The following is a 49,353-nucleotide window of genomic DNA, read 5'->3' as shown; positions in this document are numbered from 1 at the left end:
GGGACGATCTTTGAGCGCTCAGAAGTCACTTTGATCACTTGATGCGATCTTTGAGCGCTCGGAAGTCACTTTGATCACTTGATGCGATCTTTGAGCGCTCGGAAGTCACTTTGATCACTTGATGCGATCTTTGAGCGCTCGGAAGTCACTTTGATCACTTGGGACGATCTTTGAGCGCTCAGAAGTCACTTTGATCACTTGATGCGATCTTTGAGCGCTCGGAAGTCACTTTGATCACTTGATGCGATCTTTGAGCGCTCGGAAGTCACTTTGATCACTTGGGACGATCTTTGAGCGCTTGGAAGTCACTTTGATCACTTGATGCGATCTTTGAGCGCTCGGAAGTCACTTTGATCACTTGGCGCAATCTTTGAGCACTTGAAAGTCGTGTTGATCGCTTGGCGCAAGGTTTGAGCGCTCGGAAGTCACTTTGATCACTTGGCGCAATCTTTGAGCACTTGAAAGTCGTGTTGATCGCTTGGCGCAGGGTTTGAGCGCCCAGAAGTCACTTTGATCACTTGGCGCGAGGTTTGAGCGCTCAGGATTCACTTTGATCACTTAGCGCGATCTTTGAGCGCTAGAATACCGACTTTAACAACAAAAAAAGACCCTTAAAAAAAAGGGCCTTTCCGCTACTGATTTATTCCGTTGCGCCTTCCCAAGCCAGCATGCCGCCGACCATGTTTGTAACATCGTATCCTTCTTCCGTCAGAAAATCCGTTGCACGTCCACTGCGTCCGCCAGATCGACAGATGAAGATATAAGGCTTCGATTTGTCCAACTCCTCCATTCGTGTTGGAACTTCCCCTAATGGGATATGGATGGCACCTGGAATAATGCCTTCCGCCACTTCATCCGCTTCACGCACATCGACAAGATGGAGTGTCTCGCCTTTTTCCAATCGTTCTTGTACTTCAGTCGTTGTAATTTCTTTCATCGAAAACCCTCCTTAACTTTACTCTTTTCTACTTTACCACAGAAGTACTGGCCATCACGACAACGACGGTCATCCATCCCGCAACTTTGATTAGGTGATGCCTAGAAGCTTTGCTATACTGAAGGAAAAGAGGTACCCATCCCATCGAGCATTGGAAAAGAGGTGTTTGGGACATGACAGAAACCGTTTCTTATACAACGGAAGAGATTGCCCATATTTTGAAAGTCTCCAAGTTGACCGTCTATGATCTCATCAAGAAAGGAGACTTGCCTTCCTATCGTGTCGGCCGACAAATCCGTGTAGATGCCCATGACTTGGAGGCGTATAAAGAACAAGCCAAAAGCGGGTATCCGCTGAACAAAAGGGATCTGCCTCATATCACCGTCGAGCATCCACAACCTACAACAGCCACGCGCCAAATCATCATTAGCGGGCAGGATATTAGTTTGGACATTCTGGCGAATTATATTGAAAAGAGTGCAACCGGCTATCGCCCGCTTCGCGCATATACAGGCAGCCTTAATAGTTTGATTTCCATGTATCAAGGCGACGCGGATGTCGTCAGTACCCATTTATTCGATGGAGAGACAGCCACCTATAATTTGCCCTATATCCGCAGAATTCTGGTCAACCATCCTTACATCGTCCTCCACTTTCTGGCGCGTCAGGAAGGGTTCTATGTCCCCAAAGGGAACCCGAAACGCATTCAAGGGTGGTCCGATTTGGCACATCCTAACATTCAAATGGTAAATCGGGAAAAAGGCTCAGGCGTAAGGGTGTTGATCGACGAAAACTTACGGCTGACAGGCATCACACCTTCCACGATCAAAGGGTATGACATGGAAGAATCCAATCATATCGGTGTGGCAACGAAAGTACTGAGCGGCCAAGCCGATGTCGGCGTCGGCATTGAAAAAACCGCGCGCCTCGTCGGAGTGGATTTCATCCCCATCATTCAGGAGAGCTATGATTTAGTCATCCGAAATACTCCGGAAAACAGCGCCCTCATCGCAACGATACAAACTATTTTGCAATCGGACGCCTTGCGCAATGAACTGGAAGCCATTGGCGGCTATGATTTATCCCGTATCGGACAGGTGATTGACGAGACTTCATAATCAATTACGCCTTGGTGTAATTCCGTCCAGATTTTGAATTGAGCAAAGCTCAATTCACTTCTTTCAAAATCTGTGACATCCGTCGGAGGCTTTATCTTCTGAATGAAGATAAAATCCCTGCATGAGCTAAATGCCATGCAGGGATTTCTAATTACAAGTGAACCGGTACTTTGTTTTGCATCACTTTGTCTACGATCCCTTTTTTCAAAAAGAGCAAAGTATCTCCGAGTTTCTCCGCCTCATCCATATCATGCGTTACAATAATGAAGGGGATTTTCCACATCTGGTGGATTCGTAACAATTCATCCTGACATTCCAGACGCGTTTCACGATCCAATGCGGACAAAGGCTCGTCCAACAACAACACAGCAGGCTCCGTCGCCAATGCACGTGCCAATGCGACCCTTTGCTTTTCACCACCCGAAATTTGGTGCGGATACTTTGCTGTTAAATGGCCGATACCGAGCACGTCGACCAGTTGCTCAATTCGCACAATCGCCGCCTTATCCTTTTTATCCTTGATGCCATAGTAGATATTTTTCTGGACCGTCATATGTGGAAAAAGTGCATAGTCTTGGAACAGATACCCGACGTCCCTTTTCTGAGGTGGAAGGGATTTTCCTTTTCCTTGAAAGTAGTGCTGATCGTTTAATCTAACCGAGCCTTCATCCGGATTGTCAAGACCGGCAATGACATTCAAAATCGTCGTTTTCCCTGATCCTGAAGGTCCGACAAGTACTAGAATTTCATCCGTAGCTTGTAAGTGCACGTCCATTGCAAAATGCGCCAGTTCTTTTTTAATGTGAACTTCCAGCATTCGATCACCCTCTTATAACTGTTCGTTTCTATACCGCTGCACGCTTCGCCTGCTCCACCAATTAAGCCACAGAATCGTACTAAAGCCGAGTGCGACAATCATCACGACCCAAAACGTCGCTTTTTCCATGTTACCTGACTCCACCGCAAAATAGATGGCCATCGGAATCGTATCCGTTTTCCCTGGAATATAGCCCGCCAGCATCAATGTAGCACCAAACTCACCAAGTCCCCGTGCAAAAGAAAGCACCAATCCCGCAAGCAAGCCCGGCCATGCCAAAGGAAACGTGATCGTCCGAAATACTTTCCATTCTGAAGCCCCCATCGTCCGGGCCGCATTTTCTAACCGCGCATCCAAATTCTGAAACGCCGCACTCGCACTTTGGTACATCAAAGGGAAAGAAACGACGATGGACGCAATGACCGCCCCGATCCAAGTAAACACGACTTGAACATCGAACCACTCCAACAACCAACTGCCGATCCATCCCTTTTTACCAAAGAGTATAAGCAAACCGAAACCGACAACCGTCGGGGGTAGCACAAGTGGCAATAAAAACAAAGACTCCAGAATACTTTTACCGAAAAACTGCTTCCGGGCAAATAAATGTGCAAAAAAAGCACCTGCAATGAACACGATAACTGTCGAGATACCCGCTACTTTCAACGATAGGATTAACGGCGTATAATCAGTTGTTTGCACGAGTATCCCCCCTACTTATTGAAAGCCAAATTGGTTTAAAATCTCTTTTCCTTTTTCACTCGTTAAAAATGTCAAAAATGCTTTTGCCTCTTCAGAATGCTTACTATCCGCCACAACCGCCCCCGGATAAACAATCGGTCCATGCCATTCTGGATTCGCTGACGCCAACACCTTCACCTGATCCGAAATTTTTGCGTCGCTCGAATAGACAACACCCAAATCAGCATTACCCATTTCAACATGCGTCAACACTTGTCGAACATCCGACCCTAACACAATCTTACTTTGCAAAGGCTCCCATAGGTTCAGATGCTCTAATACTTCTTTTGTATAGCGGCCCACCGGCACACTTTCCGGCTCTCCTATCGCAAAATGATCAATAGCTGCCGGATCGATATCCTCAAATAAATCCACCATCAGAGATGAATCTTTCTCCGCAATGAGCACTAACTCATTCGCCGTAAAATCGACACGCGTCGCTTCATCGATCAGCTTTTCTTCTTGCAACTTGTCCATATCTTTCGGACTTGCGGACAAAAATACATCCGACGGTGCACCTTGTTCAATCTGCTGTACCAATTTTCCCGAACTTGCAAAGTTAAACGTTAACGTAATTTCCGGATGTTCATCTTCAAATGATGCCTTCATCTCCTCTAAAGCATCCGTCAAACTCGCTGCAGCCGATACCATTAACTCAACCGGCTCCCCTGATGTACCCGAAGTAGACTGTTCACCATTCGAGCACCCCGCCGCCATTAATAAAACCCACAAACTGACAACATACAACCATCCCCTCTTCACCTATAACCCCTCCCACTTATAACTAGTTATAATTACTTATAACCAATTATAATTAACCATAACAATGCGGTCAATATATTACGAGAAGGACTGACCACTCCTAAAGCCCTTGCTTGCAAGGAGTTCACGACTTTATAACGTTCTACATAAAGCTCGCAACGTTATCAGGGAACTTCTCAACACTCACACAATACTTAACAACGCTTCAGATAAACAAAGCAACGTCCTACTCTCCATTCTCCCCCCACCCAAAAAACCCCTTCCCAATTGCTTAGGAAAGAGTTTCAGTTACAAATGAATTCTGATCAGCCATGTACCGGTTTTTTTGTTTTTACTGACGTAGCAGATTTTGCTTCGCCCGCATTTGATTTTTTCACAAAAAGTGAACAGATGAATCCAACCGCCGAAATCGCTGTGATGAAGTAGAATGTATAACCCACTCCCGCCGCGACAATATCTTGTCCGGAAGCATCCGAGAAAGCCGTTGCATATCCCTTTTGCCCAGCCGTAAATACAGTGATCGCGATGGCAGTACCTGCCGCCCCGGCTACTTGATTCAATGTATTCATGGCAGCCGAGCCATCCGCATACAACTCTCGCGGCAATTGATTGAGCGCATTCGTTTGGGAAGGCATCATGACCATCGTCAGGCCAAAGAATAGGATCATAAATGCTACAATGATCTGCCAAGTTGGCGACGTTGCCGAAATGACGGTGAGGAACATGATATTTCCAATCAAAACAATAACAGATCCTGTAATGATGAACACACGCGGTCCCCATTTATCAAATAACGCACCGACAATCGGCGACATGACAAAGTTAACAGCATTGCCGGGCAGTAATATTAAACCAGCCATGACAGCAGTAAATAGCAATGCACTCTTTAAATACAGCGGCAAAAGAATCGCTGTGGATAAAATCACTAAAATGCCAAGAAACATCATTAGCGTGCCCAATGTGAACATCGGGTACTTAAAGACACGTAAATTCACCATCGGCTGTTCCATCGTCGCTTGACGAACGCCGAATAAAAGCAGTGCGATAATGCCTGCAAGCAAAGGTCCCCAGACAATAGGTGACGAGATCGCTTTTTCAGCCAACGTACTCAAGGCGAAAATCAATCCACCAAACCCGATCGTTGAGAGTAGAATCGATGGAAAATCGATTTTAGGTTTTGTGATTTCAGAGACATTCTCAATTTTCGCCATCGCATAAATCGTCAAAAGCACGTAGAAAATCGCGCTAAACCAGAATATATACGGCCAATTCAATGTACTAATAATAACACCGGAAAGCGTCGGCCCTAAAGCCGGTGCTAATGTAATCACGAGCCCCATAAGACCCATTACAGCACCGCGTCTATGAATCGGAAAAATAATTAACAGCACCGTCGTCATAACAGGCAGTATCAGACCTGTACCGACCGCTTGAACTAAACGGCCCAGTAGCAACACAACAAAGGAAGGTGACAACGCCGCTAAAATTGCTCCCGCCAGCGAAATCACCAAACCACCAATCACTAATTGCCTTGTTGTATACCATCTCATCAACAGCGCTGTAATGGGCACTAAAATTGCCAATACCAATAAATACCCAGTCGTTAGCCACTGCGCCACTCCTGCTTTAATCGCATATTGATCCATTATATTTGTTAACGCCATATTTAAGGCGGTTTCACCAAATAAGCCAATAAACGCTCCTAACATAAGGATGAATGCCATTGTCTTAGGATTTTTCACTTGAATTTGTGTACTCATTCCAATCTCCCTTTTACTAAATTAGACCAGTCCTTGGTAATCTACTTACCACTCGAAAATTGATGACAGAACGCGCATGTTTTATAGGTCTAACACAATGGCGATTTTGTATCGATATTCGTGGCACACCTCCTCTTTCCCAAACGGTCTTTTTTCAATATAGCAAAATAAAAATCCTATTGTCAACTTAGTTGACAATTTCTTATTATTAAGATATTATAAACTTAGTTGACAATGTTAATCGAAAGATATTGGCGGATGAATCGGCTACGAGCAAAACCCCCACTTCGTCAAACGACAAATGTGAGGGTCCTATTCTTTATCCTGTTACAATAATTCTCTTGCCAATAGTCGATAAACATCCAAACGTTTCGCTTGCGAATGCGGGATACTGACAATCATCGCTTCATCGAACCCATATTGCTCCTGTTCTTGTTGCAAAACGGCTGCGATTTCTTTCGCATCTCCCACCAGATGGATTTTACGATTTTCTTCAATCATCATCCGATCCATTTCCGTCAACGGATAATCACGCGCCTCCTCAGGCGTCAAAAACGAGGTAAGCTGCCCCCTCATAAACAACAAACGCCAAATATCTTGAGGCTTTGCTTCAAATTCCGCTTCTTCTTTCGTTTCAGCCACCGTCACCATATAGGACACATTGATTTCCGGTTTCTCCATGAAGACGGAAGGTTGAAAGTTATTTTTATAAGCGTCTAAAATTTGCTTTGATATTTCACCATTGAAAAACTGCGCAAACGAATAGCCGACACCTCGAATACCGGCTTGTACAGCGCTATTTCCAGTCGAACCTAATAACCAAGCTTCCGGCAACACGACTTCGGATGGCGTGGCAATCGTTTGATTGTATAGACGATCTTCGGGCACTTCATCATTGATGTACTGCAAGGCTATATCAAATTTCTCATACATATTGTTGAACATCGGCTGACGCCCCTCCGATAACGCATAGATGGAACGCTGATCCCCGCCTGGAGCGCGCCCCACGCCAAAATCGATCCGCCCCGGCGAAAAGGCGCTCAACGTTTTGAATACCTCAGCCAATTTCAATGGAGAATAATGCATCATCATCACGCCACCGGTACCGATCCGGATATTTTTCGTTTTCACTGCCAAATGCGCCGCCACCACTTCCGGTGCCGAACTGGCAAAGTCGTTTGTGCCATGATGCTCTGCCATCCACATGCGATGATAGCCTAATTCATCTCCTAAAACCGCTAACTCTGCCGCCTTTTTCAAAGCATCCGGCGCCTTATTCCCTTTTGTAATCGGCGCTTGATCTAAAATACTTAATCTCATATGTGATTTCCTTCCCATCCAATTGAGTTTTTTATTTAAAAAATGATTAGCATGCTAACATTCTATTTAAAAAGGCCGAGCTTACGATAGATTCTCAGCCATTTTCGTTAACAGTTTCTTCAATACAAGCAGCTCCTCGGATGACATGCCATCCAATAACTTATCTTGCTGCGTCCTCCACACTTTTTCAATCGGCGCTATGATGTCGTGTCCCTCCGGCGTTAAATACACACGATTGCTCCTCGCATCGAGCGCGTCACGCTTCCGGTGGATCAGACCATAGCTTTCCAACGTCTTCACCATATTCGCCACAGTCGGCGGTTCACAATTCAATCGTTCGCTTAACTGACTTTGTGTAATACCGTCCTCTTTTCCTAACCGGCATAATAACTGGTCTTGGCCGATATGAAGATCTAACTGGCGCAACATATCCGAGTAACTTCTTCGCTGTTTCGTCGATAGTTCATCAAGAAGTCTCCGGATTTCTTCCTCGATCAAACGTTCACCTTCTTTCCACAATAACTAGTTAGTATGCTAACTATATCGAGAAATTATCTTCCATTCAAGCAATTTGTTCCGGTCACCCCATTTTCCATACTCATAAGATACCCATTTCTCCTCACTTTCGGTAAACTTCATCACACTTCCGCAAAACTTTTCAACACTCCAAACAAACTTCAAAACGAAAAGAGCATAAAAGGTTTCCCCCTTATGCCCCATAATCTTTTCATAAAACCAGTCATTTAGCTACTTGCTCAGCCTTCTATGCCCCTGATACCTTCTAAAACGGCTCACAAATAGGATAGAACCAAATAACAAGACAAGTGAAATCGCAACGGTAAACAGTTCCTTCCGTTGATCTTGATAGTTGGCGTCTTGGTTCCCTTCTCTCCCCCAAGGCATTCCACCTCCACCCATATCTGGCATCCCCTCTGGCATACCGCCTCTGCCTCCCATGGCTGGCATCCCTTCCGGCATCTCACCATTGCCCATAGCCGGCATACCTTCTGGCCTTTCTTCATTCTCCGTTGCTGCCATATTGACCGGCATTCTTCCACTGCTGATTCCCTCACCATTTACATAGCTAGGAATTTCACCGTCCAATTGTTGCTGGACATGTTCCAAACGACCCTTCATAAATCCGACAATCCCAGGATAGCCGTCTACCGATTGATCTCCGATATTACTCAAAAATTCTTCGTACGAATAAAAGGCTGTCGGGTCTTTCTTCACGTCATCCCCTATAAGCAACTTCAATGCATCTACTTGGGATTCCAGATCTTTCAGCAGATCGACGGTTTGTTGAACGTAGCTATGGTATTGCTCCTTATATTCATTGTTGGATAATACATAATCGACAAGCGGATAGTTCTTTACCGCTCCCATAGTGGGCTCATCAATGAGCATTTCTTTTTGTGCATTTTCATCCTGCCCCATCATGCCGCCAATGGACATGTTATGGTCCCAAGCTAGAAAGGTGAATTTTCCGTCCTGTTCATATAGATAATAGTTATGGTTCATCGTGCCCTGATAGCTATCCATATTCGCCATGACGGTGCTCACTGCCAAATACCGTAAATATTGATCGATGTCAAAATAGGATTCAATGTCTTTTCCTTCCTGTAAAGCCTCGATAAACTCAAGCAGTTTTGTATGATTCTTACGCCCTGATTTCAGAATTAAGCTTGTTTCATCTATGCTCATTCCATCTTCCCAGGTTAACGAGGCTCCCGTATCCGCCTTATACAAATTTCCTGTTACATTACCAAAGTTTCTTTCCAGATAGGGGTCTTCAATATTTTCTACAGCTAGATAAAGGCCGTAATGCTCTCCATTAATCGAGACATTTACATAACTATAGTTCGGCGTTTCAAGCCCCATCTTTTCCAACACATCATACGTCAAATATTCTCGCATATACGAAGGATCTGCAAAATTATTGTTGAGATTGATTTTTGTATACCCCTCTAAATTCTGTTCGATATATTTGTTAAACTCCAATTTGAAACTATATCGATTGGAATCAGACCTAGCCACAGATGATAAAGACGAATTGCCTTTCACACGTACACCGGTATAACCAATAGTGATGCCATTATACGTAACCGTACCTTCTTTAAACTCTTCTTCCAACGGATTGTCCAGCATCTCTTGAAAGTCTGCTTCATCGATTTCAATATTAACGTTGCTAATCTCGCCTTTTTTAAAAATAGGATCTACTGCTTGTTGTTCTGCTGCAAATGTACGGTGCGTTCCCAAGAAAACTAGCATAGACACGATGACGAGACTTGTAAACCTTGCCATTCTATCACCTTCTTTCTAAAGAAACTCATCATTGGACATAGTCACCGTTATAACTGATTAAGACTGCATGCTCCACGCCATTTATGTTGGAAATACCACTGACGAAACTTGGTTCATTTCCTTTTATACGGACTTCAAATGTAACTTCCGTCTGGTCGGCAGTGACGGATTTTTGCTTAACATCAAAGCGATTCACTTCTGATTTTAATTTTTGATAGATCTCTTCTTCCGTTTCATAACCTTTAAAGTGGACTACAAACAAATAAGGTGTTTCGAAACTCGATTTTTTCATAAAAATGAATAACACGATCCCGATCACAATAGAACCTAAAATTGCGAGCGAGTAGAAACCGGCTCCCGTAATAATTCCTGTAGCCAGCGCCCAGAATAAAAAGATCAAATCTACAGGATCCTTGATCGGTGTTCTAAAACGAACGATTGACAGGGCCCCAACCATACCAAGCGATAAAATTAAGTTGGAGCCAATTGCCATAATGACCAGAGACGTTATCATGGATAAGGCAACGAGCGTGATGTTAAAGTTCTTTGAATATAAGACTCCGCTAAAAACTCGCTTATAAAGCGTATAAATGAAAAGCCCTAATAAGAAAGAAATCGCCATCGTAATCCCCATTTGAATGAGGGAAATATCTGTATTAAAATTTGAAAGGACATCTTTATTAAGAATATCCATAAAGTTGACGGAATCATTGTTGTTCTGTTGCATTTTATTGATCCTCCCATGCATTTGCTTTCATAAATTTTCTGCAAATCGTATACTTTGATGCTGCTTGTCGCTGTAGACCATTTAGCTGTAACACATCCCGGATATAGTTCGGGATATACGCATCGTACTTTACCTCCAAAATGTAAACTGGTTCGTCTAGCGCTTTAACAGGAACTAAATCTGGATCAAAGGGGTCAACCTTGTTTAGCCCTGTACGCAGGTCTTTGTCAAAGGTGATCCGAACATTTCCCGTTCGAGCCACATAAGCTTCCCTCACATAATCCACAATCACTTTCGGTCTGAGCATTCTATTTTTCATTTCATCATAAACTTCCTGCAAAAGGAGTGATTCCTCATTGGCAAGAACTGTATAGTCATTGACTAATAACCTGTCCAATACTTCCCTTGAAATAGCGACCTTTTCTTTGGCAATCAATGTATTGCGTTTAATTTTCTTTTCAAGATGAATAACCGTGTCGCTTTTGTTATACAGGCGTATTCGATATTTATGTCGATTTTCAATCCCAGCTTGTTTTTCCTGTAAGGCTTTATTTTCAATATCATCAAAATAAACGCTGCGGATATGGTATTCGCCGTTTTTATCAGCATGCGGATCTTGTTTCATCACATGCCTTAATCGCTGACGGATGAGATGATATTGATGGTGGTTGGCGTAAAATTTTAGCTCATGGCGAAATGTTAATTGCTTTTGCAAACTAGCTCCTCCTTCCTTGCAACACTTAATTTACTCCCCCATTGTGTCAAGCAGATGTCAAAACGGAAATTCTTTACACAAAAAACACAGCTACGACTTTTCGTGGCTGTGTTTTTTGTGTAAAAATCTATTCTCTTGGTAAACGAATACGGAAGATTGTTCCTGTTGGATTACTTTGCCGCAAAAATAGATCCCCCTTCATCGCTTGGGCGATCATTTTGCTTAAAGATAATCCAAGGCCTAATCCTCTATGTTTATATTTCTTTTCTTCTCCGCGATAAAAACGTTCAAAGATGAACGCTTGCTCTTGTATTGGAATTCCCGGTCCATTATCCGCTATATCCATATAAACAGCCTGCGGATCCGTGTTTACGCTTATATGGATGTCTCCTTCTTGGACCGCCTGCTTTGCATTATTCAGCAGATTAACGAGTATTTGTTCAAATCGAATGGTATCGACTTCAATTTGCACATCGGTTTCTGCAAGGGAGACAGTTGTTTTGATTCCTTCGTCCTCTTGGGAAACTTTCCACTGACAGACGATGCTTTCAACCAAATCATTTAGGTTCACCTTTACCATCGTCAAGGGGACAGCATTCGCTGTAAATGAATTAAAGGCAAGTAAATCCTCTACCATCGTTTGCATTTTTGTTGCTTCTTTCAAGGATATTTTTAAAAACTCCTTTGCTTCATCTCCAGAAACAACGCCATCATTCACCGCTTGTAACAAGCCACTTATAGACGTCACCGGGGTTTTCAGCTCATGCGTTACACCTGCCAGCAATTCCGTACGTAACGATTCAAGCTGTTCTAATCGATTCGTCATCTCCTTAAAAGAGGCGACAAGTTCATACACCTCTTCTTCCTTGCTGTTTAGGGGAAGATGAATACGATAATCCCCTTCTTGCACTTGTTTTGCCGCCTGGGCAACTTCTTGAATCGGTCTCGCTAACCGCTTCGTTAACAAATAGATGGCTCCCCAGCCAAGCAACGCGAGACTGATAATCATAATGATAAGCAGCGTATATTCCCGGTTTACTTTCGCCAATTTTTCTTCGGATTCAATCATGACGACCCAGCCAATTGTATTGTCATTCACTGCTATCGGCGCTTTAACGATATAGAAATTGTTTGAATCCAAACCTAGTTGCAGTTTCTGCACGGTTTTCTCAGATTGCACGACATCCACATTTAATTGTTTGTCGAAAGGCCCCATTGGTCGATTACTGGAAACGACTTGTCCATCTGTATCTGCAATATAGACAAATGGATCGCTTTCCAAGTCCATCCAACGCTGATCTGGAAATCCTCCCGGAACTCCCCTGCCAAGAGGCGGTCTCAGCTCACCCGTACTGACGATTCTGTTTGCCATATCCTCTGTGAGCAGCTTCATGATGTGAATACGATTGTCAATCGTCGTATTGCGGATCCATACCGCGGATATACAGGCAATGACTATTAACCCAATACATAATGTTACTAAATAACGGCTTGTCCAATAACGACTTAAAGGAATCCGCTTGTTATTTTTTATAAACACCCAATTGATACCCCATTCCGCGAAGTGTTTTAATTTCCCCTTCTTCCTTCGGCCAATCTTGTAGTGCGTTTCTTAATCGCTTAATAGCAAGATCCACCGCCCGATCACTTCCTTCATAATCCCATCCCCAAACCTCTTCGATCAATTGATCCCTTGTAAACGTTTGGTTCGGATGATCCGCCAAAAATAAAAGTACCGATAAATCGCGCGGAGTTAAACGGATTATCTTGCCAGAAAGCTGAACTTGATGGGCTTTCGAATCAATCTCAAGTTGTCCAAATCGTTTAACCTGGGGATTCTCCACTTGTGAACGACGCAACACTGCTTTAACGCGAGCCACCACTTCCTCCGCATTGAACGGCTTCGCTATATAATCATCCGCTCCTTCATTCAACCCATTCAAACGATAATGAACATCCCCCAAAGCTGTGAGCATAATAACAGGACACGTATCCATCCGCCTTATCTCTTCAAGCAGCTTCCATCCGTCCCTCCCAGGAAGCATGACATCCAATAGCACAAGATCCGGCTGACTCGCATAAAATCTCTCCATTGCCTCATCGCCATTGAATACTTGTTCAACCTGAAATCCAGCTTTTTGCAAATAGGCACGTAGCACCTCGCTAATTGCAAATTCATCTTCTATAATTAAAATTTTTTGCATCCTACTCATCCCTCATCTATGTCATGTTGAGAGTTCCCAACGTTCTCCACAAAGTTTTCAACGTTTCCGAATAACTATACAACGCTTCCCCAAAACTTATCAACGTTTCAACCAAATTCATCAACATACACACATCTTCCCGACGTTACTCACAAACTTCTCAACAATCCTGAACAACTTCGCAATGTTTCCTCGAAACTTATCAACGTTTCGTCGAAACTAATCAACATATACACATTTTCACAACGCTTACCACAGAGTTCTCAACATTTCCGAAAAACTTCTCAACACTTCAACCGAACTTATCAACGTTTCACCTTAACTAAACAACACCCGCCATTTTCCCCAAACAAAAACCCTCCTCCACGAATGGAAAAGGGCTTGGTTTTGAAATTTATGATGCACGCCGAGCGTCTTTAAAACCGTATTTTTACGTTCTATTATCACGGTACTTTCAAGCAACAGCATTCTAATTATTAAAGCTTGGTAGCATCGCATTTATCAAACATTCAATTTCCATGCGTAGCGCCGTTATACACGGGGCGCTCTTCCGCAATCTCGATTTCGTCGGCCACCTTCAGCTCGGCTCCGTCGATACCATCGATGACATTTTCAGCCACGCTGAGATTCTGCCCAGCATCAATTCTGATTCCGTTAGCAGCTTGTCGAATGACGTTGGACTCAATTTTCATTCCGGAAGGGATTCCTTTTCCCCGCCCTTCAGTTCCGCGATCCTCACTGAGCCGGATTGCCCAGAATCCGTCAGTCCCTCCAGTGATATGATTACCGTGCAACTTTGTGCCCGGTGCATTGCGGATTTCGATGCCGGTCTTCGAATCCTCCCCGGCGTTGATCCAGTTGTTCTCGATGAGGGTGTCAGGCGTTCCTAGGATGACGAGAATTCCTTGACGGTTTCCAATCAGGTGATTGCCGTGTATCCAGTTTCCAGGCCCCGAGGCATCATGCTTGTTCTTGGAACCCCCGGAATTGCCCAGTGCGATGCCTGCCCGCTGACCGCCGATGACCGTGTTATCCCGGATTTCGTTCAGGTATTCACCCTCGCCATGCAGGTCGATGGCATCGAGGTGACTGCCGACGATAGTGTTTTCCGCCACGAGATTGTTGTGCGTGGGGAACTGCAACAGAATGGCGTGCCGCAGATGCCTGCCATCGAAGGTATTGCCGATGACGACATTGTGCCGAGCATCGTTGGAGGCATCCGGGTCATGCTGATCCCTTGAGCCCTCGATAGCAATGCCGTAGCCCTGTCCGCCGGGACCGATGGCAGTTGCCTCACTGATGTAGTTTCCTGAGAGGGTCACTTCACGGCTCGCCTTGACGGAGATGCCGTGGCGCTCGAACTTACGGATGCCCACATTCTCTACCAAGACCCGGGAGCTGGCCTGTCCTTTGTGGGCTCCGAGGTAGATGCCGTACATCGGGCCGCCGCCCGCGTCTCCATCTTTAGGATCGGTGCCAAGTGGACCCTCATAACGGGAGGTGATGGTGAAGTCGGCGACAATGACATCGCTCACGCCTGAACCGCGGATCACCCGGCTATCATCCTCGCCGTCGAGGGAGGTGAGCAATACGGTATTCTCCTGACCCTCGCCGCGCAGAGCTACACCGCTTCGCAATACAATGTTCGCCGATTCATCGTCCGGGTCAGTGGAGCGCAGGTCATACATGCCGGCCGGTAACACGACTTCGTCACCCGGTTCGGCCGCGTCCAGTGCCGCCCGGATGGCTGCCGCGTCGTCTTGTGAGTCCGGCTCCGGATCTGCCCCGAAGTCCGTGACATCCAGTGTCCTGCCCGTAGACGGGCCTGGCGTCGGCACCTCAATCGGCTCACCCGACCGGTCCACCAAACCCGGGGTCTGCCAGTCGCCGTGCTCGGCCGGAGCAGGTCCCACAGCTTCATCGATCTCGACCGGCTTATCGGACCCTTTATCGGTGCATGCACTCAAGAGAATCATCAAGCCAAGAAGCACCCACCACAAGTGCACCGGTCCTCGCAGGCTTTTCCGAACTAATCCTTTCATCAAAATTCTCACGTCCTTTCTTGATTTTTTTCACAACTCGTCGTATATGAAGACGACAAGAAAAGCGGTGAGCCCACTCGCTCACCGCCTTTGGAATGCCACGGCGCTCCCTTAACAGGTCACCGATATCATCCCGTAGCAAGGGTCCCTATCGATTAGAGTTCCCATTGCCATTATCATTTGCTATTGCCTTTATTGCCATGGCCTTTTCCATTTTTGCCATTGTTTTTCTTGTCCTTGCTGATCTTAAAGTTCAATGGGACATCTTTTTCCAACGGAGTATCTGCCGAAGAACCACCGACATGTACACGGTATTTCCCGTCAGCAGTTGCCCACTCGCCGTCAGCCCAGTTCGCCAGGTTGTCCGGTTCTTCCGGAACGAAATAGGAGAACGGGTGGTTCGAGTCTGCATGGTTAATACGCACAGTCACACGCTTGCTCTTACCAGGCTCAAGATAAACCTTTTCGAAGTTGACGAGTCGCTTAGTTGGCTGCCCTGCCTTGTCTGGTAGGGTCAGATAGACTTGTGCCGCTTCTTTACCAGCAACGGCTCCTGTGTTTTTGATTGTGAAGGATACGTCAATACCGGACAACGAGCCATTGTTACCTTTGCCTTTACCACGTACTTTTTTGACTTTAAGATCGTCATACTTGAAAGTCGTGTATGACAAGCCATATCCGAACGGGAAGACCGGCTTCACGTTATTGGCCTCGTACCAGCGGTAGCCCATCTCAAGGCCTTCTGTATACTGAGCAATTAATTGGTCGGAACCGTCACCATACGCACCCGGTCCACCTATCTTGCCGGTGTTTTGACGAGTTCCAGGGAATTGCTCCTCAGTTGCGTAGGCTGCCTCACGCTCAGTAGCACCGAATGTCATCGGCAGCTTGCCGGAAGGATTGACCTTACCGTAAAGCAGGTTAGCGACGGCATTTCCATCCTCCATGCCTGGGAACCACGCTTGTAGGACAGCAGGTACCTCATCAATCCACGGCATAAGCACACTACCGGAGGTCTTCAGGACCACAGCTGTGTTCTCCGCGTTGGCCTCAAGGACTGCGTCGATCAACGGCTCCTGTTTTACCCAATCTTCTCGGTTTTGGTTCGTGTCAAGGTCAATGGCCGGAAAGCCTAGTGTCTTGCGGTCCACGGTTTCATGTGGGTTATCGCCGATCATGAGAAGCACGACGTCGGACTCAGCGGCAAGCTTGGCTGCAGCCTTCGGGTCGCGGCCATCGTTATATGTCACTTTAGTGTCGTAGCCAAACTCCTTAATAACGTTCTCAAGTCCTTCTTGCGGAGTCACTGTATAAGGCGTCACGACGTTCTCGTTGTTGTCCCGAATAGAACGTGGGGACATCTTGGCCTCACCAGCAAACCATTCAACACCGATTAACGCGATTGATTTCGGCTCGCCATTCAGTGGCAAGAAGCCTTTATCATTCTTTAATAGAACAGAACCTTCCTCAGCCATCTTCCGTGCACTTTCGCCATTGGCTATCGGATCGACGATTTCTGGTAGGAATTTGTCATAAGGCTTATCCATATGGCCGAACTCGATCATCTTGATATAACGTGGACGAAGCAAATTGTCGATATCGTCCTCTGTCACTTGACCGGAGTCAAGGGCATCTTGGATTTTTTCCTGCGTGTAGTATTGCGGTGCCCAGTCTAGCTCGACATTCGTACCCGCCTTGATGGCAGACACCGTGTCGTGAATCGCTCGACGGTCACTCATGACATAACCGTCAAAGCCCCAGTTATCCCGCAAAGCATCTTGTAACAGTTCAGAACTGTCACATGCATAAGTACCGTTAACATCCGGGAACGAGCACATCACGGAGGCCGGATCAGCATCCTTGACAGTCATCTCGAAAGGTAGCATGTACAACTCATTCATGGCCTGTGAGGGAACTTGAACGCCCATCGTCCAACGCTCGGTCTCCTGCTCGTTACCGGCTAGGTGCTTGAGCTGAGCCTGGACTCCTTGATCTTGGATACCTTTGACCTGTTCAGTCGCTAGGGTACCCGTCAGGTACGGGTCCTCACTGAAGTACTCATAGTTCCGACCATTATATGGGTGGCGTACGAGGTTCATGCCCGGTCCAAGCAACACGTGATGCGCAAAGGCCCGTGTCTCTTCACCAAGAATTCGACCAGCCTCATAGTTCAATTCACGATTGAAAGTCGCAGCCATAGCCAAAGTAGACGGTAGGCCTGTCGCTTCCGGATCATTTCCACATGAACCGCCCTTCACGCCCGTACCACCGTTTGTCATGCGGATTGTGGGAATACCCAGTTCCTCAATCCCACGGATTTGTCGGCCGGTATCCTGCCACTCACATCCAGGTAGGGTACCTTGTGGCGCGAATTCGCCGTTCATATACTTACTCGAACCGCTCCTTTTGATGACGACCGTCTCACCGGTGTCATTCTCATTGAAGCGAGAGATAGCAATTTGCTGGATCTTCTGTTCCATCGTCATCTCATCGAGAAGCAGCTCGGTACGCTTCTCAGCAGAAAGCTTGGTGTTCATCCAAGGTTTTATTCCATCTGTTTTACTGCCCATTGCATTAACGGAATTACCTAATGCAGACATAAATATTAGTGCTGTTAAAAAAATTGAACCAATTCGTTTTTTCATCCTAAACGATCCCTTACCTCTCTCATGCATTTAGTTATCAATTAGTATTAAAACAATCTGTTTTTCCTCCTGATCTCTCCCTTGCTAACTAATTAGGTATCTTAGTATAAAGAAAAATTATTACATGCGGATAATCAGTTGATTACAAATCAATAACAAAAAACACGAGAATAGTAACGCTCCCAAAGTCCTGAAAGCATTAAAAACCTGTAGATATCAATGATTTATCAAACAAACAATTAGAACAAATAAATTTAAATGTTATATTCACCTAAATATTTTCAGAATCTACTTCTCAAATAAAGCAGATCATTACTTTCTCCACATAATTCTCAACATACTCGACAGACTAAACAATCCCCTCGAAAAACTTATCAACGTTTTGTTCAAACTTATAGACATACAAACAACTTCATAAACGTTCTCCACATAGTTCTCAACACTCCTGAACAACTACACAACGCCTTCATAAAACTTATCAACATTCCACTCAAACTAAACAACACCACTCCAATTTTTTCGCAGCAAAAAAACCCTCTTCCACGAATGGAAAAGGGTTTTGAAACGAAAAATTAACGTTTTGAGAAATATACAGATAAATTCTACGTGTGTTGAATACATCCTAATCCATTTATATCAACGTTTTGGGAATTGTTATATAGATAAAAATGTATGAAAAAAGATTGATATTGATATTACTTGAACCAATTTGAACCAAAACGATGGATGTTAGTTGAATACAATTTTTTTGAATATACTAAGGTTTTTATACTATATAATATTGTCCAACACGTTCCATATGTGAACAATAAGGACAAGTAAATGATAAAACCTCAAATAAATCCGTATACGTATTAGTATTAAATTCCTTTGAAAAAGTTAAATCATACTTCATATTTCTTATAAGACTATTGACTGTTTTGGTATTCTCATCTGCATTAAATATTTCTTCAAATAAAGTGATTGATACTTCTATCATAAAAGTCATTATATAGGTGATTTTATCATAATACGTTTCCCAATGTTCCTGCCATACTTTTTCATCAGCAAAAATAACAAAATTTCATCCATTAAAACCTTAAGATAGTGAACTTCATTGTAATCTAAATGTATGTATATTGTGCCATCAGTTGCTAACAACTCTTTTGCTATCTCTAATCTATTTTTCATGAATGTTAACCAAGTAGAATGATTAAAGCGATCATTATATATAAATGAATCTCCGCTAGTATTAAAAGGAGGATCAATATAGATTCGGTCTCTCCCTTGAAGAATCTTTTGTACAGCCGTTTTTAAGTTATCAAAAAGTCCTTCAGTTGGAACTCCGCCAAAAAATTCAAACGCATGAACAAAGCCATCTAAGAAAGAAGCTTCTTGCTTTTCATGTATGTACGCTCTTACAAATCGTAACCGACTTGCCGAAAGCTGAATACATAGATGAGGTAAACTCAGCTCTATCTCACAAACTTGAAAGACATGAAAAAAATTATGAGCTACAAAATTTATTAAACCTGATAGATATTGAAGTGACAAATAAAAAACTAAAGACAACTCTTTTCAACGAATTAGAATCCAAGCAAAATAAAATAGAACAGCTCGAAAAAGAGCTTAAAATAAAAGAAGAAAGTATATTATCGTTAAAAAAATCACATGAAGATTTTAAAAAAATGAATAAACAGCAACAAGAATTAATTTCACAGGCTTTTCATTACTTTCTAAAAAAATCTTCACAAGAAAATTTGATTTTTTTTGATTCTGCTTTAACCAATATATTCTCAAACCCATTAGATTACCTTTCGTTATTCAGGGAGGAAAAGACTCAAAATCAAAATAATATAGCTGATTTTTTTAAGAACAGACTAAAAAATAATTAAAAAGTAGATAGTAATACACTATCTGATTACGGCCAAGGAATGTACCACTTGTGTCTTTTTTTACCAGTGATTGCCACAAAAGTTACCACCTGTTGCCACCGTATTTATCAATTGGGAGATTTAAAATTAATGTAGGATTAAACAAGTCTAATTCCCGCCTGGTTTTTGGCAAGGAATTAGGCTTTTAGTGTTCAACAATCGCGCCCTTTAACGGTTGTTAATGGTCCGTGTTGCGTTTATGGAATTCAAAAGCAGTTATTTAGCTTTAAGGGTGTGCCTCTGCATCTTATTAATTTAGTTTCGTATATTTTAAACTTAAAAAGCCAACAATGGAATTAATATCGAATTTTACCGTTCTTTCAAAAATGCTTTTTAACATATAGAGGTGAGGAATGTACATGTTTGGGAAAAAACAATCAGATGAAAATAAGCCTGTTTCTCAATCAAACGCAGAATCAGAATTATCAATAGAGACTCTAAAAAAAGCCCTCGTTCAAATGGATGATGCGGAATTTGTGGAAATCAACATTTCTGAAAATCAAAATGTTGATCTTATTTACGTAAGAACTCTGATTGACCAAGAAAGATTAAATGAAAGCATTCTAAAACCTTTATCTAACTGTTCCAAACAATCCATTCAGGAATGCATTGTTCACTCAACAATAAACTCCATTTCCACTTTTAAAGAGGCAAAAAAGGAGCTGTTTAAAGGGTCAGTCTTGTTATTTGACTCTTCGTCAAACCTTTGGTTCGCTATCCCTTTAGAAAATCCACTTGGACGTGCAATTGAACCATCCGATACTGAAACCATCCTTTTAGGAGCAAAAGACAGCTTTAGTGAACAGCTAGAACAAAATATTACGCTCATTCGTAGACGTCTTCCAACACATGATCTGAAAACAGAGAAGTTCACCGTTGGCTCTTTAAGTGAGACAAATGTGGTCTTATTGTACATAGAAGGGCTGACCAATCCAGAATTTGTTTCAACCGCCAAAAAGAAGATTTCGGAAATTAATTATGATCTCTTCGTTGATTCTTCTCAAGTATCGGCATTCATCGAGGAACATCAAAACAGTATTTTTCCTCAGTTTCAGCAAACTGACCGACCTGATGATGTTGCTAATTCTCTGGGATTAGGAAAAATTACGATTCTGGTAGACAATACACCTTTTGCTCTCGTTGCCCCAATTACTATTTTTCATTTGTTCCAATCACCAGAGGATTATATTAATCGATGGGTAGTTGCCAGTTTTTTGCGCATCATCCGATATGTAAGTTTTATTCTGTCTATCACCTTGATCCCATTCTACGTGGCATTAACAACTCATCACTATCAAATGATTCCTTTACAAACACTTTTCGTCTTGGTGGAGTCAAGGAGCAAGCTTCCGTTCACTCCTTTTTGGGAAGCATTTATCATGTTGATTTTTATTGAAATTATAAAAGAAGCAAGTTTAAGGATGCCAACAAAGACTGGTCAAACGCTTGGGGTTATTGGGGGCATTGTAATTGGTCAAGCAGCAGTTGAGGCTGGTATGGCAAGTCAGGTGTTAATTGTCATGGTAGGGATTTCAACTATCGGATCCTTTCTTATTCCTAATTACCTTGTGACAAAGGCGAATTCATTGATTCAATTCATTCTTCTTGTATTTTCTTCGTTTCTTGGGATAGTAGGGATTGTTCTGGCAATGATTATCGTTTTAGCTCACCTTAATGGCTTGTCTTCACTCAAGCAGCCATATTTATCCCCTGTTGCCCCTTTCTACGGAAAAGATTGGCTTGACCTATTTATTCGAGGGCCTTTAGTCAAAATGAAGGAGCGTCCAGAACATATTAAACCGCTGAAGATGAAGAGATATCAAACTAGGAGATGAACTGATGGAAGCCCTTCAATTATTTAATAAGAATGAAACCTATAATGGGTTCTATCTCATGTTGATGGTAAATCGCCTCCAAATGCTTTACTTTTTTTTGATTATGCCAAGGTTTTTGATCCATCCATATATGATTTGGGTGATTATAGCGGTCGGCATATTGTCTCAACTAAACATTCTTCTTTTATCCAAATGGTTTTTAACCCGGTTTTCTAGCGAAGGATACAACGGATTTGTACGATTATTCGGAAAAAAACTTGTACGTCTCCTCTCATTCATCGGGTTGTTCTTTATCCTGCTTAAAATTTTCGTGATTATGTTAGGATTCTCGGAAATGGTTCAAGTATTTATGTTTCCAGCTACAGATTCAAATTGGCTTATCTTTTTTATTCTGTTGTCTTGTTTGTATGTAGCATGGAAGGGCGTTGAAAAAACTATACGTTTTGTCGTGATTTCATTTTTGTGTACATTTTGGATGATCTTATTCTTTGCTTTTTTCTTCTTTCCTCCAATAGCTCAACTCAGTGATTTGTATCCGATTATTCCAATGGAATTAAGTGCGGATTCCTGGAAAGGAATATTTTTAATTTTATCTTCATTTTCAGGGCCTGAATTTCTGGTATTTTTGGGACCGTGGTTTAAAACAAATAATAAGACATTTCGCTATTTGTCTTATGGCAATGCTCTAACCGTTATAGAGTATGTATTCTTATATACGGCGTCCTTATTCTATTTCGGTTCCAATTATTTAAGCAAAAGTCAATTTCCAATTGTTACTATGGCCCTTTATTTTCAAAATCCAGTAATTGAACGTATTGATATGGTCATGCTTTCTTTGGAGTTATTTAACATCGTCTTTGCGGTTTCAATCTTTATACTGTTGTTTTATGGAGCATCTAAAATAGCTAATGGGAAAATGGAGAGACCATCCAGTCGAGTAGGCTTTTTATTCAGTGTATTCATTATTTTAATTGGAATGATTCTTGTGAATGAATGGATTTGGAAGTCAGATGAAAAGCAGGTTATTTTACTTAATCTTCAAATTTTAGCAGGAAGCTTAAGTTACTTAGTGGTTCCAATTACTATTATCGTAGTGATGAAGATAAAGGGGGTTAATAAACATGAGACTACAAAAGAAGATGGCTAAAAAAATGTCAATCATACTTATGGCATTATGGTTAACTGGATGTGCCCCTTTTACTGAAAATAATATTATTGAAGAGCTTACTCCAGTCACATTTTTATCACTGAGTAAAGGGGATGAAGGTAAAATAAAAATCAGTACGATTTTGCCTTCTCTAAGCAAAGAAAAAAAGAGTGTAATGACGGAAGAAGTAAGCTTAATAAAGGAGGGATTAAGGAATTTTAATACAAACTTCTACCAGGAAACAAAAACTGGGCAAATGCGAATGCTGATAATTAATGAAGACCTCGCTAAAAACGAGGGGATTATGTCCATTATTAATGTGTTATTGACTGATCCGGATATTTCTTTGAGAATCTATTTAGTTATCGTAAAAGGAAATTTTGAAGAATATTTGGAAAATAAATTGGACGAACAAGACAATCTTGATTACTCTTTTTACCGAATGCTGAAGCACTATGAGGAAGAAAATCAGGGAGAATTTAGCGTCGTTAATCTATATGAATTTAAAAAAATGTTATATACTCCTTATTCAGATCCTTTCTTACCTGTATTCAAAATAGAAAATGACGCTATCAGCTATGAAGGTACAGCCCTGTTTCAAAATGATAAATTAGTTAAAATAATAACAACTTTTGATGATCGTATCTTCCAGCTGTTACACAACAATCACTACTTAGCAGTTTTACCGATCCCAGAATTAAAAGTTGTTCTAGGTCATGTTAGGTCTAAAACGAAAGTGGATATCAATAAAAGCTTGTCTACAATAACCTATACAGTGAAGATAGACTCAAGAATTGAAGAATACCGGGGAGAAAAGCGATTATTTGACCCAAAGGGTTTAGAAGATTTGAAAAAAGATATCCAATCCAATTTTGAAAAGCAAACACAAGAACTAGTAAAAAAGATGCAAGAATTGAATGTGGATCCATTACAGCTAGGCATTCATACATTAAAACCATTCTCAAAACCAATGGATGAAAAAAAATGGATTGAACTTTTCGAGAAGATGGACATTAAGATTGATTATCAGATTAATATTAAGCCTTTGACGGATTCAAACGCAAAAAGTTAATTACATTAAAAGCAAAAAACGCACTCACGTGTATGGTAAAGTCTTTTTAAAAAACTACAGATTGCTTATTAGAGAATAAAAAAAGCGATTTAAATCCCACCGTAAAACCCAATAGAAAATACTATAAATGAAAAATCATTTTCGGTAAAGATTTGAGAAGGACCTTCAACTATAAGATTCTCTTTTACTGCACGTATTTTAAATTCGGCAGAGTTGAAAGAAATGACGATCAAATAAGTCACGTCAAATACCTATGTATACATCATAGCTGCTAGTTGTCCTGTAGAGGATGATCAGAGTGAAACTCTGATTAATCCTCTACAGGAGAGCAAGCGAAGCGCGGTAGGAAAGATGAACAACATCTAATCTAGGAAAAGAGCAATATGCGACAACTATCTGGACAAACACCGAAAGTATCAACAGTAAGGAATTTTCTATATTGTAATAAAAAAGTAGATGCTTACCTTTAATTTTTATTACAATATTTCACTATGTCTTCTAAATTTTAACCTATAAATGCAATTTTCTTTAAAGGCATTGCTCCACAATATGGCCCGTTTGCGGAAGGCTGATTTTTTGGAAAACATTCAAATTTGTATAACAACTATAACATTCATACCTTTCACCTTCCAAAAGATATGAAGTGGTGAACGGTATGTCATTCGTTGGTACATTTTCTCGTCTCATGTGGACAAACTAAGAGAACTTAGGTTAAATTATTCAGTTCATTACTCGTGTAATACAGATCTTTTACAAGTATTATTTCAGTTTTATCTTTACTATTAGTTATTTTCGCCACAAAAAAACTGGCGAAAATAATATAACGTTGAAAGCATAACGATTTATTATTTCGCCTTGAAAATTCCATACCTATAAGCAGACCAATGACGTTTGCTGCATTATTAAGTATTGCTGATTTAAACACCTCGCGTGGATGAACAAGTGAGGCATTCAACGAACCAACATGACAACGATGAACTGCGATTACATTATTTTTCGTATTTAAACACATAACAAAAAACACTTCTCGATCATCACGACCAATAAAGCGAGATGCTATTTTTGCTCCATCTTCTGGACTGCGAATAATGTAATTTACTCCTTCTTCTGCCTCTCGAATTACTTGTTCAATGCGTACAATCTCTAAAATGGTTTCCATCTAGATCAACCTCTCTATTATTTTTTGACCTTTTTGGTCACCACAGAGAGAATCTTCGCATCGATTAATGTCAAGTGGCGTAAGTAGCAAAGCTATCAAGTGATTCGTATATGTTTTGGGGAAGCCCAATGAATTAGGGTGCGTTAAAAGCGTTAATTGCTTTCTTACGCACCTTTATCCTACTTGGCTGACTCATAACATCCGAAGAACGAAGACCCTTTACATAATCGATAATTCGTCTCTGCTTTACAGACGAATTAGGAGATTACAATTAGGTGAGCTGAAAAGGAAAAGAACAGATACAACATCCTCTTCTTTTGATTTTTAGAATGATTCAGCTCATTTTTTAAATAATTTCTTTTTAATATATTCATTCGCTTCAATTCCCTCTTTAAGATCAGGATATTCATCCCTTTCAAACAATTTGTTTTTTAGTTCATTTTCATCAAATTTAACATTTGGAAAAAGATGTTCAAAACACATTTCTACTTTTTCTATAAATATTATCTTTTTCGCTTCTTCTTCATACTTATATCCAACAGTGTCGCTATAAGTTATTTCATCATATCCATTTTCCATCAACTGATTTTGATATTCTACAAAAAGTTCAAATTGTTCTTCCGCTTTTTTCTCTACCCATTTTTCATTTAAATACTTGTCTCTACGACGTAATAAATTTTTCATTTTTACTTGTTCAATTTTTAAAACGTCATCTCTCTTATACTTAATATCTGCATTTCTTTTCGGAGGTGGTGAAGTAATGTGTCCAATTTGCAACTCATCTATCCATCTTTTGATTGTCTTCGGCGTCACAATATCAGGTGTCTGATATTTATCTTCAAAATACATTAAAATTTCCTTCGGGCTTACTTCTTCTCCTAACCCATTTGATTTTTTAAACAAAATAAACATCTCCTTTAACTTTCAGTAATAACAAAATTAAAAATGTCTTAATAATTACTATTAATGTACTTATAAAACATACTAACATAACAATATTTTATCGCAAGCAACCAGACTATATGTCTGTATTAATGTCCGTATAAACACTGTATAATTGAGGTAAGTTCAAAAGGAGGTGAAACGCCTTTGATTAGAAAAGGACATCATCTTTCTAGCTTGGAATGGTCATATCCTAACATAATGAGCATTGATTATTTCCTAGAAGATTTTAAAAGTGAATTGACTTGCAATAACGTTAACCATAATCTTGTGCTCCTTAAAGATTACAGAAACAAATTAAGACAAGACGTTGTTATTCTAACTTTTGGAAATTGCAAGTTAGAAATCCAAGGAATCGATGAAGCTGTAGGAACAATACGAGGGCTTGAAAATGTACTAAACAAAATTAAAACAAATTAAAGAAAGAGGTTTTGCACTATGCCGATTGCAAATGCGTGGGTATTTACAGAAACAAAATTTAAAGCAGATGAATTTTTAAATAACACAGGAAGTATTTACAGATTGGTTTCACAACGTCCATACGTAAGTAAGAAAGAGCCAGATGAAAAAGGAGTCACTCTAACTTTGCTAATTACTAAAGACGAGACTGACTACGGTGTCGATAAGAAAACTGGAATGAAACGTGATAATAACACATTAAATACCTTTGATGTGACTGTCTTAAATAATAAAGAATACATTGATGTGAAAAAAGGCGAACACGTTCGTCTAATAGACTTCATACCAGAGAAATCCTTTATTATCGGTTTTGACTTAATACTTCGATTTAAAGATGTAGAGAAAGTCAATGTTAAAACAAGGTAGATTTAGAACACCAAGGCAACAAAACGGGATATTCATATACAGTATGTGCTTTATGCTTTCTGCAATAACTTTATTAGTGAATTATATTGACTCCCAACTCGAGTTGGGAGTCACAAAATACATTAATAGTATATTTTTCGGCTTTATGATTGTAATATTTCTGAGTCAAATAATGATATGGCTAATCCGTAATAAAGCTAATAAAGGCATGAAGTACGCTATATATCATTATCTTACTGTATTAAAGTTAAGAAAATCGTTTCTAGATGCTAGCTATTATAATAAAAGATTTTATTTTAATAATGAAGTAGCAGATTTGCCGAAAATAAAAGTTGATTTTGCCGATGATTTTTCAAAAGCTAAATTACTTATTGAAAACATCAATATTAATAAAGATATTGGCAATGTAAATATTTCTTTTGCATTGAATGATTTTATAGTTGATAGAGCCTATTTATCAAACGATGAGAATTACCATGTTTTTGAAATATATGATAGCAACATTGACCAACAATATAAATTTGATAGTTTTGACGAATTAAAAAAACAATCAGCTCAGGTCGATGACTATACACTGCTTATTGATAAGTCTATTGCAATTTCTTTATATGGTACTTTACTTGTCGGGCAAACCGGGTCAGGAAAAACTTATGCACTTTATTCTCTTATTCTTCAAATGCTAATTAAAAATGTGCTTTATAATATTTACTTTGCTGATCCAAAAAACTCAAGTCTAGCTGTACTTGGAGAGAAAATATCAATAGAAAATACTGCCACTGACATAGAAGATATTATTGAATTACTAAAGAAATTTAACGAAGTTATGATAGAAAGAAAAGCGAAAGTAAAAGAAAAACTTAACATGAAATTAGAAGGTACTTATGCTGACTTCCAGTATGAACCCTATATCTTTATATTTGATGAGTTTGCAAGTTTTCAAACTGTATTACAGACAATGGAAAAGAAGAAACGTGATGAAGTTATGAAATTGTTATCTCAGGTAGTTTTACAAGGTAGACAATTAGGCTTTTTCTTATGGATTGTTATGCAAAAATCAGATGCTACCCTATTACCTACTAATTTACGTGAAAATCTGCCAGTAAAATTTGTGCTCGGCAATGCTGAAAAACAGACTTATACAACTGCATTCGGTACTGGGGTAGATATACCAGAGAAAAACTTTCAATTAGGTCAGGGTGTCTTTACTTGTCCAATTGTAGCGAACACACCTAAAATTTGTCATTTTGGTTATTTGAATTTTGACATATTGGAAGCTGTGAACCACTTAAAAACATGAGCGGGGGTTATGTAGTAACCCCCGCTCCGCAAAACAAGAAGATCACAACTGTTATTGAAATATCAATGTTTATTGACTTGAAAGGAGTGATTCTTTGTTAGATGTTCAAGTCGATGAATTTACACTAGTTCTACAATCCACAAAAAGACCTAATTATATTGAACAGTGGGAAGGTATGGCAATCAACATCATTAAAGAATTTGTTAGATTGTCAAAGATAGAAACAGTATTAGGCAAGTTAGAAGATGCGACGCAGTCATTGCCACAAGGATACTCAAATGGATTTAGTTGTGAAGGTGCAACGTATTATTTTGCAATTGCTTATCATACTGATTTTGTACAAATGGGAATTTGTATAAAGTTCTCTGCACATGCTTGGATGGAATACAGGAAGCAATACGAATCATTATATGGTCATTCAATACAGTTACATCAATTCTTTGCAAATATAAATAACAATACTTTATACACTTCTAGGCTTTCTAGAATTGATATCGCAATTGATTTTATCAATGAAAAGGTTTATGTAAATACGATTTACAATCAACTTTCTAAAAAAAATCAAATCGTTAAAACCGCTTCAGGAAGAAGAAATCACTCGATTTTATCGGCAATAACGAAAAATAATATTACATCAACCTTCTACCTAGGTTCAAAAGGTAAAAATATTAAGGCTTTATTACGTGTCTATGATAAGAAAAAAGAACAACTTGAAACGATGGGTATTCGCTATGAAGAAGCTTTACAATACGATAATTGGGTACGTTTTGAAGCAGTTTTCAAAGGTACTTATGCTCACGATTTATCGGATGAATTAGAAGCTATAAAAAGTGATACAGAACTGAAAGATTTACTCGTATCAGCTTTAACTGACCGTTATCAATTTTATTATGCTAAATCTGACAGACTGACAACTTACAGTAAGAAAATGCTTGATTTGCTGAATCAAAAAAGTTTTATGTTTAGTTCCCCTTCACCTCGAATGAACTTGTTAGAACAATCACAGAAGCATATTTTAAATGGTTCTGGATTATTTCCATATTTGTATAAAGTATGGCGTTTATGGGGTGATGAAGGTTTAAAGAAGTGTTTAGCATTTCTTTATAATGAATTTGAAAATTATGAGCCGAATGATGACGTTATATTATGGCTAAAAAAATATTCTGTATTATATACCAATCAAGGTTATCCGTTCAAAGTAGAAAATTAAAATAAATTCCTAAATAAAATAATAAATATAAAAGGAGAAAATGCCCTTATGAGTATTAATATGACTACAAAAGACTACCCATTTCTTTTAACGAGAGAACAAGCATCACGTTTTCTAGGTATTGACCCAAAATCATTTGATAAATATATACGTTCTCATAACGATCTTGACCGTTTCATGATTGGCAGACACGAACGATACACAATGAAATCCTTAGTACACTTTATCGAAAGACACTCTGTTTAAAATGTCGGTAGTTGCTAAGATGCTAGTTTCAGAATACAATACAGATGTATTCAACTAGCATCTATCAACTTTATTTTTGAAAGGGATTGATAGCATGGCTAGTATTGTAAAAAGAGGAAAGTCATACCGAGCACAAGTTTCTTTATACAGATATGGAGAACATAAAAAGCTAACTAAAACATTTCCGACTAAGAAAGAAGCGCAGCTTTGGTCTTTAGAGATGGAATTAGCGAAAGGAGAAGGAAAAGAACTTGCTCACAGAACAACAACATTTGCAGATTTCTTCGAGAATTGGATTTATCTTGTAAAGGTTAATGACGTTAAAGAAACGACATTTCAAAATTATGTTCGTACTTTAGGAGTTATTAGAAATTTATTTCAGGATATCCAATTAAAAGATTTAAATGATATTGTTGTTCAGAAGAAGATTGATGAGTACGCCAAGACACATTCTCGAAAGACAACACATGAGGTACTTCTTAAAATAAAAACATCTTTACGTGATGCATATGCTCGTGGCTATATTGCAAATGATTTTGCTCGTTTAGTAAAAACACGTGGAGAGAATCCACCTAAACGGAATAAAGCATTATCTATCACCGATTTTAGAAAGCTTCGTAATTACGTTTTACAGCACCCAGAAGACGAATTTAACTTACTAGTATTACTTGCATTAGAAACGGGGATGCGACGTGGAGAACTACTAGCAATACGCCCAAAGAGTCTTTATGAATTCGGAATCCAAGTTAGACATTCAATTAGTCCTACTTCTGATGACACTTCATTAAAGACACAAAATGCAAAACGTGATGTTTCTATTAACAAAGAAGTGTATGAACTCATTCGTAAAATTCCTGTTAAAGAGAATGGTTATATTTTCAACTTTGGCGGTTTTAAACAGTCGGAACAATTAGCGGAGTTATTGAAGAAATTAGATATTAAAAAGACAACGTTTCACGGTTTAAGAGACACTCATGCATCATTTCTATTTTCTCAAGATATAGATATTGCATATGTATCCAAACGATTAGGACACATAAACATACAAACCACACAGAATTATTATCTGGAATTAATGCCAGAAAAAAAGCACCAGCAAGATGCCGATGCTTTAAATCTGTTAAGTGCTTTATAAGGTTCAAGTTAATTTGAACCAACTTGAACCAAAAAAGCTCTGTAAACATTGATATATCAATGTTTCGATTAACGTTTTGAGAATTGTGGTGCACGACGAGCGCCTTTAAGACCGTATTTTTTACGTTCTTTCATACGAGCGTCACGAGTTAGAAGTCCTGCAGATTTCAATGTTGGACGGAAATCTGGGTCTACGTTAAGAAGTGCACGTGCAACGCCGTGACGGATTGCGCCTGCTTGTCCAGTGTAACCGCCACCGTGGACGTTTACATGGATGTCGTAGCTTCCAAGAGTTTCTGTTGCAACGAGTGGTTGTTTGATCACTTCGCGAAGTGTTTCAAATGGTACGTAGTCTTCTACGTCACGGTTGTTGATGACAATTTTGCCTTCTCCAGGAACGAGACGTACACGAGCTACTGAACTTTTACGACGGCCAGTGCCGAGATATTGTACTTGTGCCAAAGGTGTTTCCTCCTCTTAATTATCCGCGAAGCTCGTATGCTTCCGGTTTTTGTGCCGCATGCGGATGTTCCGCTCCAGCGTATACGTGAAGTTTCTTGAATGTTTGACGACCTAAAGGACCTTTTGGAAGCATTCCTTTAATCGCAAGTTCAAGCATTTTAGTTGGGTAGTTTGTACGCATTTCTAGCGCTGTACGTTGTTTGATGCCGCCAGTGTAACCTGAGTGACGGTAGTAGATTTTGTCTTTCAATTTGTTACCTGTAAGCTCGATTTTTTCAGCGTTGATGATGATCACGTGATCACCTGTGTCAACGTGTGGTGTAAACGTCGGTTTATGTTTGCCGCGTAAAAGTGCTGCAACTTCAGAAGCAAGACGACCAAGCGTCTGTCCTTCAGCGTCGACAACGAGCCATTTACGCTCTACTTCGTGACCTTTAGCCATGAATGTTGTACGCATGTTTTTTATCCTCCTAAATGAATATCAAGTCTGTTCCGTTTTCTCTATCCCTAAACACAATTAACCTTCCGGGGCTTATTTGTGGGGTTATTGAAATACCATTATTCATCTTATAGTGAATTCCACAATAAGTCAAGTGAAATCCGTAAAAACACCAGGAAAAGTTGCCACGTCAGTCATAGGTGACACTGTCTAGGTACAAACCGTGTGCTGGCGCGGTTTTACCGGCTTTTTTACGGTCGCGGGATTCGAGTATTTTCCGAATATCGTCCGGGGTGTTCCACCCGATTCCAACAGCGAGCAACATGCCGGCAATCGTCCGGACCATGTTGTATAAAAACCCGTCGCCTTCGATCGTCATGATGAGAAATTGCTCTTGTTCCTCCAGCGTCAGCGTCCTCACTGTCCTCACTTTGTTGGAAGTGGCAGTCTTCGATGAACAGAAACTCGTGAAATCATGCGTTCCGATAATCTGTTCAGCTGCCTCCCTCATCAATTGGACATCCGGACGCCATCTGCCGAGATGAACCGCGTAATTGCGTTCGAACGGGCTTTGCACTTCACTGTACGACCATTTGAAGACATACGTTTTCCCTGTGGCAGAGTAACGGGCGTGAAACTCCTTATCCACATACTCTGCACCAACGATTCGAATGTCTTTTGGCAATAAAACATTGAGTGCCATCATCCAGCGATCCTCTGGCAGTGACAAAGGTGTATCGAAATGAATGACCTGTCCATTAGCATGAACACCGGCATCTGTGCGGCCGCTCGCTACGGAATAGATGCTTTTATCCTTATGGACTTTCACTAATGCTTTATCGATTTCGGACTGGACGGTACGCATGCCTGGTTGAAATTGGTACCCTGCAAAATTTGTACCGTCATAAGCGACGGTCGCTTTGACACGCTTCAATTCCAATTCCTCCTATCCCCTAAACAGGACGAGAATAGCGGCGAGAACAACGAAGAGGCCCATCGTCACCGTGTCGCGCCAATGCCATTTCAATTGCCGGTACCTCGTTCTGCCTTCGCCGCCACGGTACCCGCGGACTTCCATGGCGACAGCCAAGTCTTCCGCGCGCTTGAAGGCACTAACAAAGAGGGGGACGAGCAGCGGGATGACTGCACGTATCCGCTGTTTGATGGAGCCGGTGCTAATATCCGATCCCCTTGCCAATTGCGCCTTCAAAATCTTATCGGTTTCATCCATCAACGTCGGGATGAATCGAAGGGAAATCGACATCATCAGCGCCAGTTCGTGAACAGGCAGTTTAAACCGTTTGAACGGCCCCAATAGATCCTCGATCCCATCCGTAATAGCGATCGGCGATGTCGTCAGCGTCAGTACAGACGTCATCAGGACGAGCACAAGAAAGCGGATGGAAATGAATATCCCTTGCTTTAACCCTTCCTCGTAAATTTTGATGAACTTCCAATCAAGTAAAAGTGCTCCTTCTCTCGTGAAAAAGATGTGCATCAAAAATGTAAAGGCGATTAAAAATAAGATCGGCTTCAACCCGTTGATCAGAAAGTACAGACGGATACGGGAACTGTAAATGACAAGCAACGTAAACCCTAAAAGAATTGCATACGTCACTGTATTATTCGCCAGAAAGACTGCAATAATAAATAGAAATACGAAGGATAACTTCGAACGCGGGTCAAGCTGATGAACAAAGGATTGACCAGGTATGTAACGGCCGAATATCATCTTCTCTAACATGGACGGTCCTCCCCTTCCGAGGCAGCCTGAACGATCGCTTGTGCAAGTTGCTCTTCTGTCAACGCCAGGCTTGGGAGCGGACGTCCGATCAGCTTCTCTATATCGCGCTGGAATCTCACAGAACGCGGTAGACCGAGTCTGTAAGTGGAAAGCTTGTCCTCATCCCCAAACACTTCCTGGGGCGTCCCAGACATCACAGAGCGGCCGCCATGCATCACGATGATATGATCCGCATAACGGGCAGCATCCTCCATGCTATGTGTTACCAGAATAGTCGTCAGACCCTCTTCCACATGTAAACGATGGAAGAGATCCATGATCTCCTGCCGTCCCCTTGGATCCAGTCCGGCAGTCGGCTCATCCAAGACGAGAACAGATGGCTTGAACGCCAGTACGCCCGCAATAGCAACGCGTCGCATTTGCCCGCCAGAAAGATCGAATGGCGACTTCTGTGCGACTTCTGGCGGCAAACCTAACAGCTCAATCAACTCATGCGCACGACGCCTCGCTTCTTCCTCAGGTACGCCGAAGTTCATCGGCCCGAACATGATATCCTTTTCCACCGTCTCCTCGAATAGCTGGTGCTCAGGAAACTGAAAGACGATACCGACATGACGACGGACATCTTTCAAGCCTTTCGCTTTCGTTTCGGCAGAAATCACCGTATCGCCAATTCGAATCTTCCCTTCTGAAGGCTTCAATAAGCCATTCAAATGCATCAGCAAGGTCGACTTCCCTGAACCGGTATGACCGATGATCGCAGCATAGGAGCCCGAACGGATCGTGGCATCTACACCTTCTAATGCCCTTTTCTCAAAAGGCGTATCTTTTCCGTATAAGTACCCTACTTGCTGAAGTGAGATGTCCATAGCTCATTCACCAACTCTTCTTCTGTCATATGCTCACCGTCAAATGCCATCCCATATTCCCGCAACAACCCGGACACTTTCAAAGCAAATGGCAAATCGAGACCGATCGCTTCCAATTCTTTGCCCCGTGCAAAAACTTGTACTGGAGTGCCAATGGTGAGCACCTTTCCTTGGTTCATCACAATGATGCGATCCGCCAGTAAAACTTCTTCAAGATCATGGGTAATGGAAATGACCGTCAAGCCCGTCTTTCGTTTCAAGTCCGCAACGACTCGGATGACCTCATCACGTCCTTGTGGATCGAGCATGGAGGTTGCTTCATCCAAAATCAGCAATTGTGGCTGCAAGGCAAGTGCACCCGCAATAGCGACGCGTTGCTTCTGTCCACCTGAGAGGTGGTGAGGCTCCTGATCGAGGAAGTCACTCATTTTAACTTGCGCAAGCGCATCATGGACACGGGTCACCATTTCCTCAAAAGGGACGCCGTTGTTTTCCAATGAAAAAGCGACATCATCCTGGACGGTTGAACCGACAAACTGATTATCCGGGTTTTGAAATACAATCCCCATCCGCGAACGAAGCTCCCATAAATTCTCCTGTGTAAGCCTTTCAAGGAACAGATTGACATTCCCTTGTTCCGGAAACAATAAACCGATCATCAATTTCGCCAGTGTCGATTTGCCCGAACCGTTATGGCCAACAATCGCAATCCATTCACCGTCGTGCACGGTGAAGGATACATCGTCCACAGCCTTTTTCGATTCCCCGCCATCCAACTGATAAGAATAAGATACACCATCCAACGACAGGATTTCTTTCATGCCTCCCACCTCCGGCTATATAAGGGTATGTATACTACGAAAGATCCCTTGCATAATAGCAAGGAATCCTTGATTGTAAATAAAAAAAGCGCGCACCTCATCCAAAGAAATGCGCTCATATCTATATCTGATGCCGGGTGCTCAATCCGGCACAGCGGATGAGGTACGTAGAGCTAGACCTGACGGGAAAACCGCCGATCATCACACTCAGCTTTTCAAGTTGTCGTATAAATCATAGTACAAAAGGGGTGCCATAACCGCACCCCTTGAAGAAAGCAATTATGCCTCGGTCTAGATCCACATTGTGAATCAACCACCGGAGACCTTAATTTTATGTAGCAGGGGGTTCGTCCCCTGCTACATAAAATTAAACAAGTTCAATTACGACGACAGGTGCACCGTCACCGCGACGAGGTCCCATTTTCATGATACGTGTGTATCCACCTTGACGCTCAGCGTAGCGTGGAGCAACGTTATCAAACAATTTTTGGATTGCAAAGATTTCTTTCTCGTTGCCTTCTTCGTCCGTAGTCGTAACGAGTTCACGACGGATGAATTGTGCCACTTGACGACGTGCATGCAAGTCCCCGCGCTTTCCAAGCGTGATCATCTTCTCAACAACTGAACGCAATTCTTTCGCACGCGCTTCTGTTGTTTGAATACGCTCATGTACGATAAGGTCTGTCGCTAAGTCGCGAAGCATCGCTTTACGTTGTGAACTTGTACGTCCAAGTTTTCTGTATCCCATAGAAGTTTCCCTCCTTCAATCTATAAAATCAGCTCAATCTTCCGTGCGTAACTCTAAGTTAAGCTCGTCCAACTTCGCCTTCACTTCTTCAAGTGATTTGCGGCCAAGATTTCGCACTTTCATCATTTCTTCCTCAGACTTGTTCGCAAGTTCGAGTACCGTATTGATGCCTGCACGTTTCAAGCAGTTATAAGATCGAACCGAAAGGTCTAGTTCCTCAATCGTCATCTCAAGGACTTTCTCTTTTTGGTCTTCCTCTTTTTCCACCATGATTTCTGCAGTTTGTGCTTCGTCTGTCATGCCGACAAAAATGTTCAAGTGTTCCATCAGGATTTTTGCCCCAAGTGAAACAGCTTCTTTTGGACCGATACTACCATCTGTCCCAATATCAAGTGTTAACTTATCAAAATTTGTTAATTGACCAACACGAGTGTTTTCCACTTGGAAGTTAACGCGTGTAACTGGAGTGTAAATAGAGTCAATCGGAATAACACCAATCGCAAGATCCTCACGTTTGTTCTGATCAGAAGGTGCATAACCTCGACCACGTACAGCATACATCCGCATGCGTAAGTGTCCGTTTTTACCAAGGGTGGCAATAGGTAGTTCCGGATTCAATACTTCTACGTCACTATCATGTGTGATATCCGCAGCCGTTACTGTCCCTTCGCCTTTCACGTCTATCTCAATTACTTTTTCTTCATCTGAATAGATTTTGAGAGCTAGTTGCTTCACGTTCAAAATAATTGTCGCAACGTCTTCAACGACGCCTTCAATTGTTGAAAACTCATGAAGTACTCCATCAATTTGAATAGATGTTACAGCTGCTCCAGGCAATGAAGATAGAAGAATACGGCGTAGAGAATTCCCTAAAGTGTTTCCGTATCCACGCTCAAGTGGTTCGATGATAAACTTACCGAACTTGGAATCTTCGCTGATCATAACTGTTTCAATCTTCGGTTTCTCAATCTCGATCATTTACTTACCCTCCTTCAAAACGTCGAATGGTTTGGCCGTTCCATATTGAAATCGATTTGTTACAGACGGCAAATTGCAATCGCACAATTCATTTTTGACAAAAATTGTGTTTCTCAATCAAATGGAGCACAAGCCATTATACACGACGGCGTTTCGGCGGGCGGCATCCGTTGTGCGGAACCGGAGTAACGTCTCTGATTGCAGTGACTTCAAGACCTGCTGCTTGTAGCGAACGAATCGCTGCTTCACGTCCAGCACCTGGACCTTTAACAGTAACTTCCAACGTTTTCAAACCATGCTCCATAGATGCTTTTGCAGCTGTTTCAGCAGCCATTTGTGCAGCAAATGGAGTCGATTTACGGGAACCTCTGAAACCAAGCGCACCTGCACTTGACCATGATAATGCATTCCCCTGCATGTCAGTGATTGTTACAATTGTGTTGTTGAACGTCGAACGGATATGTGCAACACCGGATTCAATATTCTTTTTCACACGACGTTTACGAGTTTGTTGTTTACGTGCCATGTTAAGAAGATACCTCCTTTACCTATTATTTTTTCTTGTTCGCTACTGTCCGTTTAGGACCTTTACGAGTACGGGCATTGTTTTTCGTGTTTTGACCACGAACAGGCAAGCCACGGCGGTGACGGATACCACGGAAGCTTCCGATTTCCATCAAACGTTTAATGTTAAGTGAAGTTTCACGGCGAAGATCCCCTTCAACTTTCAATCCGTCAATCTCTTCACGGATTTTATCAAGTTCAACATCCGTAAGATCACGAACGCGAGTTTCTTCAGATACTCCAGCTGCAACTAATACTTTTTGAGCAGTTGTTTTTCCGATTCCGTAAATGTAAGTTAAAGAAATTACAACGCGCTTATCGCGCGGAACGTCTACACCAGCAATACGTGCCATATAGATTGTGCACCTCCTTCAGAATTAGCCTTGTCTTTGTTTATGTTTTGGATTTTCACAGATTACCATTACACGGCCGCGTCTGCGAATAATTTTACATTTTTCGCAGATCGGTTTTACAGATGGTCTTACTTTCATCTTACCCAACCTCCTTCAATATTCCGGAGTGCAAAAGTTTATTTAAAACGGTATGTGATACGACCACGCGTCAAATCATAAGGTGAAAGTTCCATTGTCACTTTGTCGCCAGGCAGGATGCGGATAAAGTGCATACGAATTTTGCCGGATACATGCGCAAGAATCGTATGGCCGTTCTCCAGCTCTACTTTGAACATCGCGTTTGGCAACGTTTCGACTACAGTTCCTTCAACTTCAATTACATCGTCTTTCGCCATCAATCCTGTCTCCCTTCTATATATCCAATAAAGGTTCTCACCATCGAGCGGCATCAGTCGCCGTTAAAGCTTCCTTCAACATATGTCCGGATTGCATGAGTGATGTTTGAAAGACGTCTGTCACATTTCGTTTCCCTTTAGTCAGTCCCCGACTACTTGTTGCGGAAAATCGCGCCGGAATGGATACGACTGTCCAGATTGCCGTGGATGAGTTCCCAGTTGCGTTATTCAGTTCCTTCTACAAAATACATACTAACAGCAAATAGAGAAGTATGCATTTCATAAGAATTGGAACTTTACGCCCGCTGAACTCCGATCAGTTCCTATACCGGGCATCATATGCTTTTGCAGCTCGTTGAAACGTTCTTTCCGTGCAGCAATACTATACTACCCAAAAAAGGCAAATATTATCTATGCCCGAAAAGGCTTACTGACCGCTTTCCTTCAGGATAACGTCCAGTTCCTTAAAAACGTCCTCGATGTCTTGTTGACCATCGATATTTGCCAATACACCTTTAGCATCGTAAAACGCCAATAATGGTGCTGTTTGGTTCATATTTACTTCCAGACGGTTTGTGACAGTTTCCGGATTGTCATCCGCTCGCTGATAAAGTTCTCCGCCATCCTTATCACATTTGCCTTCAACCTTTGGCGGGTTGAATTGCAAATGGTAGGATGTTCCGCATACTTTACAGATGCGGCGGCCTGTCAGCCTTGCGACTAGTTCGTCTTTCTCGACTTGGATGTTAAGCACATGCTCAATTTTTCTCCCCATCTCAGCCAGGAGTGCGTCAAGCGCTTCAGCCTGTGGTACTGTACGTGGAAATCCATCGAGTAAAAAACCTTTTTCGCAATCGGATTTGCTTAACCGTTCACGGACGATGCCGATTGTCACTTCATCAGGAACAAGTGCACCTTGATCCATGAACGATTTTGCTTTGACTCCAAGTTCCGTACCCTCTTGGATAGCGGCACGGAACATATCGCCTGTAGAAATATGAGGGATTTCGTACTTCTCGACAATTCTGTCTGCCTGCGTACCTTTACCGGCACCTGGCAAACCCATTAATACGATATTCATACGTTTTGCCCTCCCTATATTCTTATTTCATAAAGCCTTTATAATGCCTTTTCACCAATTGAGATTCAAGTTGTTTCATCGTTTCCAAGGCAACCCCGACAACGATGATCAAGCTCGTTCCACCAATTTGCAACGTCTGTGGAAGATTGGCGAAATTGATGAAGAAAATCGGCATGACTGCCACAGTAGCGAGGAAAATCGCCCCTACAAATGTCAATCTATATAAAGTGCTTGTCAAATAGCTTTGTGTATTTGCTCCTGGGCGAATGCCCGGGATATAAGCGCCTTGTTTTTTCAGGTTATCCGCAATATTCTCTGGATTCACTTGAATGAATGCATAGAAGTACGTGAATGCGATGATCAGTGCTAAGTAGAAAGCCATTCCAACGGGTTGCGTATAGTCGAAAACCTTTGTAATGGTCGCTGTCACACTGTTCGTTCCGAAAAAGGTCGCTATCGATTGCGGTGTAATGAAAAATGCTGATGCGAAGATTACCGGAATAACCCCTGCAGCATTAAGTTTCAATGGTAGATGTGTCTGTTGTCCGCCAGTCGATTGACCACGGCCTGTGACACGTTTCGCATATTGGATCGGAATTTTCCGCAGTGCTTCTTGCACGTAGATCACTCCGACAGTAACCGCAATGATCACAAGAAGCAATAAGAGCATAATCGCAAGTTTAATAAACAAAGCGTCTCCCGCATCTTGGATCTGAGTTGCGTAAAGTTGGTTGACCGCATTCGGGATCGCTGCGACGATACCGGCGAAGATAATGATGGAGATACCATTCCCCACACCTTTAGCCGTGATCTGTTCACCGAGCCACAGAAGAAATGCGGTTCCTGCCGTCAATACGATCGCGATAACCACATATGTCGAAACACCTTCGCTCTTTATCAATTGACCGTCATACATCCGGTTGAAACCGAATGACATGGCAATCGCTTGGATAAACGCTAGGACTATTGTGAAATACCTTGTGAACTGAGCAAGTTTCCGTCTTCCGACATCCCCTTGTTTTGCCCATTCGGTAAATTTAGGTACGACATCCATCTGCAATAATTGCACGATGATGGAGGCGGTGATATAAGGCATGATGCCCATCGCCAAAATCGAGAAGTTGGAAAGCGCACCGCCACCAAATACATTCAGTAATCCAATAAGATTATTATCGGTTTGCTGGAGTGCAGTGGCATCAACGTTCGGTACCGGAACAAATGTCCCTATGCGAAAAACGATGAGCACAAGCAAAGTGAAGAAAATTTTAGACCTTATATCTCGAACGCGCATAAAGTTGGAGATCGTCTGAAACATTAAACCACCTCGGTTTGCCCGCCCGCTTTCTCAATTGCTTCCTTCGCAGAAGCGGAGAATTTGTGAGCTTTGACAGTAATCTTTTTCTCAAGAGTTCCGTTACCAAGAATCTTAATTCCGGATTTAGCGTTGCTCACGACACCAGTTTCAATTAGCAATTCAGGTGTTACTTCAGTACCTTCTTCAAAACGGTTTAGTGTATCAAGGTTTACGATTGCATATTCCTTACGGTTAATGTTCGTAAATCCACGTTTAGGAAGTCGTTGGAAAAGTGGAATTTGACCACCCTCGAATCCAAGACGTACACCGCCGCCAGAACGTGAGTTTTGACCATCATGACCTCTACCGGAAGTTTTACCATGGCCAGAACCAGTTCCGCGTCCAACACGTTTGCGTTGTTTACGAGCACCTTCTGCTGGTTTCATTGTGTGTAATTTCATCTCATTGGCACCTCCTTATTCAAAAATTGCTATTATTGTTCGTTAACTGTAACCAGATGGCTCACTTTGTTGATCATGCCGCGGATTGCAACATTATCTTGGTGTTCAACTGTCTGATTCAATTTACGTAGTCCAAGTGCTTCAACTGTTTTACGTTGTGCCGGCTTAGCGCCGATCACACTTTTAGTAAGGGTGATTTCCAGTTTGTTCGCCATTGTGTTTCCCCCCTTAACCTAGCAGTTCTTCTACGGATTTACCGCGCAATTTAGCTACATCTTCAGCGCGTTTCAAACTCTTCAATCCTTCGATTGTTGCACGAACCATGTTGATTGGTGTGCTTGATCCGAGGGATTTAGAAAGGATATCCGTGATACCTGCAAGTTCAAGTACCGCACGAACTGGTCCTCCCGCAATAACTCCTGTACCAGGAGCAGCTGGTTTGATAAGGATTTGACCTGCACCAAAACGTCCAAGTACTTCGTGTGGAGTTGTTCCGCTGACCATTGGTACAACGATCAAATTCTTCTTCGCATCTTCGATTGCTTTACGGATCGCATCTGGAACTTCTTGTGCTTTCCCAGTACCGAAACCGACACGACCATTTTTGTCTCCGACAACGACGAGAGCAGTGAAGCGGAAACGACGTCCACCTTTCACAACTTTCGCAACGCGATTGATCGTCACTACGCGCTCTTCGAATTCACTTTTATTTTGATCATTACGACGCATGAAATATGTCCCTCCTTCTTAATTAAAATTCCAGACCGTTTTCACGTGCTGCGTCCGCAAGGGCTTTTACACGGCCGTGAAATAGATAACCGCCACGGTCGAATACAACTGACTTGACGTCTTTTTCAACAGCTTTTTTCGCGATCATCTCGCCGACTTTTGCTGCAGCTGCAGTGTCTGCTTTGGATTCGAAGTTGAAATCCGTATCCATTGTAGAAGCACTTGCGATCGTTACGGCATTCGCATCATCGATCAATTGAGCATAGATGTGCTTGTTTGAACGGAATACGTTTAGACGTGGACGAGCTGCAGTTCCGCTGATTTTCGTACGAACACGCGCATGGCGTTTTTTACGAGTAGCGTTTTTATCTTGTTTCGTAATCATCGTGGTCACTCCTTCCGGGATGCCTTAAGCGGCATTATTTACCTGTTTTACCTTCTTTACGACGTACTTGTTCGCCTTCGTAGCGAATCCCTTTGCCTTTGTATGGCTCTGGTGGACGTACTTGTCGGATGTTAGATGCAAGTGCACCTACACGTTCTTTGTTGATACCACGCACGATCACTTTTGTGTTCGCAGGTACTTCAACTTCTACTCCTTCTTCTGGAGTGAATTCGACCGGGTGAGAATAACCTACGTTCAATACAAGTTTCTTACCTTGAAGTTGTGCACGGTAACCTACCCCAACAAGTTCAAGTGTACGTTCAAAACCTTTTGAAACGCCTGTTACCATATTATCGAGAAGTGAACGTGTTGTTCCATGAATGGAACGGTGTTCTTTGGAATCAGAAGGACGGACCAAAGTGATCACATTCCCCTCCTGCTCGATTTTAATATCCGAGTTAAATGTGTTAGTAAGTTCGCCTTTCGGACCTTTAACAGTGACGAAGTTATCAGCAGAAACTGTAACCGTCACGTTTTCAGGTACCTCAATCGGCTTTTTGCCAATACGGGACATTCAATTGCACCTCCATTCATTTGTTACAAATTACCAGACGTATGCGACTACTTCTCCGCCTACTTGTTTAGCGCGTGCTTCCTTGTCAGTCAAAACACCGTTTGATGTGGAAACGAGGGCTATGCCAAGACCGTTCAAAACTTTAGGCACTTCGTTCGTTTTAGCGTAAACGCGAAGACCTGGTTTTGAAATACGTTTAAGACCTGTGATAACACGCTCGTTGTCTTGACCATATTTAAGGAAAATACGGATGATACCTTGTTTGTTATCTTCCACGTATTCAACATCGCGAACGAAACCTTCACGTTTCAAGATTTCTGCGATTTGTTTTTTCATGTTTGAAGCAGGTACTTCAAGCTTCTCGTGACGAACCATGTTCGCGTTACGGATGCGTGTAAGCATATCTGCAATCGGATCACTCATTGTCATTCCATTTACCTCCTTCCCAAATTTAGGGGATTACCAGCTGGCTTTTTTAACGCCAGGAATTTGTCCCTTGTATGCTAGTTCACGGAAACAAATACGGCAAAGCTTGAATTTACGATATACGGAATGCGGACGTCCACAACGCTCGCAGCGTGTGTACTCCTGCACTTTAAACTTTGGCGTACGTTGTTGTTTAGCGATCATTGATTTTTTAGCCACGTTTTCGCCTCCCTCTTATTTACTTTTGGAACGGCATGCCGAACTGCGTTAGTAACTCACGTGCTTCTTCATCAGAGTTTGCAGTCGTAACGATGACGATATCCATACCGCGAATTTTAGAAACTTTATCGTAGTCGATTTCAGGGAAAATAAGTTGTTCCTTCACACCAAGTGTGTAGTTACCGCGACCATCGAATGCTTTTTTAGAAACACCACGGAAGTCACGTACACGAGGTAATGAAACCGAGATTAGTTTATCTAGGAATTCATACATACGCTCACCGCGTAGTGTAACTTTCGTTCCGATAGGCATACCTTCACGGAGACGGAATCCTGCGATTGATTTTTTCGCTTTTGTAACAACCGGTTTTTGACCGGAAATGATTGTTAGATCTTCCACTGCCGCATCGAGTGCTTTCGTGTTTTGTACAGCATCGCCAACACCCATGTTGATGACGATTTTCTCCACTTTAGGGACTTGCATTACAGATGTATATTCAAACTTGCTCATAAGAGCAGGTGTGATTTCTTTATTGAACTTTTCTTTTAAACGGCTCATCTAGTGGACCTCCTTTCATTCGTCACTTATTTGTCCAGGTTTTCACCGGATTTTTTAGCAACACGAATTTTTTTGCCATCTTCGATCTTGTATCCTACACGAGTCGGCTCGCCTGTCTTAGGATCGATCACCATGACATTTGATACATGGATAGATGCCTCTTGGCTTACGATACCGCCTTGGGGATTATCCTGATTTGGTTTCGTATGTTTCTTGACGATGTTGACACCTTCAACAAGCACACGGTCCTTTTTAGGGTAAGCAGTTAGGATCACGCCTGTTTTACCTTTGTCTTTACCTGTGATTACCATAACTTTATCGCCTTTTTTAACATGCATTCTGTCGCACCTCCTTGATTGGCACTGTCATGTGGATTAAAGAACTTCTGGAGCTAGGGAAATGATTTTCATGAAGTTGCTGTCGCGTAGTTCGCGGGCAACTGGTCCGAAAATACGTGTTCCACGTGGGCTCTTGTCGTCACGGATGATAACACATGCGTTTTCATCGAATGTGATGTAAGAACCGTCTTTACGACGTACGCCGCTTTTCGTGCGAACGATAACAGCCTTGACAACGTCACCTTTTTTGACAACGCCACCAGGTGTTGCTTTCTTCACTGTACAAACGACTACATCACCGATATTAGCAACCTTACGGCCTGTGCCACCTAGTACTTTGATTGTAAGAACTTCACGAGCGCCTGAGTTGTCGGCGACTTTCATACGACTTTCCTGTTGGATCATTGAGGCTACCTCCTCCCGGATTTATATCTCCGAACGTTATTAAATGATGACCGCTTTTTCGACGATTTCAAGTAGACGGAAACGCTTTGTTGCCGACAATGGACGAGTTTCCATGATACGGACAACATCACCGATTTTCGCTTCATTCAGTTCATCGTGGGCCTTGTATTTTTTAGAATATTTTACACGTTTACCATATAAACCGTGCTTCTTATGTGTTTCTACCAATACAGTGATCGTTTTATCCATTTTGTCGGATACGACACGGCCTGTATACACTTTGCGCTGGTTACGCTCAGTCATGGCTGCAACCTCCTTCATCAGTTATTTGCACTGATTTCTCTTTGACGTATAACAGTTTTCATGCGCGCAATCGATTTACGAACTTCACGGATGCGTGCAGTGTTTTCTAATTGTCCTGTCGCTAATTGGAAGCGAAGGTTGAAAAGCTCTTCTTTCAGTGATTTCACTTTTTGCTCAATCTCTGCAGTTGTTAAGTCACGGATTTCTTTAGCTTTCATTAGATTCACCACCAATTTCTTCACGTTTTACAAACTTGCTCTTAAGCGGAAGTTTGTGAGATGCGAGGCGAAGTGCTTCACGTGCAACTTCTTCTGACACACCTGCGATTTCAAACATGACTCTGCCAGGTTTAACGACAGCTACCCAGCCTTCTACAGCACCTTTACCGGAACCCATCCGGACTTCAAGAGGCTTTTTCGTATATGGTTTGTGCGGGAAAATATTAATCCATACTTTACCGCCACGTTTCATGTAACGTGTCATAGCGATACGTGCAGATTCGATTTGACGATTCGTGATCCATGAAGATTCAGTAGCTTGCAGACCGAATTCACCGAACTGAACAGTTGCGCCGCCTTTTGTAGTTCCACGCATTTTACCACGGAATACACGGCGATGTTTAACGCGTTTAGGCATTAACATAATTAGTTGCCTCCTTCCTCAGAGTTCTTCTTCTTCACTGGAAGGACTTCTCCACGATAAATCCATACTTTGACGCCAAGCTTACCATAAGTTGTGTCTGCTTCTGCATGTGCATAGTCGATGTCTGCACGCAATGTATGGAGAGGGACAGTTCCTTCACTGTAATGTTCCGCACGAGCGATGTCTGCACCGCCAAGACGTCCGGATACTTGAGTTTTGATACCTTTCGCGCCAGAACGGATTGTACGTTGAATCGCTTGTTTCTGTGCACGACGGAATGATACACGGCTTTCTAGTTGACGTGCGATGGATTCTGCGACTAGTTTCGCATCAAGATCTGCACGCTTGATTTCGATGATGTTGATGTGTACACGCTTGCCTGTGATATCGTTCAGTTGTTTACGAAGTGCTTCGACCTCGGAACCACCTTTACCGATAACCATACCTGGCTTCGCAGTGTGAATAGTGATATTGACACGCTTTGCAGCACGTTCGATTTCAACTTTGGAAACAGACGCATCTACAAGACGTTTTTCGATGAAATCACGGATTTTTAAGTCCTCATGTAAAAGAGTCGCATAGTCTTTTTCAGCATACCATTTCGACTCCCAGTCGCGGATGATACCAACCCGCAAACCGTTAGGATGTACTTTTTGACCCACGAATTATCCCTCCTTCTTTTCTGATACCACGATTGTAATGTGGCTTGTGCGTTTGTTGATTGCACTTGCACGTCCTTGTGCGCGTGGACGGAAACGTTTCATTGTCGGACCTTCGTCAACGAATACTTCGCTTACTACTAGGTCTTCGATGTTCATTTCATAGTTGTGTTCAGCATTTGCAATCGCTGAATTCAATAGTTTTTCTACAACCGGAGATGCCGCTTTTGGCGTCAGGCGTAGAATCGCGACAGCTTCACCGATTTTCTTGCCCCGGATAAGATCAACGACCAAACGGACTTTGCGAGGAGCAATACGGACTGTGCGGGCAGTAGCTTTTGCTTGTTGCATCAGAATAACCTCCTCTCAATTAGCGTCTTGTTTTCTTATCGTCAGCGCCATGACCTTTGTATGTGCGCGTTGGGACGAATTCACCCAGTTTGTGACCTACCATATCTTCAGTCACGTAGACAGGTACGTGTTTGCGTCCGTCGTAGACAGCAATCGTCAATCCGATGAATGACGGGAAGATTGTTGAACGGCGTGACCAAGTTTTGATTACCTGTTTCTTCTGAGAATCCTTTTGTACTTCAACCTTTTTCATAAGATGATCGTCTACAAAAGGTCCTTTTTTCAAGCTGCGGCCCATGTCGGAACCTCCCTCCGTGTTTGTACTACGGTCCAGTCGTTGAACCGCAGTCCACTCACATTATTTTTTACGGCTACGAATAATAAACTTGCTTGATTTGTTGCTTTTCTTACGAGTTTTAAGACCAAGAGTCGGTTTACCCCAAGGAGTAACTGGTGATTTCATACCGATACCAGTACGTCCTTCACCACCACCGTGTGGGTGATCGTTAGGGTTCATGACAGAACCACGTACTGTAGGGCGTTTACCCAACCAACGTGAACGTCCAGCTTTACCGATGTTGATCAATTCGTGCTGTTCATTACCGACTTGACCGATTGTCGCGCGGCATGTTGCAAGAATCATGCGAACTTCGCCAGATTGAAGACGTACGATGACGTATTTGTCTTCACGGCCTAGTAGTTGTGCAGATGTACCTGCAGAACGCACTAATTGACCGCCTTTTCCTGGTTTCAATTCGATGTTATGGATTGTTGAACCCATTGGAATGTTTTCTAGTGGTAGAGTGTTACCTACTCTGATATCTGCATCTGGACCAGACATGATTGTCATGCCCACTTCCAAACCTTTCGGAGCAAGAATGTAACGTTTCTCTCCATCTACGTAGTTGATAAGTGCAATGTTTGCAGAACGGTTCGGATCGTATTCGATCGTAGCAACGCGTCCTGGAATGCCATCTTTCCGGCGTTGGAAATCGATGACACGGTATTGGCGTTTATGGCCTCCACCTTGGTGACGAACAGTAGTCCTACCAGTGTTGTTACGGCCGCCTTTCCGTTTGAGCGGTGTAAGCAATGATTTTTCCGGTTTGTCCGTTGTGATCTCGGAGAAGTCCGAAGAAGTCATGTTACGACGTCCGTTGGAGGTAGGTTTGTATTTCTTAATCGCCATTGGTGTTCCCTCCTTCGTTTAGTTGACTATCTATGATTAGATTTCGAATAGTTCGATGTCTTTTGAGTCAGCAGTCAATGTAACAATCGCTTTGCGGCGTTTGTTTGTATAGCCTGCGTGTTTACCCATACGTTTGAACTTACCTTTGTAGTTCTGTACGTTGACTTTTTCGACTTTCACATCGAAGATTTCTTCGACAGCTTGCTTCACATGTGTTTTGTTTGCGCGCGTATCGACTTCGAATGTGTATTTTCTAAGTCCCATTTGTTCAGAAGAACGCTCGGTAATGACCGGACGTTTTAGAATATCACGTGCTTCCATTAACCAAGCACCTCCTCTACTTTTTCAACTGCTGCTTTCGTAATGACAAGTTTGTCATGTGCGACAATGTCAAGAACATTGATGCCATTCGCTGTAACGACGCTCACACCTGGAATGTTACGTGCGGACAATGCCACAGTTTCATCTAGGTCTGCAGTGACGATCAAAGCTTTCTTGTCGACTGAAAGATTTGATAATACTTTTACGAATTCTTTTGTTTTTGGTGCATCGAAAGTAAGTCCTTCTACTACGATGATCTCTTCATCACGAACTTTCGTAGAAAGAGCTGATAGAAGAGCCAATCTGCGGACTTTCTTCGGCAATTTGTAGCTGTAGCTTCTTGGAGTTGGTCCGAATACGGTACCGCCTCCACGCCATTGTGGTGAACGGATTGACCCTTGACGAGCACGACCAGTTCCTTTTTGACGCCATGGTTTGCGTCCGCCGCCAGCGACTTCTGCGCGAGTTTTAACTTTGTGGTTACCTTGGCGTAATGATGCACGCTGTTGGACCAATGCTTCGAATAGAACAGCTTCGTTCGGCTCGATTCCGAAGATCGCTTCGTTCAATTCGATTTCACCGACTGATGAGCCAGTTTGATTTAGTACGGATACTTTAGGCATTCTTGTTTCCTCCTTCCTTTAGTGTTCAGTTCCCTTTGATTGCGCTTTTCACTTGTAGAAGTGATTTGCGAGCTCCTGGAACATTACCTTTTACTAGTAGCAAGTTACGCTCAGCGTCAACTCGTACGATTTCTAGATTTTGAATCGTTACTTTTTTGCCGCCTGTGCGACCAGGGAGTTTTTTCCCTTTGAATACGCGTTGTCCGTCAACAGATCCGATTGAACCTGGTGCGCGGTGGAAACGTGAACCGTGGCTCATAGGCCCGCGTGCGAAACCGTGGCGTTTAATAACACCTTGGAATCCTTTACCTTTTGTTGTTCCTGTAATATCGACGATATCGCCTTCTGCGAATGTATCGACTTTGACTTCCTGACCAACTTCATACCCATTAACGTCTAACTCGCGGAATTCGCGAATGAAGCGCTTAGGTGCTGTTTCAGCTTTAGCAACGTGGCCTTTTTCAGGTTTGTTTGCAAGCTTCTCTCGTTTATCTTCAAATCCGAGCTGGATTGATGTGTAGCCGTCTGTTTCAGCTGTCTTCTTCTGAA

Annotated in this window: 60 protein-coding genes and 1 pseudogene (1 of these 61 only partly in view); 10 read left to right on the top strand and 51 right to left on the bottom strand. The window is 42.2% G+C overall.

Translation table 11 applies throughout. The annotated features are described in order from the left end of the window. Positions 1-640 precede the first annotated feature (640 nt). Positions 641-937, bottom strand: a complete 297-nt coding sequence (locus tag MHZ95_RS09005; protein WP_239390276.1) for a rhodanese-like domain-containing protein — start codon at positions 935-937, stop codon at positions 641-643. 173 nt (positions 938-1,110) lie between these two features. Here MHZ95_RS09005 and MHZ95_RS09000 point away from each other — a divergent pair, with 173 nt between their 5' ends. Further along, complete coding sequence (locus tag MHZ95_RS09000; RefSeq protein WP_239390275.1) at positions 1,111-2,055, top strand: helix-turn-helix transcriptional regulator; 945 nt, start codon at positions 1,111-1,113, stop codon at positions 2,053-2,055. A gap of 151 nt (positions 2,056-2,206) precedes the next feature. Here MHZ95_RS09000 and MHZ95_RS08995 read toward each other — a convergent pair whose 3' ends face one another. The 14 genes and pseudogenes from MHZ95_RS08995 to MHZ95_RS08930 all read right to left on the bottom strand — a co-directional run. Further along, positions 2,207-2,872 carry an ATP-binding cassette domain-containing protein gene (locus MHZ95_RS08995; protein WP_239390274.1) on the bottom strand — a complete coding sequence of 222 codons (666 nt, stop codon included), beginning with the start codon at positions 2,870-2,872 and terminating at the stop codon, positions 2,207-2,209. Positions 2,873-2,884: 12 nt separating this feature from the next. Further along, positions 2,885-3,574: a molybdate ABC transporter permease subunit gene (modB, locus tag MHZ95_RS08990; RefSeq protein WP_239390273.1), complete on the bottom strand. Its 690-nt coding sequence runs from the start codon at positions 3,572-3,574 to the stop codon at positions 2,885-2,887. Positions 3,575-3,589: 15 nt separating this feature from the next. Next, positions 3,590-4,375, bottom strand: a complete 786-nt coding sequence (modA, locus tag MHZ95_RS08985) for a molybdate ABC transporter substrate-binding protein (RefSeq protein WP_239390272.1) — start codon at positions 4,373-4,375, stop codon at positions 3,590-3,592. 305 nt (positions 4,376-4,680) lie between these two features. Next, positions 4,681-6,135: a DHA2 family efflux MFS transporter permease subunit gene (locus MHZ95_RS08980; RefSeq protein WP_239390271.1), complete on the bottom strand. Its 1,455-nt coding sequence runs from the start codon at positions 6,133-6,135 to the stop codon at positions 4,681-4,683. 327 nt (positions 6,136-6,462) lie between these two features. Beyond that, the gene (locus MHZ95_RS08975) at positions 6,463-7,455 is read right to left on the bottom strand and encodes an LLM class flavin-dependent oxidoreductase (protein ID WP_239390270.1); all 993 of its coding nucleotides are present in this window, start codon (positions 7,453-7,455) and stop codon (positions 6,463-6,465) included. Between the two features lie 81 nt (positions 7,456-7,536). Further along, a complete protein-coding gene (locus MHZ95_RS08970) occupies positions 7,537-7,953 on the bottom strand; it encodes a MarR family winged helix-turn-helix transcriptional regulator (RefSeq protein ID WP_239390269.1) in 417 nt (138 codons plus the stop codon). A gap of 249 nt (positions 7,954-8,202) precedes the next feature. Next, on the bottom strand, positions 8,203-9,759 hold the full coding sequence (locus MHZ95_RS08965; protein WP_239390268.1) for a CotH kinase family protein: 1,557 nt from the start codon (positions 9,757-9,759) through the stop codon (positions 8,203-8,205). Between the two features lie 28 nt (positions 9,760-9,787). Next, a complete protein-coding gene (locus MHZ95_RS08960) occupies positions 9,788-10,486 on the bottom strand; it encodes a DUF4956 domain-containing protein (RefSeq protein ID WP_239390267.1) in 699 nt (232 codons plus the stop codon). Position 10,487: 1 nt separating this feature from the next. Continuing rightward, positions 10,488-11,201 (bottom strand): polyphosphate polymerase domain-containing protein, encoded by a 714-nt coding sequence (locus MHZ95_RS08955; protein WP_239390266.1) that lies wholly within the window; start codon positions 11,199-11,201, stop codon positions 10,488-10,490. 127 nt (positions 11,202-11,328) lie between these two features. Beyond that, on the bottom strand, positions 11,329-12,741 hold the full coding sequence (locus MHZ95_RS08950; protein ID WP_239390265.1) for a sensor histidine kinase: 1,413 nt from the start codon (positions 12,739-12,741) through the stop codon (positions 11,329-11,331). Next, positions 12,725-13,405, bottom strand: coding sequence for a response regulator transcription factor (locus tag MHZ95_RS08945; protein WP_239390264.1), 681 nt, complete (start codon positions 13,403-13,405; stop codon positions 12,725-12,727). The genes MHZ95_RS08950 and MHZ95_RS08945 overlap by 17 nt, the downstream gene beginning before the upstream one ends. Before the next feature lie 509 nt (positions 13,406-13,914). After that, entirely contained in the window at positions 13,915-15,447 is a 1,533-nt protein-coding gene (locus tag MHZ95_RS08940; protein ID WP_239390292.1) for a right-handed parallel beta-helix repeat-containing protein, read from the bottom strand. 176 nt (positions 15,448-15,623) lie between these two features. Further along, entirely contained in the window at positions 15,624-18,092 is a 2,469-nt protein-coding gene (locus tag MHZ95_RS08935) for a beta-glucosidase (protein WP_239390263.1), read from the bottom strand. Between the two features lie 1,059 nt (positions 18,093-19,151). Further along, positions 19,152-19,496, bottom strand: a pseudogene (locus tag MHZ95_RS08930) (DNA methyltransferase); the annotation flags it as partial. Here MHZ95_RS08930 and MHZ95_RS08925 point away from each other — a divergent pair. From MHZ95_RS08925 to MHZ95_RS08910, 4 genes are all read left to right on the top strand, one after another. After that, entirely contained in the window at positions 19,409-19,966 is a 558-nt protein-coding gene (locus MHZ95_RS08925) for a hypothetical protein (protein WP_239390293.1), read from the top strand. The pseudogene MHZ95_RS08930 and the gene MHZ95_RS08925 overlap by 88 nt on opposite strands. Before the next feature lie 398 nt (positions 19,967-20,364). Then, the gene (locus tag MHZ95_RS08920; protein ID WP_239390262.1) at positions 20,365-21,840 is read left to right on the top strand and encodes a spore germination protein; all 1,476 of its coding nucleotides are present in this window, start codon (positions 20,365-20,367) and stop codon (positions 21,838-21,840) included. A 4-nt stretch (positions 21,841-21,844) separates the two neighbouring features. Further along, positions 21,845-22,987: a GerAB/ArcD/ProY family transporter gene (locus tag MHZ95_RS08915; RefSeq protein WP_370642966.1), complete on the top strand. Its 1,143-nt coding sequence runs from the start codon at positions 21,845-21,847 to the stop codon at positions 22,985-22,987. After that, positions 22,962-24,059 (top strand): Ger(x)C family spore germination protein, encoded by a 1,098-nt coding sequence (locus MHZ95_RS08910; protein WP_239390261.1) that lies wholly within the window; start codon positions 22,962-22,964, stop codon positions 24,057-24,059. Before MHZ95_RS08915 ends, MHZ95_RS08910 begins: the two co-directional genes overlap by 26 nt. Before the next feature lie 706 nt (positions 24,060-24,765). Here the strand turns inward: MHZ95_RS08910 and MHZ95_RS08905 are convergent. Both MHZ95_RS08905 and MHZ95_RS08900 read right to left on the bottom strand, forming a co-directional pair. Then, entirely contained in the window at positions 24,766-25,218 is a 453-nt protein-coding gene (locus MHZ95_RS08905) for a JAB domain-containing protein (protein WP_239390260.1), read from the bottom strand. A gap of 339 nt (positions 25,219-25,557) precedes the next feature. Continuing rightward, positions 25,558-26,121 carry a hypothetical protein gene (locus MHZ95_RS08900; protein WP_239390259.1) on the bottom strand — a complete coding sequence of 188 codons (564 nt, stop codon included), beginning with the start codon at positions 26,119-26,121 and terminating at the stop codon, positions 25,558-25,560. 186 nt (positions 26,122-26,307) lie between these two features. On the opposite strand from MHZ95_RS08900, the gene MHZ95_RS08895 reads away from it, so the two are divergent. From MHZ95_RS08895 to MHZ95_RS08875, 5 genes are all read left to right on the top strand, one after another. Next, positions 26,308-26,580 carry a hypothetical protein gene (locus MHZ95_RS08895; protein ID WP_239390258.1) on the top strand — a complete coding sequence of 91 codons (273 nt, stop codon included), beginning with the start codon at positions 26,308-26,310 and terminating at the stop codon, positions 26,578-26,580. 18 nt (positions 26,581-26,598) lie between these two features. Beyond that, positions 26,599-26,985: a hypothetical protein gene (locus MHZ95_RS08890; RefSeq protein WP_239390257.1), complete on the top strand. Its 387-nt coding sequence runs from the start codon at positions 26,599-26,601 to the stop codon at positions 26,983-26,985. Beyond that, positions 26,969-28,282 (top strand): FtsK/SpoIIIE domain-containing protein, encoded by a 1,314-nt coding sequence (locus MHZ95_RS08885; protein ID WP_239390256.1) that lies wholly within the window; start codon positions 26,969-26,971, stop codon positions 28,280-28,282. The genes MHZ95_RS08890 and MHZ95_RS08885 overlap by 17 nt, the downstream gene beginning before the upstream one ends. Before the next feature lie 94 nt (positions 28,283-28,376). Beyond that, complete coding sequence (locus tag MHZ95_RS08880; protein WP_239390255.1) at positions 28,377-29,492, top strand: replication initiation factor domain-containing protein; 1,116 nt, start codon at positions 28,377-28,379, stop codon at positions 29,490-29,492. 340 nt (positions 29,493-29,832) lie between these two features. Beyond that, positions 29,833-30,873, top strand: coding sequence for a tyrosine-type recombinase/integrase (locus tag MHZ95_RS08875; RefSeq protein WP_239390254.1), 1,041 nt, complete (start codon positions 29,833-29,835; stop codon positions 30,871-30,873). A gap of 68 nt (positions 30,874-30,941) precedes the next feature. On the opposite strand, the gene rpsI is transcribed toward MHZ95_RS08875, so the two are convergent. From rpsI to rplC, 34 genes are all read right to left on the bottom strand, one after another. Continuing rightward, on the bottom strand, positions 30,942-31,334 hold the full coding sequence (rpsI, locus tag MHZ95_RS08870; RefSeq protein WP_239390253.1) for a 30S ribosomal protein S9: 393 nt from the start codon (positions 31,332-31,334) through the stop codon (positions 30,942-30,944). 19 nt (positions 31,335-31,353) lie between these two features. After that, complete coding sequence (rplM, locus tag MHZ95_RS08865; RefSeq protein WP_239390252.1) at positions 31,354-31,791, bottom strand: 50S ribosomal protein L13; 438 nt, start codon at positions 31,789-31,791, stop codon at positions 31,354-31,356. Between the two features lie 172 nt (positions 31,792-31,963). After that, positions 31,964-32,707, bottom strand: coding sequence for a tRNA pseudouridine(38-40) synthase TruA (truA, locus tag MHZ95_RS08860; protein ID WP_239390251.1), 744 nt, complete (start codon positions 32,705-32,707; stop codon positions 31,964-31,966). A 12-nt stretch (positions 32,708-32,719) separates the two neighbouring features. Next, entirely contained in the window at positions 32,720-33,517 is a 798-nt protein-coding gene (locus MHZ95_RS08855; RefSeq protein ID WP_239390250.1) for an energy-coupling factor transporter transmembrane component T family protein, read from the bottom strand. Next, positions 33,511-34,386 (bottom strand): energy-coupling factor ABC transporter ATP-binding protein, encoded by an 876-nt coding sequence (locus tag MHZ95_RS08850; protein ID WP_239390249.1) that lies wholly within the window; start codon positions 34,384-34,386, stop codon positions 33,511-33,513. The genes MHZ95_RS08855 and MHZ95_RS08850 overlap by 7 nt, the downstream gene beginning before the upstream one ends. Next, positions 34,362-35,207, bottom strand: coding sequence for an energy-coupling factor ABC transporter ATP-binding protein (locus MHZ95_RS08845; protein WP_239390248.1), 846 nt, complete (start codon positions 35,205-35,207; stop codon positions 34,362-34,364). Before MHZ95_RS08845 ends, MHZ95_RS08850 begins: the two co-directional genes overlap by 25 nt. Before the next feature lie 367 nt (positions 35,208-35,574). Beyond that, on the bottom strand, positions 35,575-35,955 hold the full coding sequence (gene rplQ, locus MHZ95_RS08840; protein ID WP_239390247.1) for a 50S ribosomal protein L17: 381 nt from the start codon (positions 35,953-35,955) through the stop codon (positions 35,575-35,577). 33 nt (positions 35,956-35,988) lie between these two features. After that, positions 35,989-36,933 (bottom strand): DNA-directed RNA polymerase subunit alpha, encoded by a 945-nt coding sequence (locus MHZ95_RS08835; RefSeq protein WP_239390246.1) that lies wholly within the window; start codon positions 36,931-36,933, stop codon positions 35,989-35,991. A gap of 136 nt (positions 36,934-37,069) precedes the next feature. After that, positions 37,070-37,459 (bottom strand): 30S ribosomal protein S11, encoded by a 390-nt coding sequence (gene rpsK / locus MHZ95_RS08830; protein WP_239390245.1) that lies wholly within the window; start codon positions 37,457-37,459, stop codon positions 37,070-37,072. A 25-nt stretch (positions 37,460-37,484) separates the two neighbouring features. After that, entirely contained in the window at positions 37,485-37,850 is a 366-nt protein-coding gene (gene rpsM / locus MHZ95_RS08825) for a 30S ribosomal protein S13 (protein ID WP_239390244.1), read from the bottom strand. Between the two features lie 24 nt (positions 37,851-37,874). After that, positions 37,875-37,988, bottom strand: a complete 114-nt coding sequence (gene rpmJ, locus MHZ95_RS08820) for a 50S ribosomal protein L36 (RefSeq protein ID WP_084212378.1) — start codon at positions 37,986-37,988, stop codon at positions 37,875-37,877. 38 nt (positions 37,989-38,026) lie between these two features. Beyond that, positions 38,027-38,245: a translation initiation factor IF-1 gene (gene infA / locus MHZ95_RS08815; protein ID WP_060203457.1), complete on the bottom strand. Its 219-nt coding sequence runs from the start codon at positions 38,243-38,245 to the stop codon at positions 38,027-38,029. Positions 38,246-38,672: 427 nt separating this feature from the next. Further along, entirely contained in the window at positions 38,673-39,326 is a 654-nt protein-coding gene (locus tag MHZ95_RS08810) for an adenylate kinase (RefSeq protein WP_239390243.1), read from the bottom strand. A 22-nt stretch (positions 39,327-39,348) separates the two neighbouring features. Continuing rightward, positions 39,349-40,641, bottom strand: coding sequence for a preprotein translocase subunit SecY (gene secY / locus MHZ95_RS08805; RefSeq protein WP_239390242.1), 1,293 nt, complete (start codon positions 40,639-40,641; stop codon positions 39,349-39,351). Further along, complete coding sequence (gene rplO / locus MHZ95_RS08800; protein WP_239390241.1) at positions 40,641-41,081, bottom strand: 50S ribosomal protein L15; 441 nt, start codon at positions 41,079-41,081, stop codon at positions 40,641-40,643. The genes secY and rplO overlap by 1 nt, the downstream gene beginning before the upstream one ends. Positions 41,082-41,113: 32 nt before the next feature. Continuing rightward, positions 41,114-41,296, bottom strand: a complete 183-nt coding sequence (rpmD, locus tag MHZ95_RS08795; RefSeq protein ID WP_239390240.1) for a 50S ribosomal protein L30 — start codon at positions 41,294-41,296, stop codon at positions 41,114-41,116. A 13-nt stretch (positions 41,297-41,309) separates the two neighbouring features. Beyond that, positions 41,310-41,810, bottom strand: coding sequence for a 30S ribosomal protein S5 (gene rpsE / locus MHZ95_RS08790; protein WP_239390239.1), 501 nt, complete (start codon positions 41,808-41,810; stop codon positions 41,310-41,312). Between the two features lie 22 nt (positions 41,811-41,832). Then, entirely contained in the window at positions 41,833-42,195 is a 363-nt protein-coding gene (gene rplR, locus MHZ95_RS08785; protein WP_239390238.1) for a 50S ribosomal protein L18, read from the bottom strand. Positions 42,196-42,229: 34 nt separating this feature from the next. Then, positions 42,230-42,769: a 50S ribosomal protein L6 gene (gene rplF / locus MHZ95_RS08780; protein WP_239390237.1), complete on the bottom strand. Its 540-nt coding sequence runs from the start codon at positions 42,767-42,769 to the stop codon at positions 42,230-42,232. 30 nt (positions 42,770-42,799) lie between these two features. After that, complete coding sequence (gene rpsH, locus MHZ95_RS08775) at positions 42,800-43,198, bottom strand: 30S ribosomal protein S8 (RefSeq protein WP_239390236.1); 399 nt, start codon at positions 43,196-43,198, stop codon at positions 42,800-42,802. A gap of 30 nt (positions 43,199-43,228) precedes the next feature. After that, positions 43,229-43,414, bottom strand: a complete 186-nt coding sequence (gene rpsN / locus MHZ95_RS08770; protein ID WP_007085277.1) for a 30S ribosomal protein S14 — start codon at positions 43,412-43,414, stop codon at positions 43,229-43,231. A 19-nt stretch (positions 43,415-43,433) separates the two neighbouring features. Beyond that, on the bottom strand, positions 43,434-43,973 hold the full coding sequence (rplE, locus tag MHZ95_RS08765) for a 50S ribosomal protein L5 (protein WP_239390235.1): 540 nt from the start codon (positions 43,971-43,973) through the stop codon (positions 43,434-43,436). 26 nt (positions 43,974-43,999) lie between these two features. Further along, positions 44,000-44,311 carry a 50S ribosomal protein L24 gene (gene rplX, locus MHZ95_RS08760; RefSeq protein WP_239390234.1) on the bottom strand — a complete coding sequence of 104 codons (312 nt, stop codon included), beginning with the start codon at positions 44,309-44,311 and terminating at the stop codon, positions 44,000-44,002. 36 nt (positions 44,312-44,347) lie between these two features. Further along, a complete protein-coding gene (gene rplN / locus MHZ95_RS08755) occupies positions 44,348-44,716 on the bottom strand; it encodes a 50S ribosomal protein L14 (RefSeq protein WP_067407719.1) in 369 nt (122 codons plus the stop codon). Positions 44,717-44,755: 39 nt separating this feature from the next. Next, the gene (rpsQ, locus tag MHZ95_RS08750) at positions 44,756-45,019 is read right to left on the bottom strand and encodes a 30S ribosomal protein S17 (RefSeq protein ID WP_239390233.1); all 264 of its coding nucleotides are present in this window, start codon (positions 45,017-45,019) and stop codon (positions 44,756-44,758) included. Between the two features lie 17 nt (positions 45,020-45,036). Then, positions 45,037-45,237 (bottom strand): 50S ribosomal protein L29, encoded by a 201-nt coding sequence (gene rpmC, locus MHZ95_RS08745; RefSeq protein ID WP_009499049.1) that lies wholly within the window; start codon positions 45,235-45,237, stop codon positions 45,037-45,039. Then, positions 45,227-45,661 (bottom strand): 50S ribosomal protein L16, encoded by a 435-nt coding sequence (gene rplP / locus MHZ95_RS08740; RefSeq protein WP_239390232.1) that lies wholly within the window; start codon positions 45,659-45,661, stop codon positions 45,227-45,229. The genes rpmC and rplP overlap by 11 nt, the downstream gene beginning before the upstream one ends. A gap of 2 nt (positions 45,662-45,663) precedes the next feature. Beyond that, positions 45,664-46,323 carry a 30S ribosomal protein S3 gene (rpsC, locus tag MHZ95_RS08735; RefSeq protein ID WP_239390231.1) on the bottom strand — a complete coding sequence of 220 codons (660 nt, stop codon included), beginning with the start codon at positions 46,321-46,323 and terminating at the stop codon, positions 45,664-45,666. 3 nt (positions 46,324-46,326) lie between these two features. Beyond that, positions 46,327-46,671, bottom strand: a complete 345-nt coding sequence (gene rplV, locus MHZ95_RS08730; protein ID WP_239390230.1) for a 50S ribosomal protein L22 — start codon at positions 46,669-46,671, stop codon at positions 46,327-46,329. Between the two features lie 19 nt (positions 46,672-46,690). After that, positions 46,691-46,969 (bottom strand): 30S ribosomal protein S19, encoded by a 279-nt coding sequence (rpsS, locus tag MHZ95_RS08725; RefSeq protein WP_239390229.1) that lies wholly within the window; start codon positions 46,967-46,969, stop codon positions 46,691-46,693. 60 nt (positions 46,970-47,029) lie between these two features. After that, positions 47,030-47,860: a 50S ribosomal protein L2 gene (gene rplB / locus MHZ95_RS08720; protein WP_239390228.1), complete on the bottom strand. Its 831-nt coding sequence runs from the start codon at positions 47,858-47,860 to the stop codon at positions 47,030-47,032. A 36-nt stretch (positions 47,861-47,896) separates the two neighbouring features. Further along, the gene (gene rplW / locus MHZ95_RS08715) at positions 47,897-48,181 is read right to left on the bottom strand and encodes a 50S ribosomal protein L23 (protein WP_239390227.1); all 285 of its coding nucleotides are present in this window, start codon (positions 48,179-48,181) and stop codon (positions 47,897-47,899) included. After that, positions 48,181-48,804: a 50S ribosomal protein L4 gene (rplD, locus tag MHZ95_RS08710; RefSeq protein ID WP_239390226.1), complete on the bottom strand. Its 624-nt coding sequence runs from the start codon at positions 48,802-48,804 to the stop codon at positions 48,181-48,183. Before rplD ends, rplW begins: the two co-directional genes overlap by 1 nt. Positions 48,805-48,829: 25 nt before the next feature. Next, positions 48,830-49,353, bottom strand: partial view of a 50S ribosomal protein L3 gene (rplC, locus tag MHZ95_RS08705; RefSeq protein WP_239390225.1) — the 3' portion only. 106 nt of this gene lie beyond the right edge of the window; only the last 524 of its 630 coding nucleotides appear in the window; its start codon lies off the right edge, out of view; its stop codon occupies positions 48,830-48,832.

Source organism: Sporosarcina sp. ACRSM, from assembly GCF_022346545.1.
Classification (GTDB): Bacteria; Bacillota; Bacilli; order Bacillales_A; family Planococcaceae; genus Sporosarcina.
This window is presented reverse-complemented; position numbering and strand designations above follow the sequence as displayed.

Coding starts and splice junctions, on each gene's coding strand:
- MHZ95_RS09005 (WP_239390276.1), bottom strand. CDS start 937: ATGAAAGAAATTACAACGACTGAAGTACAAGAACGATTGGAAAAAGGC.
- MHZ95_RS09000 (WP_239390275.1), top strand. CDS start 1,111: ATGACAGAAACCGTTTCTTATACAACGGAAGAGATTGCCCATATTTTG.
- MHZ95_RS08995 (WP_239390274.1), bottom strand. CDS start 2,872: ATGCTGGAAGTTCACATTAAAAAAGAACTGGCGCATTTTGCAATGGAC.
- MHZ95_RS08980 (WP_239390271.1), bottom strand. CDS start 6,135: ATGAGTACACAAATTCAAGTGAAAAATCCTAAGACAATGGCATTCATC.
- MHZ95_RS08975 (WP_239390270.1), bottom strand. CDS start 7,455: ATGAGATTAAGTATTTTAGATCAAGCGCCGATTACAAAAGGGAATAAG.
- MHZ95_RS08965 (WP_239390268.1), bottom strand. CDS start 9,759: ATGGCAAGGTTTACAAGTCTCGTCATCGTGTCTATGCTAGTTTTCTTG.
- MHZ95_RS08960 (WP_239390267.1), bottom strand. CDS start 10,486: ATGCAACAGAACAACAATGATTCCGTCAACTTTATGGATATTCTTAAT.
- MHZ95_RS08945 (WP_239390264.1), bottom strand. CDS start 13,405: ATGCAAAAAATTTTAATTATAGAAGATGAATTTGCAATTAGCGAGGTG.
- MHZ95_RS08940 (WP_239390292.1), bottom strand. CDS start 15,447: ATGAAAGGATTAGTTCGGAAAAGCCTGCGAGGACCGGTGCACTTGTGG.
- MHZ95_RS08935 (WP_239390263.1), bottom strand. CDS start 18,092: ATGAAAAAACGAATTGGTTCAATTTTTTTAACAGCACTAATATTTATG.
- MHZ95_RS08920 (WP_239390262.1), top strand. CDS start 20,365: ATGTTTGGGAAAAAACAATCAGATGAAAATAAGCCTGTTTCTCAATCA.
- MHZ95_RS08915 (WP_370642966.1), top strand. CDS start 21,845: ATGGAAGCCCTTCAATTATTTAATAAGAATGAAACCTATAATGGGTTC.
- MHZ95_RS08910 (WP_239390261.1), top strand. CDS start 22,962: ATGAGACTACAAAAGAAGATGGCTAAAAAAATGTCAATCATACTTATG.
- MHZ95_RS08905 (WP_239390260.1), bottom strand. CDS start 25,218: ATGGAAACCATTTTAGAGATTGTACGCATTGAACAAGTAATTCGAGAG.
- MHZ95_RS08890 (WP_239390257.1), top strand. CDS start 26,599: ATGCCGATTGCAAATGCGTGGGTATTTACAGAAACAAAATTTAAAGCA.
- MHZ95_RS08885 (WP_239390256.1), top strand. CDS start 26,969: ATGTTAAAACAAGGTAGATTTAGAACACCAAGGCAACAAAACGGGATA.
- MHZ95_RS08875 (WP_239390254.1), top strand. CDS start 29,833: ATGGCTAGTATTGTAAAAAGAGGAAAGTCATACCGAGCACAAGTTTCT.
- rplM (WP_239390252.1), bottom strand. CDS start 31,791: ATGCGTACAACATTCATGGCTAAAGGTCACGAAGTAGAGCGTAAATGG.
- MHZ95_RS08855 (WP_239390250.1), bottom strand. CDS start 33,517: ATGTTAGAGAAGATGATATTCGGCCGTTACATACCTGGTCAATCCTTT.
- MHZ95_RS08850 (WP_239390249.1), bottom strand. CDS start 34,386: ATGGACATCTCACTTCAGCAAGTAGGGTACTTATACGGAAAAGATACG.
- MHZ95_RS08845 (WP_239390248.1), bottom strand. CDS start 35,207: ATGAAAGAAATCCTGTCGTTGGATGGTGTATCTTATTCTTATCAGTTG.
- rplQ (WP_239390247.1), bottom strand. CDS start 35,955: ATGGGATACAGAAAACTTGGACGTACAAGTTCACAACGTAAAGCGATG.
- MHZ95_RS08835 (WP_239390246.1), bottom strand. CDS start 36,933: ATGATCGAGATTGAGAAACCGAAGATTGAAACAGTTATGATCAGCGAA.
- rpsK (WP_239390245.1), bottom strand. CDS start 37,459: ATGGCACGTAAACAACAAACTCGTAAACGTCGTGTGAAAAAGAATATT.
- rpsM (WP_239390244.1), bottom strand. CDS start 37,850: ATGGCACGTATTGCTGGTGTAGACGTTCCGCGCGATAAGCGCGTTGTA.
- rpmJ (WP_084212378.1), bottom strand. CDS start 37,988: ATGAAAGTAAGACCATCTGTAAAACCGATCTGCGAAAAATGTAAAATT.
- infA (WP_060203457.1), bottom strand. CDS start 38,245: ATGGCGAAAGACGATGTAATTGAAGTTGAAGGAACTGTAGTCGAAACG.
- MHZ95_RS08810 (WP_239390243.1), bottom strand. CDS start 39,326: ATGAATATCGTATTAATGGGTTTGCCAGGTGCCGGTAAAGGTACGCAG.
- secY (WP_239390242.1), bottom strand. CDS start 40,641: ATGTTTCAGACGATCTCCAACTTTATGCGCGTTCGAGATATAAGGTCT.
- rplO (WP_239390241.1), bottom strand. CDS start 41,081: ATGAAATTACACACAATGAAACCAGCAGAAGGTGCTCGTAAACAACGC.
- rpmD (WP_239390240.1), bottom strand. CDS start 41,296: ATGGCGAACAAACTGGAAATCACCCTTACTAAAAGTGTGATCGGCGCT.
- rpsE (WP_239390239.1), bottom strand. CDS start 41,810: ATGCGTCGTAATGATCAAAATAAAAGTGAATTCGAAGAGCGCGTAGTG.
- rplR (WP_239390238.1), bottom strand. CDS start 42,195: ATGATTACGAAACAAGATAAAAACGCTACTCGTAAAAAACGCCATGCG.
- rplF (WP_239390237.1), bottom strand. CDS start 42,769: ATGTCCCGTATTGGCAAAAAGCCGATTGAGGTACCTGAAAACGTGACG.
- rpsH (WP_239390236.1), bottom strand. CDS start 43,198: ATGACAATGAGTGATCCGATTGCAGATATGCTTACACGCATCCGTAAC.
- rplE (WP_239390235.1), bottom strand. CDS start 43,973: ATGAGCCGTTTAAAAGAAAAGTTCAATAAAGAAATCACACCTGCTCTT.
- rplX (WP_239390234.1), bottom strand. CDS start 44,311: ATGCATGTTAAAAAAGGCGATAAAGTTATGGTAATCACAGGTAAAGAC.
- rplN (WP_067407719.1), bottom strand. CDS start 44,716: ATGATCCAACAGGAAAGTCGTATGAAAGTCGCCGACAACTCAGGCGCT.
- rpsQ (WP_239390233.1), bottom strand. CDS start 45,019: ATGACTGAGCGTAACCAGCGCAAAGTGTATACAGGCCGTGTCGTATCC.
- rpmC (WP_009499049.1), bottom strand. CDS start 45,237: ATGAAAGCTAAAGAAATCCGTGACTTAACAACTGCAGAGATTGAGCAA.
- rplP (WP_239390232.1), bottom strand. CDS start 45,661: ATGTTAATGCCTAAACGCGTTAAACATCGCCGTGTATTCCGTGGTAAA.
- rplV (WP_239390230.1), bottom strand. CDS start 46,671: ATGCAACAAGCAAAAGCTACTGCCCGCACAGTCCGTATTGCTCCTCGC.
- rpsS (WP_239390229.1), bottom strand. CDS start 46,969: ATGGGCCGCAGCTTGAAAAAAGGACCTTTTGTAGACGATCATCTTATG.
- rplB (WP_239390228.1), bottom strand. CDS start 47,860: ATGGCGATTAAGAAATACAAACCTACCTCCAACGGACGTCGTAACATG.
- rplW (WP_239390227.1), bottom strand. CDS start 48,181: ATGGAAGCACGTGATATTCTAAAACGTCCGGTCATTACCGAGCGTTCT.
- rplD (WP_239390226.1), bottom strand. CDS start 48,804: ATGCCTAAAGTATCCGTACTAAATCAAACTGGCTCATCAGTCGGTGAA.